Here is a 57,671-nt window from a genome sequence, read left to right on the forward strand (position 1 = left end):
GCTAGGCGCATTCTCAATGTACGTAAAGCCCGCAGTTAGCGTCGCACTGCCCGCGCCATTATTCACCACTACATCTTTAATTAGGGAACCACTAACATAGGCGGGAACTGTGGCGGTTAAGGTAGTTACATTGCTAACATGAATATTGCTTGCTGTAATGCCCCCAATAGTTAAGGTAGTTGTAGGAACAAAACCACTACCACTCACCGTAATCGTTGCTCCCCCCACAACTGAATCACTATTAGGGGTAATGCTAGCCAACGTCGGAGCAATGGCTTGATAAGTAAAGGCTTGCGCTAAAGTCGCATTGGAAACGCCGTTATTCACCATCACATCAACGGTCAAAGAACCACTGACATAGGCAGGAGTAACTGCTGTTAAGCTGGTAGCGCTATTAACGTTTACATTCGTTGCCACCACGCCGCCAAAAGTTACGATGGTGCCCGGGGTAAAATTAGTTCCCGTTAATGTCACTAAGGTGCTACCGGTGATCGACCCGGTAATCGGACTGATACTGTTAAGGGTCGGGGCATTAGCAACGTAGGTAAATCCACCCACCAACGTCGCACTCCCAACCCCATTATTCACCACCACATTTTTTATTAAGGGCCCACTCACATAAGCCGGAATAGTCAATGTAGCGGTTGTTGCATTAATTATATTGATATTCGTTGCCGCCACACCGCCTATAGTCACCATGGTGCCCGGAACAAAATTAGTACCCTGTAGGGTCGCAGTTATCCCTCCGGAAACAGAACCCGTATTAGGACTGATTGCACTAAGAGTTGGTGCACCTGCCTGATAGGTAAATCCACCCACTAAAGTCGCGTTAGAACTATTATTACTGACAATGACATCCACGAGCAAAGCCCCACTAATATAAGCAGGAACTACGGCGGTCATCGTAGTATCATTGGCAACCACTACGTTAGTAGCAGGAACGCCACCGAAACTGGCGGCGGTCATTCCCGTTAAGCCCGTTCCGGTTAATGTTACAGATAAACCACCAGCAACACTCCCCGAAGTGGGGTTAATTGCAGTTAATGTAGGGGCATTCGCAAGATAGGTATATGCCGCACTTAAGGTGGCACTGCCCACACCATTATTCACCACCACATCTACCGAGCCACTAGCATGTGCCGGAGTAACCGCCGTTAGGGTGGTTGCGTTAATGATATGCACATCTGTAGCACTAGTTCCATCCAAAGTTACGGTGGTCCCGGCAACAAAACCGCTCCCGCTTAAGGTAATTGTGGTCCCACCCGCAATCGAACCATTTGTCGGTGTCAGGCTAGCTAATGCAGGAGCACTGGCAACATAGGTAAAGCCTCCACTTAAAGTAAAGACCCCTTCACCGTTATTAACCTGAACATCTTTCACTAAAGGCCCACTGATATAAGCAGGGGTTATCGCCATTAAGGTGGTTGGATTAATCACGGTAATATTGGTTGCCGGTATGCCTCCAATGCTAAGAGTGGTCCCAGTTGCAAAGCCACTGCCTGTAACCGTAATCGTGGTTCCACCTGCAATAGAACCCTGGTTGGGAGAAATAGTACTAATCGATGGCGCCCCTAGCTGATAGGTAAAGCCATTAATTAAGGTCGCATTTGAGATTCCATCACTAACCAATACATTAACCGCTAATGCGCCCCCAGTGTATGCAGGAGTAACCGCGGTAATGGAAGTACTGCTATTCACTACAAAGCTGCTTGCCGGTACGCCACCAAAAGAAACCGAAGTAATGGCATTCAGATTAGTTCCAGTAATTGTTGTTGTGGTATTCCCTGCAGCCGAACCAATATTAGGAGTAATAGTGGTAATTCCAGGAGTCGTGTTCGTGTAAGTAAATCCATTGGCAAAAGTCGTGCTTCCCGCAGCGGTGGTTACCACAATTGCAACCGCTCCTGCCGCATGAGCAGGAGTTAGCACTTCAATGAGCGTGGGTGAAATACTGACAATTTCGGCATTAACCCCACCAATAGTAACCGTGGCCCCACTAGTAAAATTCTGTCCGATGATATTTATTAAGGTATTTCCCCCAGTATTCCCCGTACTAGGGGTAACGGAAGTAATTAGCGGAACGCCAAAAGCCGCCGTTGTATAGATATAGCCATTGGTTACTGTTGTCTGTTGTCCATCTTCATTTTTGAGCAGTACATTAACAGGTACCGACTGGTGAGTAGACTCCGCAAGAGTAACCACCCTTGGCAGGGCTGCAGGTATTGTTACCGATAATTGCGTTGGCGAAATATATTTTACTAGTGCAAATTGTCCATCGATCAGTACAGACGGCGGATCTCCATTAAAGTTTGTCCCATTAATGGTAATCACGTTACCACCATTTAAAGGACCGCTATTAGGATTGATGGACTGTACACTGGGAGCAAGTAAACGGACTATTTGTTCTGCGATAGCCAGTACTTGATTCATTTTTACAGCAGGTTCTTTTACCCAGGTTGTCAAATCGGAGAGGAACGCGGTTGGATTAATTTGATAATCTTTTTCTCTGGTGCGATCAATATCGCCCAAAAATGCGATTTTCAATCCAACAATATTATTATCCGGTGTGGGGTTTTTCGACACAATGCGTTGGGCAAAAAGAGAAATCTCTGTTTGTGCAGATGAAAAGAATGGGGACAACCACGATAAAGCAGCATTAAATGAATTATAAATAGCGCGATATTCAAAGCCACCGTTAAATTTCAAACGGGAAGTAAGTAACTGCTCCAAATTAACCGTGGTACCAAAGCCTTGGCGATTATATTGAGAGTTTGAAGAAAATATCGTGCTGTAATGCAACTGATCATAATTTAACCTCGCCTGCAGTAAGGTTTTCGGCGTAAGTAGCAAGGTAAAACCAACATCAGCTCCGGAACTAATTCCCCCAGCAATATTACGTTCGTTAATACACGCTAAGCCAGTAGGATTGCCCAAGCAATTCATGCCATTAGACATGTAAATAACGGGCGACAAGGCTAGATTGTGTGCTGCAGCATAATAGCCACCAAAATCCAGAGCCTTAACCAAAAAGTTTTCATTAAAAACTTTTTGGTAGCGTCCACCTACAGCATCCTGACTGATGCGGCGAGAAATTGCACCGGAGTCAAACATAAAAGGTAAACGTTGATTTAAGCGCTCTGCAGAAACTTTGATTAAGCTTGTGGAGCTTACTTGCAAACCCAAGGTGCCATTATAACGGTATTGATCATTACCGTACTCCCCCAGTAAACCAAAGGCCCAATTCTGTGAGAGTCTTTTTATGTATTGTGCCGTGACGTAAGTACCGGTGAGATCACTGTAATTAACTCCTAAATTAAGGGGCCCGGTTAATCCAAATTGTTCACTGTTAAGAGCAAGATTTGCAGGTGCATCCATCTGTGGCACTGCATTATGGGGTAGAAAAGTGGGAGAATTATTAGCAGCGCTTCCTGCATTCATCATGGGGTTCCTTCCCATAGAAGCAGGTTCGGGAGTAGCTCCAGCGATATTAACAAAATTAGATAACATTAATACAAACGCTACAGTCCTTTGCAGAGTTCTATACATAGATCAATCCAACAGAATTTTTGAATAAGCGAATAGAATATTCTTTTTTCAATTAAATTCAATAGATTTAACCCATAAAAATAATAAATATTATTATTTTTTGATTTAATTAATTTTTCACCCGTTGGTGCAAATTATAAACAAAGTAACCTTTGTTTTTAAAATTAGTCTATACTTATGTCGCAGGCATCCTATTTTCTGTAATCTTTTCTTTAAAAAAATTGACATCGAGAACCCACTTATTACAATAGATGATGTACTGTAATGGATAAATATTAAAAATAAAATAAGTTAATTCCGTTTTATCATTAATATTTAAGATTCTTTCTATGTTAGAATTTGAATTAGATTTGAATAGAGAACTTTATAAAATTGTCGGAGAGCGCCTTAAAAGCGTAAGGATGCAGTTGGGTTTTTCCCGGCGCGAGTTTGCAGATAAATGCGGTTTTTCTGCTGCAACACTTCAAGCGTGGGAAGACGGTAGATACCCTGTACCCAAAAAAAGCATGATCAAATATGTCAAAACCTTATTTGACTGCGGCTTAGTCACATCTCCAGAATGGTTCATCAATGGCGAGGGTCTTCCTCCAAGGCCAATTAATAAGTTCTCGCTCAATTCCATTGCAGAAAAAGATGCTATTCTGCGCGAAATTAATTTCTTTGAAACAGAAAATAAAAACCCGATCATTACGGTAATTACCGATGACTCGATGCAACCGTTTTATGCCATTGGAGACTATGTTGGTGGTAAGTTAGTTCCTGTTGATTATGCAGACCACTATATGGGTACCTTCTGTATTGTTAAATTAATCACTGGCGAAACTCTAGTAAGAAAGTTACGACCCAGTTCCGAAGAGGGACGTTATAATTTGATTTGTACAAATTTAGATACAACATCAACGTCACCGTTCCTGATCAACTGTGAAATTACCGAATTAGCCCAGGTCATTTGGCATAGAAAAGTGGAAGTATCCCTAGAATTAGAGTAGTCCCAAAAATATGGAAGAAGTAGATGTCATTATTGTTGGCGCAGGGGCTGCAGGGCTCATGTGTGCCATTGAAGCCAGCAAACGCCATCGCAAAGTATTGGTACTCGATCATGCCAATAAGGTCGGCAAAAAAATCCTAATGTCTGGTGGAGGCCGCTGTAATTTTACTAACTATTACATTGAGCCTGAAAAATATAACTCCCACAACCCTCATTTCTTTAAATCCGCCCTATCACGATATACACAATGGGATTTTATTTCGCTGGTTAAAAAGCACTCCATTCCCTTTCATGAAAAAACGCTAGGGCAATTATTCTGTGATAATAAGTCAAAAGATATTGTCGATATGCTCTTAAAAGAGTGTGATAAAGCGGGTAGCAAAATCCAGTTACAAACCAGTATTGAGAAAATTCAAAAAAACGAACTGTTTAAACTGCACACCAGCAAAGGAACATTCCAATGCCAATCATTAGTTATTGCCAGTGGAGGCTTGTCCATTCCCACCATGGGAGCAAGCCCCTTTGCTTATAAAGTGGCAGAACAATTTGATATGAAAGTATGGCCTACGCGCGCAGGCTTAGTCCCGCTAACCTTAGATGTTACTGAAAAAGAAAAAATAGCCCTCCTCTCAGGAGTTAGTGTCGATAGTATTGCCCAAAATGAACGTATAGCGTTTCGTGAAAATACGCTCTTCACCCACCGTGGTTTAAGTGGCCCCGCTATTTTGCAATTATCCTCCTATTGGCATGCAGGAGAACATATTGATATTAATCTACTGCCAGAAATCAATCTATTAGAAACATTAAAAACGGCAAGAGGCTCCAGCCCGCACAAACAATTAAACTCCCTATTAGCCAACTATCTACCTAAACGAGTTGTTGAACTGCTCATTCCGCCACAATTAGCAGAAAAAAAGCTAGCTGATCTAGCTAATCGCGATTTAGAACAGGTAGCCAAACAAATTAACACCTGGCAGATAAAGCCCAATGGCACCGAGGGCTATCGTACTGCCGAAGTAACTATTGGTGGTGTGGATTGCAATGCCGTTTCCTCAAAAACCATGGAAGCTAATGACGTTCCTGGACTTTATTTTATTGGTGAAGCATTAGATGTGACGGGCTGGCTTGGTGGTTACAATTTTCAGTGGGCCTGGTCTTCAGGGTGGGCAGCCGGGCAGGTGGTGTAGGCTGGCAAAAAGGTCATCCCCAATACAGTGAGGGCTACCTCACACGCCTCATCAAATAAACTCCCAACACAGCAAAAATAAACGTCGGTCCTAATGCCGCTAATGCTGGGGGTAATTGGAATACGGTGCTTATCGGACCAAAAAAGCGGCTTAAAATATGAAAACCGAATCCAACAGCGGCCCCAACCAATAACTTAGAGCCCATAGTTGATGAGCGTAAGGGGCCAAAAATGAAAGGAATTGCCAAGACCATCATCACCATGGTCGTAAATGGCTGCACTATCCGTTGCAGGAATGCAAACTGGTAGGTATGCACATTTTGATGGTTACGCTTTTGCTCGCGAATATAACGATTTAGCTCGTGTAAGGTCATTTCATCGGGATCAATACTGCTAATGGTTAAGATCTTAGGCTTTACAGGCACATCCCAAAGCATGCTTGCAAAAGTCTGAGCATTGGTGCTGTCCCCCTTAAATTCAGTTTGTTGCACATCATAAGCCATCCAGGCTTGATTGCTGTATTTAGCCTCGCGAATAAAGCGAGCTACTTTTAGATGGCGATGCTCATCAAAACGAAACTGATAAATATCCTGCAATACATAACCAGGTAGAACCTGGCCTACGGAAATAAAATCATTATTATTACGTAACCAAAACCCTTTGGACGTTCTTAAGGTCTGCCCCCCACTCACCGCAGCCGTTTTGTAATCATTGGCATAATGAGAAAGAAGGGGAATAAGCGTTTCTCCCAAAATGGTAACCAGTACAATTAAAAGGACCGATGCTTTTAAAACGGCTCCGGTGATCTGCAGTATCGATTTTCCAGAAGAGCGCATCACCACTAATTCGCTATGATTAGCCATAATTCCTAAACCAATCAAGCAACCTAACAAACTGGCCATAGGGAAAAATAAATAGACTTGATAAGGCATTTGCAATAGAACAAAAAATGCCGCCTGCATAATCCCATAATCAACTCGTCCTAAATCACTGAGCTGGTCAACAAATAAAATAAACACCTGCAAACCGACTAGCATTAAAGTAACCATCCCAATAGACATAAGAACAGTTTTTGCAATATAACGATCTAGAATGTTCATGCTAATTTCACCTGATTACGCCAGATTAAGAATAATCCCAGAGCCGCTACAAGAAGATGTATCCACCATAGGCCTATCCATTGAGGCACTGCACCAGAAACTACCGCATTACGCCCAATGAACATCAAATTGGCATAGAGGATGTAAATAAGAATTGCCGGGAATAATTTAGCATATTTACCCGAACGTGGATTAATACGACTTAAAGGGACCGCAACTAAGGTGAGCGTGAGTACCATTAGCGGCACGGATAAACGCCATTGCAATTCTGCCGCCTTCCCGCGATCGGGATTATTTAATGGCCATAAACTTGCAGTACTGAAGGTACGCAAGTCATCACTTATCTTAACAATGGGGTGCGGTAAACGCGCTTTATATTCGCCAAACTCGGCTATTTGATAGCCAGCCTTTCCAGGAGTTCCCTGATATTCCTTGCCATCTTGCAGGATTATATAGTCCTCCCCTGTTTTTGTGTCGGTTTCCGCATAGGCTTTATCGGCCCATAACACATCCCAACGAACTTTCTCCTTTTCGGTGCTACGTTTTGCTAAAAATACTTGTTCCGCCTTGGTATGATCGCGGCTCATTGATTGTACATAAAAAACTTGCTGCCCATCGTTAATCGCATGGAATCTCCCAGGCATGATGGTTTGTACTAAGGTTTGAATACCGGTAGTACGTAATAACTTGGCTCGTTCAATATAGATGTATGGGCTAGCCCAAATCATCACAGCAGCAACAATCACAGCGACGAAGGATGCCATAATAAAGCTGTGTTTTAGCAATTGGCCGGAGCCGTAACCACAAGCTCTCAATACCGTCATTTCACTTTCGGCATACAAACGCCCATAAGCAACCAGCATCGCAATATAAAAGCCTAAAGGAACCAGCAAGCTTAACAAGGTTGGCAATTCAAGCATCATTAACTTCATAATAATAACCCCGGGAATGCTTCCAGAAGCAGCCCGATTTAAATATTGAATTAATTGATTACTCAAAAAAATTAAAACGAGTATAGATGTTAGCGCAATCAAAGTGACAAACACTTCTTTAGCTAAATAACGAAAAATGATCACTCAATGCCCCTGTATCGAGGATATAAACAGCCCTTAGTAAAAGAGAAACACCTTCCCTGATAAAAGATACATTGTAACCTCTTGCCCGCAACTTAAAAAGTTTTTTCTTGTCTTAAGCCTTGGAGCTCGATAAGGAGACTCATATAAAGCCTATATTAATGCAGTGTAATACGCTAGCGAAGCCATCTTCTAAATAATAAACCTTCGACTATAATTTAATAAGCTTATTTAATTCGGCAAATAAAAACCACCTTCACCGAAATTCTACAGAATTCGGGGCTCAATAAAAACGATATAAAGCGTTGGAGACCATGATGCGTGTTCTAATAACTGGCGGTGCGGGATTTATAGGTTCAAATTTAGCAAAATACCATGTGCAAAAAGGTGATGACGTCATTGTTGTTGATAATTTATCAACCGGAAGAATTGAAAACATCAAAGCATTACAACAACAACCCGGATTTATCTTCTACAAAAAAGACTTGCTTAAATGGAAGGGACTTGCCCAAGCACTTGTTGAGGTCGATAGAATCTATCACATGGCTGCCGTCGTTGGCATGTTTCATGTCTTAAACCATCCAGTAGAAACCTTAAAATGTAATATTTTTGCTACGTTAAGACTCATGGAGACTCTCCTTTCACTAGAGAGTAAGCCCTTAGTAATCATCGCATCTAGCTCTGAAGTCTATGGTAATCAACATAAAACGATGAGTGAGCATACCCCTTTAATTATTGAAAGCAGCATCACCAGCCATGCTTCCTATGTAATTAGCAAGCTCAGTGATGAATCAATTGCCTTGTCTTTTTGGCATAAACACCAAATTCCCACTATTATTCTACGGCTATTTAATACCGTCGGGCGCAATCAATTATCTCGATATGGTATGGTAGTGCCACGATTAATTAAACAAGCCATGAATAATGAACCCATTACCGTCTTTGGTGATGGGACGCAAAAAAGGTCCTTCTGCAATGTGGAGGATTCGGTTAATTTAATTGACCGACTCGCTAATAATCCGGGCTCAGTCGGAGAGATTGTAAATGTTGGCTTCAATGAAGACATCAGCATTAATACCCTGGCAAAAAAAATCAAAAAAATTTGTGCCAGCGAATCGCTGATTACTCATATTCCGTTCAGTGAGGTTTATCATAATGATTTTATTTACATCGCTGATCGCAAACCAGACATTAGTAAATTATTAAACCTGACCCACTATACTTATAAATGGAACATCGATTCAACCATCACGGATATTGCAGCCTACTTTAAACAAATAGGTATAAAATGATAATTACATACTTAGGACACGCAGGCTTTTGCATTGAAACCACATCAACTATTCTCATTCTAGATCCATGGTTATCATCCTTTGGGGCCTTTGACTCCTCCTGGTTTCAATACCCCAGGAACCATCATATGGCGCAATATGTTATTGATTTATTTAATAAAAACCAAAAAGAAAAATACATCTACATCAGCCATGAACATAAAGACCATTTTGACCCTGCTTTTTTAAACTCACTGGAAAATAGAGACTTCACTCTTATTTTGGCCGACTTCCAGCACCCCATCGTTAAAGATGCCTTAATCCAAATGAATTATCAGTGTAAGCAAGTTCTGGAATTAAAAGATAAGGAACACGTGGTTTTTCAAGACGGTTCTAGCCTCACCATGTTTGTTATTGATTCCGAACTGGAATGCGATTCCGCGGTGTTAATCAAAGCAAATACTAAAACATTTCTTAATATAAATGATTGTAAAATTAACGAACGCCTGGAAAGCATAACCAAAGAATATGGACCCATTGATGTATTCGCAGCACAATTTTCTGGGGCCATTTGGCATCCAACCTGCTATGACTATGATCTACTCAGCTATGAAAAAATTTCCTTAAGCAAAAAAAATGTGAAATTTGAACTGACGGCACGAGCACTTGAAACCGTAAACCCTACATTTTATTTCCCTTCTGCCGGCCCTCCTTGCTTTTTAGACCCAATGCTTATCCATAAAAACTTTGAGCCAATTAATATTTTTCCTCGCACACCTGAACTCATTGAGTTTTTAAATGAGCGTTGCAAAGATTCTCATACCCAATGGCCAGAGGTAATGCCAGGTGATGCTTTAGATGTAGTGACATCCCAATGGGTTCATTTAGCACCAAATCGACCTAAGGATGCCAACTTTTATCAAACAGTTCAAGACTATGCGAATGATTATACTGATTATTTTTATAGGCGTGAGCTTACAAACAATAAGATAAATCCACATCAAGTTTTTTTAGAATTGCAAAAGGACTTAGATGAAAAGGTTCACAACTTAAAATTGGTCCATGAAGAGGTAATAGTCCCCCTGTATTGGAAAATTCAGGATTATGATTTGATGTATCAAATAAATTTTAAGGAAAAAACCTTAACCACCGTCAAAACCATCCTCGACACCAATCATTATTATTTAATTGAAGCTCCAGCATGGCAAGTGCATAAGGTACTGCAAAAGGAAATCAACTGGCCTGATTTCGCATTGACCTTTAGAGTAAAACTATCTCGTAAGCCTGATGTGTATAATACGCTGGTGCATGGATTTATTTCTTTGGACGCAAGCAGCATAGGAAGGCTGTGTGAATTAATGCAATCCTATTTAGAACGTCGCGAGCGCATCATCGTTCATTATGAAGGAAAGCAGTATTCTATTTTAAGATATTGTAAACATCAGGGGGCTGACTTATCACAGGGCTGGATTGAAAATGGCTGCTTAGTCTGCCCGAGACATCGTTGGCATTATAGCTTGAAAGATGGAGGGAAATGCACCACCAATCTAACAAGTATTGAAGCGATTTGTCTGGATGAGAATCTTGGAAAAAAATAGAACCTGCATAGGCCCAGATGTGCTGCATGCTATGATTTTTAAAAGCAGGGGTAATAATAATTGATTAGTCTATACTCCCAATATAGAACCCATCACGAAGGATGCCAAAATGGGAAGCTATTTAATCACCGGTGGTGCTGGTTTCTTAGGGTCACATTTGGTTGATTATTTAATTGATGGAGGACATAAGGTTACTGTTATCGATGATTTCTCTTCAGGGACCTACATACACCCCCAAGCCAAAACGATCAAAACCAACATACTTGATGTAGAACAGGTACGTCCTTATTTCAAAAATAGTGACGGTTGTTTTCATTTAATTGGTGTTCCCTCGGTCATTATGACTATGGAGGATTGGTTTCATTTTCATGCGACCAATATGCAAGGAAGTTTAGTTGTTTTTAAATTAGCGATTGAGGCGGGCAAAATTCCGATTGTTTATGCTTCTTCTTGTGCCGTTTATGGTGAGACCACGCAACTGCCTCTTCGAGAAAATCAACGAGTTCAACCACTTTCGTCTTATGGTTGTGATAAATTGGCTGTTGAGCTAAATGCTTATGCCTTAGGAAAAAACTACCAATTGCCGACCTTGGGTGTACGTCTCTTTAATTTATATGGTCCAAGACAAGCCCCAGAGTCTCCCTACTCCGGCGTCATTACTCGCTTTATTCATGCACTCAAAGAGAATAAGCAACCTGTAGTTTTTGGTGATGGCGAGCAAACTCGAGATTTTGTTTTTGTAAAAGATGTAGTCAAAACTTTAGTCCGCGCACTGAGTAAAGTAAATACCAATGGCGAGGTTGTCAATATATGTACCGGTAAAGGAGTTAGCATCAATCAATTGGCATTTGCAATTGCGAAGTTGATGGGGAAAAATGTCCATCCAACTCATGCACCCAAGCGTTCTTATGACATTCTGCATTCGGTGGGTTGTGTTGATAAAATGCATGCCCTAGGGCTGGCAACTCCCCATGATTTATCTTCTGGATTACAAGAAACCATCGCTTTTTTCTTAAATCAATAAACTTAGGCCGTATTAGTCCGGCATAAGCCAGGAGCAAATAAAATTAGTGCAGAAAAGGTTGTAAGTTATTCAATTCAATCCTTACGATTTTCCTCTCCAATCTGCTCATTAAAATGTACAGAATATACAAAATATACTCTATACTTTTTGTAAGATGAACGCCATACAGAAGGGACATTATGACGCAAATCGTTGCCATTATAGGGGTGGGCTATGTTGGATTACACAGCGCACTTACTCTTTCTAATGCAGGAATCAAAGTCATTGCTTTTGACATCAATGAACAACGCATTATGCAGCTCGCTTCAGGCATTGACCAAAACATGGAAATTACTGAGGTTCACACTCAAAACATAAATTTCACTCATGACCCCGAACAATTAAAAGAAGCAAACTATTATTTAATCTCGGTACCTACTCCCATAAATTCCCACAAAATTCCTGATCTTCAGCCATTGAAAGTCGCATCAAAGCTTGTGGCTTCGGTTTTAAAAAAAGGGGACCTGGTTATTTTGGAGTCCACAGTATTTCCGGGAGCAACTCGCGAATTGTTAATCCCTATTCTTAATAAAAACAGCGGATTAATAAGTGGCACTGATTTCTTTGTTGGCTATGCCTCTGAACGCATCGTTCCTGGAGATGAGGATCTAACCCTGCTCAATACCTCCGTTCGGGTTATCTCAGGACAAAACGAAGCAGCACTAGAAAAAGTAGAACAGCTGTATCAGTTGATTCCCGGAGTCAAAGTACATAGCGCCCACAGTCTGGAGGTGGCTGAATCAAGTAAACTTCTGGAAAACATCCAGCGCAGTGTTAATATTGCCTTGATGAATGAATTTGCCCAGATAATGGATAAGTTGGAAATTCCATTTCATGAAGTCTTAGCAGCGGCAAAAACAAAATCTAATTTTCACCCCTACACTCCAGGTTTAGTTGGAGGACATTGCATTCCCGAAGACCCATACTATCTAATTTACCAAGCCAGTACCTTAGATTGTATCCACAATTTGATAAGCTGTGCCTATCAAACAAACCAACAATTTTATTACTTTATCATTCATAAGCTAACTACGTTGCTTATTAAACAAAAAATCCTGGTATCCAATGCCAAAATTGCCATTTTGGGTATGAGCTTTAAAGCCAATGTGAATGATGTCCGTCACAGCTTGTCCATCAATTTATACGATAATCTCAAATCCATGGGCATCAATGTTCTCGCTTGCGACCCCTTAGTAATTCAGGAAAAAATGGATATGGACTGGGTTGAGCTAGAAGCATTAGAGCAATGTGATGCGATTATCCTTTGCCAAGCGCATGAAGAGTTTATTCAATGTGGGGCGCAAAATATGTGTGGCAAGCTAACGACTAATGGCGTGTTTATTGATATTCCTGGCGTCTATGCTCATTCCTCCGAACTGAGAAAAGACATTCTATATTGGGGTTTATAAGTTATCCCACCTCCGCGGAAAAACCGCGGGGTAGGAAATAAGATCTAATCTCTTACGATGATTTTTTAGCTTCATCAACCAGGCTTAACATTGCCTTTTCAAAAATTTGAAAAGATTTTTGCATATACTCTAGCGCTTTATGACCATTTTCAACAGCTAAATTAATTTGCTTTTCTAATAGCTCTTCAGGCTTTTTAATCTTAGCAAGTTCTTCTGGCTTGATGTAAGTCACAGCTTGCATTGTTTTAATATTTAATCCAGCAATAGCTTGAAGTGGTTCTTGTAACTTCTTAGCCATATCGCCCCATTTTTCAAAATTAGGTTGGTTCATGATACTCTCCCCGATATATGTTGCATTGCACAATATAATAATAGTACATGCTCTTATTTTTTGTCAATAGATTAACAAATTATTTTGCTGCAATGCAGCATGGGGTGCGTTTTGCGCACCGGCATTCTTTTTTAGGCTGTAGGTAAAAATAAAAAAACCGCTAAATAGCGGCTTTTAAAAGTAGGTAAAAACTTATAATTAGTGCTTATCCGATCCGGTTTTTTTAGCTTCATCCACCAGACTTAGCATGGCCTTTTCAACAATTTGAAAGGATTTTTGCATATAATCCAAAGCCTTATGACCATTTTCAACGGCTAAATTAATTTGCTTTTCTAATAATTCTTCAGGCTTTTTTATACCAGCAAGTTCTTCTGGTTTAATATAAGTAATACCTTGTAATGTTTTAACATTTAATTCAGCGATGGCTTGGAAAGGCTCTTGTAGTTTCTTAGCCAGATCGCTCCATTTTTCAAAATTAGGTTGGTTCATGATACTCTCCACTATTATGCTGCATCGCACAATTTAATAATAGTACATTAGAAACATTCTTGTCAATGCATTAGAATTATTTTTTTTGCAGTGCAGCATAGTCTCCTCGTAGAAGTCCGAATTACCGCTTCTTGACCGCGGTAATTCGTAGTGTTGTGCTCATGAATATATTAAGGTTTAAACAAAGCCTGCCACTGCTGCATCATCGTTTGCATTTGTTGATTCCAGTTTTCAGTAGCCTGGGTATAAGGATTAGTTTGCAGGGGTTTTTCCATCGCCATGAACATCTGCTCCATCATTTTTTTTAATGAGGCATGCATGGGATGATTCGCTAAAGAAATAATTTGTCGCAAAATTTCCGAAGACAAAAATTGATTGGCTCCTGCTTCCATCTCGACAATGATTTGTAACAAAATGGTATTGGTTAAATCTTTCCCGGTCATAGAATCTTCAACGCTAAACTGTACCCCATCCACGACATAACGTTGCAGCTCTTCAAGAGTAATGTATTGACTGGTTTCGGTGTCATAAAGTCGACGATTTTTATATTTTTTTATTAATCGAGTCATAGGGTTCTCATGAATGTTGATCTAGTCTGTTTTATCTGTTCTCAGCGCACTACTCCATCTTATCAAAAAGTCGTATGGTGAAGAACAGATAAGTCGTTAATGCCGACTAATACATATGAAGTCCACCGTTAACACTTAGGTTTGCCCCTGTAATGTATCCGCTCTTCTCATTAACTAAAAAGTCCACTACCCAAGCAATTTCTTCCGGTTGGGCTAAACGCTTCGCCGGAATTTGCTCAATAATTGATTCTAAAATGTCAGGACGAATGCCCTTCATCAAACGCGTATCCACATAACCAGGCGAAATACTATTAACCGTAATGTTTTTACCCATTAATTCTTGTGCCAAACTCTTGGTAAATCCATAAATACCTGCTTTAGAAGCGGCATAATTGGCCTGAGAAAACTGGCCTTTTTGCGCATTTACAGAAGAGACATTAACGATTCTTCCCGACTCATGTTCTCTCATATTTTCGACAACCTGCCGGGTAACATTAAACATCCCATCAAGGTTCACTCGCAATACTTCATCCCACTGCTGTTTGGTCATTTTAGTAAACACTGCATCCCGGGTAATACCGGCGTTATTCACTAAAACATCAACATCCCCGAACTCTTTTATAATGGAATAAATGACCTGTTCACATTGCTCATAGTCACTAACATCCATGTGTCGAAACGCTATATTTCGATACCCAGACTCGCGCAACTCCTCTTCCCAGGCGATACCATGCTCTTTAGTTGCAAGATCAAGAGCAAAAACATGCTTAGAAGATGCATTTAACTGTTTTGCGATTGCAGTACCGATATCACCGGTACCCCCAGTAATTAATACGACGTTGTGACTGTGCATAGAACTCTCTACTGTTGTTTTACCTTAAATAAGCATAGACATAACTCCCAAGAGTAACAACTTTTGGGAGTTATTCTTTTCTAATTGAGACCTTTACTGCATCGATATGTAGTAGGAAACTACATGTACTGACCACCATTGATGTCTAAATTTGCTCCAGTCATAAAGCCGCTGGCAGGGGATGCGAAAAAAGCAACCGCATCAGCAATTTCTTGAGGATGTCCCAAACGTCCAACAGGGATATTAGCAATAATTGCATCAAGAACTTCTTGTTTAAGGCCTGAAAGCATCGAGGTTTCTATGTACCCAGGAGATATCGTATTTACAGTAACACCTTTGCTTGCTACTTCTAAAGCAAGACTTTTGGTAAAACCGAATAATGCGGCTTTGGTAGACGCGTAGTTACATTGACCAAATTGCCCTTTACGTCCATTAATTGAAGAAATACTAATGATACGACCATAAGCCTTATCTAACATATGCGGGATTACGTTACGTGTCATGTTAAACACACTAGTTAGGTTGGCATCAAGAACTTGCTGCCATTGTTCCGGAGACATTTTTCTTAAACTACAATCTTGAGTGACACCGGCGTTATTAATTAGCACATCAATGCGCCCATAGCGCTCCATCATTTGTGCAGTTATTCGTTCACAATCAGCAAATTGCGCTACATCCCCATAAATGATGTCGATATCAAAACCCGCTTGCTTTTGCTCTTCTTGCCATTGTTTGGCTTCTTCATGTCTTCCATGTTTAAAATAGCAAGCAACAACCTGATAATCTGCCGCAAGACGCTGACAAATTGCACTACCAATTCCTCCGGTACCACCAGTAACGATTGCCACACTCTTAGTCATAAATAACTCCCTGTTATTACTCTAACCATCATAGTACTACTATTCTTAAAAACCTCAAAATACCTTTTCTAAAGCTTTTGAGTATAGAAGAAGTTTAGAGCTAAGCAAGTAGATTATAAAAGAAATTTTCGCGTGGTGATGGTAAGCGAGTATCCTCTAATTCCCGCACTTTATGCGCGGGAACCAGGAAGTGACAATAATTAATGTGTTTGATGATAAACAGGAACATATCCCTTTAATTGTTGCGCAAACTGCTTGAGCACCTCCAGGCCTGACTCTTCAGCCTGACGGCACCATTGTTGCAGTGCTTCAATCAATTCTTTTTGCGATGCCGCTGTTTTTAGCCAAACGTTTTGCAGTGATTGCTTATATGCATAAACAACGCGCAATTGCTCACGTGCTTCTAATAGGGCAGATAAACGCGCTCTAGCTTTAGAACTCAGTAAAGAATCTTCACGACGTAATAAGCTGCCTGCTCTTGCAAACATTTTTTTCGTTTCTTTATTTCCGCCACTATTAATAAGCTCTTGCTTTAATATGGGACGAATCACGCCTTTATAATAATTGGACATTACCTGGAAACGATTCGAAATAACTGCTTTTACCGTATCCATATCTACTTGCAACTTACCTGCTTCCATAGCTAACTTTGGTGGTAATTTTTTAACTCGTGCCAAACCAAAGAACGACAGAATACGAATATACATCCAACCAATATCAAATTCCCACCATTTCACCGAAAACTTGGCTGAGGATGCAAAGGTATGATGGTTATTATGGAGCTCTTCGCCACCAATCCAAAATCCCCAAGGAAATATATTGGTTGCGGCATCACGACATTCATAATTACGATAGCCCCAGTGATGGCCAATCCCATTAATCACGCCAGCAGCATGGAAAGGAATCCACATCATTTGAATTGCCCAAATGGTAATTCCCGGAAGACCAAAGAGGAATAAATTGATGAGAAACATCAATACCACGCCTGAAGCAGAATAATGCGAGTAAATATTTCTTTCTACCCAGTCAGTCGGTGTGCCATGAGAGTATTTAGCAACCATCTCTCGATCTTTACGCGCAGCGCGGTAAAGCTCAGCCCCCTCCCAAAATACTTTTTTAATGCCTAGAACAACAGGACTATGGGGATCTCCTTCAACGTCAGTTGTTGCATGATGTTTACGATGAATAGCAACCCAATCGGCAGTAACCATTCCTGTAGTTAACCATAGCCATAAGCGAAAAAAATGACTAACGATAGGATGTAACGTTAAAGCTCGATGAGTTTGATAGCGATGTAGGTAAAGTGTTACTCCGGCAATGGTAATTTGCGTCATAACAAGAACTGCAACCACATACCCCCAAAAAGACAGGTTTAGATAACCAAAAAGCATAATCACTCCGCGTCTAATGCTAGTTTATGAAAAAGCCATTTCCGTAGGCAAAACACACGGCTGTAGGCGGTGTTTTACACTTCAGATCCCTCAAGTATAGTATAAGGATAACACATTTTTATTCATTCCGTTGCAACATTTCGTGATGTAGTCGATAATTAACCTTATCTCATCATATACATATTTTGGAATCATGCTATGAACAATAAATTTCAAGTACCAAAGATCTTTGAGACCCTAATCCCATTTATTATCGCCGGAATTGCCATCGCCTTATTTGTTGGCCTACTATTTATGTTTTCCTATGTTGTGATATGGGGATTAATTATTGGCGGAACCCTATGGCTCATTTCGGTAGTTAAAGAACTACTTTTTCCGAGCAGCAAAAAAACCACCATTGTTAAAAAAACACAGGGTCGTATCATTGAACATGACGATAAGAAATAATGCCTGAATTACCTGAAGTTGAAACCACCAAAGAGGGTATTAAACCTCACCTTGAAGGGCAAATTATTGGGAATATTGAAGTCCGTAACTATGGATTCAGGATTCCTGTACCCGCCAATATCAATGAGCTTTGCGCAGAAAAAAAGATCCTGGCGGTAACCCGCCGGGCCAAATATATTCTGCTGCAATTAAGTGAAGGCTATCTTTTAATTCATTTAGGAATGTCAGGACACTTACGCATTGTTTCCAATACCAATCTGCCTGAAAAACATGATCACATCACCTTGAATTTAACTAATGGCAAAGCACTGAGATTTTGCGACCCTCGACGCTTTGGTTTATTCATTTATATCGATGAAAACCCACATCAGCATAAACTTCTTACCCACCTAGGCCCTGAACCACTTTCTGAAGCCTTCGATGGCCATTACCTATACCAACGAGCGCAAAATAAAAATAAGCCCATAAAATCATTTATTATGGATAATGAAATCGTTGTGGGTGTAGGCAATATTTATGCGACTGAAAGCTTATTCTTATCGACTATTCATCCAGCTACTCCTGCCAAGAACATTGATGAAGCGTCCTATCATCTTTTGGCAAAGCACATCAAATCAGTGTTACAACAAGCCATAAAAAGTGGCGGAACGACCCTACGCGATTTTTATGCCTTTGATGGAAAACCTGGTTATTTCAGCATTTCGCTCCAAGTTTACGGTCGTAAGAATCAACCCTGCATGAAATGCCGACACTCGATCCAAACCGTTATAATCGGGGGTCGCAGCTCTGCATTTTGCCCCCACTGCCAAATATTGGCTCCCAGTCACGGAGTCTCTGGGCAATTGTAGCGACTTAAGTTATATTAGCGGCTCATTTAACTTAACATAATAATAATGAAAATAAACCAGATAAGAACAGCATGGGTAGTTGGTTGTTTGTTTTTTTATACAGCAGTAACCAGCCTCCGCTGTATTGGCAAATACTATTTCGGTAAGACAACCCGGGCGTGGACTGATAAAGCTCTTCACCATTGGGTTGATCAATTACTCAATAGCGTCCAGGTAAAATACAAGGTAATTAATCCGTATAAGGTTCAACCTGAGCTCGGAAAGGCCACGATTATTATGTGCAATCATTCCAGTGCCTATGATATTCCTCTTGGTTTTAAAGCATTCCCCAATCATTCCATCCGTATGCTGGCGAAAAAAGAATTATCTAAAGTTCCCTTAATGGGTAAAGCCATGCAGGCTGCAGAATTTCCATTTGTTGATCGTAAAAATCGCTATCAAGCGATTAAAGATTTAGCTTACGCCAAAAAATTAATGGAAAGTGGCATAGTGCTTTGGGTCGCTCCAGAAGGAACTCGCTCGAAGGATGGAGAACTAGCACCATTTAAGAAAGGTGCCTTTATTACTGCAATTGAATCTCAAGCGACCATCATCCCTATCGGTATTCGTGGTGCTAATAATATTCTTCCTGCACGTACGTTTAATATTCATCTGAATCAAGAAGCAGAAATACATATAGGTAAGCCTATTGATACCACCGAATTTAGTTTGGATAACAAAGCCGAGTTAATTCAGCAAACCTATGATTCGATTAAAGCGTTGATTAGTAAGTAAGCGGATTACGCCGAGACAGATATTTATACGGCGTGGTTGCTTGTAAAGAACTCTCCTCTACCTATCATTGTCAACACAGTCTATATTTAGACCCCGCGGATGCTCGCGAGGCGTCGGAGGTGATGTGACCAAGAAATAGTTGCAAGCAATCAGGCTACGCTCGTTTGATAACAATATTACAGAATCGCTCAAAAAAACCCTAATACTTCACCCCATACCCTCGAACACTAGTAACAACACTAGCCGCCAAACCCATCGCGCGGGGGTCAGAAGCAGCCGTAAGAATATTTGTATCTTTATCCCAAGTAATGGCTTGCATGTCCCCATAATATTGCTTTAAAGGTTTCAAGGTATATCCCATAGCCTTAAGTGCTTCTTGCAGCTCTGGTGAAAAAGTATCCGGCTCAAACTGCAATAAATCGGGAAGAAATTGGTGATGAAAACGCATTGCCGAAACCATGCTAATTGCGCCAAAATCATCATGAAAGACCAATGAAGCAAGCAAAACCATCGTCGCAATACGACTGCCTCCTGGAGTTCCTAAAATCGCAACCCGCCCTGGCAATTCCAGAAAGGTTGGCGTCATGGTGGATACAGGACGTTTACCCGGAGCGATGCTATTTTTATCACTACCAACAACCCCAAAAACATTTAACTCGCCCACTTTAGCGGTGAAATCATCCATTTCATCATTAAGTAAAACACCGGTTCCTTCCGCAACTACGCTGGAACCAAAAATAAAATTGATGGTCATCGTTGCCGCAACACGATTACCCTCTGCGTCAATGATGGAAATATGGGTAGTATTACTTTCTTTAATAGAACTGGTGCCATAGCCCTTTAATACCTCACTAGAAATTGCTTTATTCTCAGGAATTAGGGTTTTTAATTGTTTCGCATTCTCTGCTGAAATCAATTTCTCCACAGGCACAGATATAAAATCAGGGTCTCCCAAAAACTCTTCACGCTGCCAATAGGCCAAACGCATAGACTCCGTTAAATAATGTACCCATTGCACCTTAGGTAGGGATGCTAAAGAATAATGAGATAAAATATTTAACATGGTTAATAAAGCAATCCCACCCGCAGAAGGTGGGGGAGCGGTAATCACGAGCATATTGCGATAGGCACCAATCAAGGGTTCTCTAAGCTTCACTTGATAACCCGCCAGATCGGATAAAGCCCATCGTCCACCCGCAGCGTTCACACTTGTTACTAAGCGTTGAGCAACATCTCCAGTATAAAAACCCTTTTCACCCTGCTCCGCGATCCGCTTTAAGGTATTCGCTAAATCGGTTTGCACCAAACGCTCACCAATTTCATAGGGGCGTCCATTTTTTAAAAAGATTGCAGCGGTTGCTGGATACTTTTTAAGCTGCTCCAATCGACCATCCATATGAAAAAAATGGCTGAGTTGCTTATCCACTAAAAAACCATCTTGAGCCAATTGGATTGCAGGCGCCAGGCTCTTATTTAAGGGTAATCGCCCATAATGCTTTGCCAGATAAACCAAAGCTGCAGGCTGACCTGGAATCGCCGCGGCCAAGCCTCCATTTAAGGATAAATCGGGAATAACCTCTCCAGCAGCGGTTAAAAACATATCCTTGTGAGCAGCAGCCGGTGCGGTTTCCCGGGCATCAATAAAAACATTAGAGCGAGTGCTTGCCTGGTGTAATAACCAAAAACTGCCTCCACCTAAACCGGAATGGTAAGGTTCAACCACTGCTAATACTGCCGCAGCGGCTATGCCCGCATCAAAAGCATTTCCACCATGGGCTAAAATATCTAAAGCCGCGTTAGTCGCTAAAGGATTAGCCGTAGCTACTGCATATCCCGGAGGATAATTAAGCGCCTGTTTTGCATAAGCATTAGCACCAGCAAAAAAACAACTAAAAATTAATACTATAGCCCCCAAAGACTTGGGCTTTCTTCTATTGAAAATCATTACTTTTTTGTCTCTTTTGTAATTCCTCAGCTACACAAGGAGGAACAAATTGAGAAATGTCGCCATGCAAATTCGCAATTTCACGTACCAAACTGGAGGAAATAAACATGGCACGTTCTGATGGTGTTAAAAATATGGTTTCAATATTCTGAGATAACTTACGGTTCATTCCAGCAAGTTGAAACTCATATTCAAAATCAGATACCGCACGCAAACCACGTAAAATTACCGTTGCCTTTTGTTCCTGTGCAAACTCGATAAGTAAATTATCAAAGCCCATGACCTGCACACCCGGCAAATCAGCTACACTTTCTTGCAAAAGACGTATCCGGGTTTCTAAAGGAAAAAAAGGTTTTTTTGCCTTATTAGTTGCAACAGCAACAATAAGTTCAGGGAAAATATTCGCGGCTCGTCCTATAATATCCACATGTCCATTGGTCACCGGATCAAAGGTGCCTGGATATATTGCTTTTGATTTCATATGATTTAAGACTGATTGCTAAGACGACCAGTCTAGCGTATTGTTGTACAAAAAACTACAATAATCCTGGTAAAACAGTAGGATGCAATGCTTTACCAGATCACGGACCGAGGTGAGTATGGATAATTTAAAACGTTTTATGGTGCTTCCTATTTTTTTGCTAACGGCATGTGCGCCACCAAGACCGGCAATGATGCCAGAACAACCAAGCAAAATAGCAAAAGTAGTTCCCAATGAAACACCGACAGAAAAACAACAACCAGCGACAGGCAAATCAGAAACGGTTTCTTCCTGGGAAATTCGTGGTGCTTTAGCAGCCAAAAATAAATCTAAAGGCTGGTCTGCAGCAATGCATTGGACACAAAACGGGCCAAGCTCATACCAGATCCGTTTAATGGGGCCTTTAGGGGCTGGGACTGTGCTAATTAATAAAAAAGGGAGCACGATTACCTTCCAGGATGGACCCAAAAGAATTACTTCATCCAATGCGGATGAATTGTTACTGCAACAAACAGGCGTTCGTCTTCCTGTAAATAATCTCTATTATTGGGTTAGAGGCCTCCCTGCTCCCGGAAAAGTAGGTTCAGAACAACGTGATGCCGCTAACCACTTAGTGATGCTAAGACAAAGTGGCTATACCGTCACCTTTGGAAACTACACGACCGTAAAAGGAACCGCACTTCCTGGCATCGTTCGTTTAGATGGGAATGGGGTAATGGTGAAAGTTGTTATTAAAAATTGGTCTATCTAACGGGTTACCTCAACCCAAAGTCACGAGGGTTCTCTCCAATAAGGTAAAAATTAACGTGTCCTTATTCCGAGAACCCCCGCATCTTAGGCGTTTAAAACAACCTTCTTGAATTCAAATTGAACTAATTTACCAACCAAAAAGCTACCAAAAAAATAAATTTAAAAAATTTATAAAAATTATTGCTTTCAAAGTTGACATGTTCATAAAAGCACTGCAAAATACCTCCACATCGCAAGGATGAAAGCTTTTATAATTTATGGAAGTTTTGATATAGAATCTGCAATTTTTTAGGGGTGTCGCCAAGCGGTAAGGCACAGGGTTTTGATCCCTGCATACCTAGGTTCGAATCCTAGCACCCCTGCCACTTTCTTGTTGATTCACAAGTAAACAGACAGCAGAAGATAACCTGGAAGGATGCATTTTCGTTGGTGCTCAAATAATAATAATATCTTTTTGGCTGTCTTCTGCTATGTGTTTAAGTTACGATGAACCTAGGTCTAAGGCTTTATACACATGTCCACAATGATGATATTTTCCGGTAATGCGAATCCGGAACTAGCACAAAAAATTTCTTCCCACTTACAAATCCCCATAGGCAAAGCAACCGTTGGTACTTTTAGCGATGGCGAAACCATGGTTGAGATCCTTGAGAACGTTCGCGGGCGGGATGTATTTATTATTCAGTCGACTTGCGCCCCATCAAATAATAATTTGATGGAACTACTTGCTATGGCAGATGCACTAAGAAGATCTTCTGCAGCTCGTATTACTGCTGTAATCCCTTATTTCGGTTACGCACGTCAAGATAGACGAGTTCGTTCTGCTCGAGTCCCCATTACGGCAAAGATTGTTGCCGATATGATGGCCTCTGTAGGAATATGTCGTGTTCTTACCGTTGACTTGCATGCGGATCAAATCCAAGGCTTCTTCTACATGCCTGTAGATAACGTTTATGCCACACCTATGTTACTTGAAGATATTGCCAAGCAAAATCTACAAAATGTTATGGTTGTATCACCAGACGTTGGTGGTGTAGTGCGAGCTCGTGCGGTTGCGAAACGCATCGAACATGCAGAACTAGCTATCATTGATAAACGTCGTAGTGGACCGAATAAGTCCGAAGTGATGCATATCATTGGCGATCCGACAAATAAGCACTGTATTATCGTTGATGACATTGTTGATACCGCAGGAACTCTTTGTTCTGCAGCTCATGAATTAAAGAAAAGCGGCGCAAAAAGTGTAAGAGCCTATATTACCCATCCAGTTTTATCTGGCCCAGCGCTCAACAACATTAGAAATTCCCACATTGATGAAGTAGTGATTACTGATACGATTCCTTTATCAGAAGAAGGACGTGCTTGCGATAAAATCCGTGTAGTCAGCCTTTCTGACATGCTGGCACAAGCAATGAAACGTGTAAATATAGAAGAATCTGTTAGTTCTATGTTCGCCGAATAATCCCTTCTATAGTTCTTATCCCGCGGCTTGCCCGCGGGGTTCAATGCCCTCTCTCACCAACAAATCCAGCAAAAACCCTATTCTTGTGACAAAATCTTCAAGCTCCTTCGCTATTTACAATAATCTTAATAATCTCTTAATTTGACGCTGCTACAATTAACGCAGTTAATAAAAAAAGAGAGCATTATGTCTAAATGCGTAAACCTATTTAGATTTTTCGATAAAATTGAAACCACCTATAAGGACATGCTCGAACACATACAGAACGGCTTACATAGAAAACAGCACCATATGGAAACCAGCAGTGAAGAGATTAACTTTTTGCTTCGCTTAATCGCATCACTCCACCTTAACTCTGATTATGAAACAGACCCGGTGCGTACTCAGGAAATATTGCAAGAAATACTAAACGGTGGACATCTGAACTGGGAGGATGATGGAAAATTTTATGAGGAGTTAGTTAAAAATTTTAATTCCAGCATTAACAGACGCATTTCATCTCATCATTCTGTGGTCCAGCAATATTCTCTTTCTTATCCAATATCAAAAGAGGTTCTTTTTGGAGTAAAAGAGGATAGCGAAGGTAGAAAAAGAACGTGGATGCAATTTGAAAAACATGACACGAAAAACCTGCTCAATATAATTTTGCATCTGATTGACTATATTAAGTACCGAATAACCGGGAAAAATATTGGTCCCTTTGGCTCATCTGAGCATACTGATAGTAATCCATTGGTTGTCACGCGAGGCATGGAAGCAAATTAAAAATGAGCTCAATGACGTAGTTCCCTGTCCTCCAGGGACAGGACTACAAATAAAAAAAGGAGCCTTAGCTCCCTCCTTTATTTGGATCCGCAATTAATCACGCGTACCAACATATTTGTCATCAAAATAACGACGTAACTTAGTTCTCAATGTTCCACGACTAATTCCCAGCATAATTGCAGCACGCGACTGATTGTACTTACAGTGTTCCATTACTGCTCGAAATAAAGGGGTCTCGATTTCTTCAAGTACAAACTGGTATAAGTCAACAGGATCAGTTCCCTTAAGCTCTGAAAAATATTTTTGTACTGAATGTGTTACGCTCTCGGCTAGTGAAGCGGTGTTATCCACTACTTCATTACTGATTGTTGTCATTATTATTAGCTCCTCCTTTTAAAAACAGTATATTACCGAATCAAACCGTGTCAGACAAGGGTCGAATTGAAAAAACTACGTTAAATCAATAGAGAATAACCAATACTGGAGCCCTTAATATCTTAAACTTGCTGAAAAATAAAAAAGGGGAAATTGCAAATACAATTTCCCCTTTTTTAAACAATGCAGATTCGAATTAAAACTTTAACATCGAATCATTAAATGGCTTACCATTCACAATAAATTTACCCTGGTCCAAGCTTAACTCAATGAAGTAATCAGTACCTTTTTCGACAATTAAACCTGCCTGTTTAAGCGCATTTAATTGTTGTTCAACTTGCTGCTCTACTGCGGGTTGTGCTGGCTGTTGTCCAGCAGCAGCTTGTCCTGGTTGCTGATCAGCAGGCTGAGCACCTAGCTGTTTCGCAATTGCTGGTTGCGCATTATTAGGTTGTTTTGCCATTTGTTGGGCTACTGCCTGCTTCATTAATTCTCTTACAGTAGCAGCAGGAACACTCAATTTAGCATTACCATGAATTTTTTGCATTAATTGGAATGGGTTAGCATTTTCATCTTTAGGTAGAGAAATAAGCAAAGTGCCATCAATTGTACCTTCAGGCAGTTTGAAATTGAGCTTAGAAATTTCTAACTCAGCCCCTTTGTTGAATAACTTAGGTAACTCAGGAAGTAAAGCAATCATAGCTTGTTGGCGCTGTTCTTCAGTACCATTTTGCATTGTATTGGCTTGCTGGTTAATTTTCGCCAATACCTCTGCGTCAAGATTTCTTACCGATATATTGATTTCACCTGGACCATAATTTTGCGCATTTGCTAAAACTGACTTAATGGTCATAGTAAAGCTTGTGTTAAATAAATGCTGCTCAATATCGCTTTTTGATTTAAAGAGTAATTCTGAAACTTCGAATATTTTTTGCCCTTTAACCTGGATGTTAAACTCAGGCAAAGTGAAGTTCGCATCACCTAAATACAAACCAGAATCCGTTTCATGTAGATCATAATCACTAGATACTTTGCCTAAATCAACTTGCGCATCACCTTTCGCAAGATGAACCCCATCAACAACTACAGTACCGCCAACCTTAGTCATTCCAGGAGACATAGTTGTAGTCGCATTCAATCCTAACCAATTAAAACGGCCACCATCTTTAGAGGTTAAATTGAAGGTAGGAACATTAAAATCCAGGGTGCTTTGATTAAAATAATTCACAAAAATACTTAAGTCTAATTGTGGCTTAGTTGAGTCAGCCGTGAAGTTCGCATTAAATTGATCAATATATTGTTTAGGGAATGGGAAAACGGCTTCAGCATATCCAAGTCCAAATCGTACGGAGTTATTAGCGAAAATAACTGGACCATGATGGATAGTTAAAGGCATTTCCATTGAATAATCTTGTGCAGGAACAGTTTGTGCAACTCCATTTACATCAGCCACATGCTCAGGAATATGTAGCTGCCATTGGATCTGAGCTTCAGAACTAAATAGACCGCGATTATATTGCTTAATCTCTGCGTGCAATCCATTCGATTGGTCAATTACCTCAATATTCTTTCTGATTGTTTTTTCAGTAAGAATGCCCATACCATAATATCCGCCTAGAACCAAAGCGGCCAGGATAATTATTAATCCTGCCAATTTTTTCATTATGCTCTCCATGTTAGTAATTCGAAATGCAGCATAAAGTATAACAGTAAATAGACTTATTGTGCGATAAACTAGTGATTGAAAACAAAGAAAAAAATTGAACAATAGAAAGTAATGTAGCCATTGCTTACAGCTGAAATCGGCCTTTGCAATGAGACTTTTTGCTTTTAGGTAGATGCTGATTATGAGTATTCAGTACCTACCTAATTTAGATAATATGTGCATAAATTATGCGTGTTCAATTGGCTTACAATAGGTTTCTTTAACCAAGAGCGCTAAGATAAGTGCTATAAAGGAACATAGTGGCAATATCTTTAATCCTGCCTGGAAATCAGACAGCAATAGGCTTTCTACATTATAGGCACGTACACCTGAAACCATGTCGACCAAACGCCCAACAATAGGCTGTAAAGAGGCACCCACAAAAATAGAGATCATATTCGTGAATGCAATTGAAGTACCAATCACATTACGGTGATGAATCTCTGTTGAGACCGCATAAGCAATGGCAACCCCAGTATTAGTCAAACCGAAAAGGAAGAAAATAAAATAGGCATAATTTTGGCTTAAAGATGGGCTAAAAACATAGATGGAAGTAAGTACCATTCCGCATAAGGCAGAAATAATCATTAAGGGTTTACGACGACCCATTTTATCAGACAGCCAACCAGAAAATGGACCACTAATTCCCCAACCAATGAAAATCAAACCGGTTGCAAAGGCCGCAGCATGTGCACCTAAACCGTGACCAAATTGTAAATAAGCCGGGCCAATTGCCTCACCAATCACAGCAGTGGGTCCAAATAAAAAACCCGCATATAAGGCATTAATCCAGGTTTGTCGGCAAGATAAAATGATCTTTAAGCTTTGCAGAATACTAATATGATTAACCGAATGTGCATCACTGCGATGTCCCGCAGGAGTGTCTTGAACGAACTGATAAAGAAGACCCGCCAGAGCAATAAATAAGAAGGCAATAACAAGCATACTGTGACGCCAGCCAACATTACTTACTAAAAAGGATACTGGAGCCTCTCCAGCAGCGGCCCCTAACATCCCTAAGGATTGAGTTAAACCAGCTAATAATCCCAACATAGTTGGTGGAAACCACGATGTAGCTAATCGTAACGAACAGACAAAAGCAAATGCCGCACTAAAGCCAATCAACATTCGACCGACTGAAGCCATAAGCAGTCCATCAGCTAAGCCAAAAACACAGCAGCCAAAAGCAGTAACTAAAGACATTACCGTTAATAGGCCGCGAATACTTAGACGATCAACTGTCAGCCCGACAGGGATTTGCATGAGAATATAAGGAATATAGAACGAAGCGGTTAATATACCGAACCCAGCCTCATTGATTCCGAAATCCATTTGTAGATAACGATGCATTACCCCAGGAGCAACACGGGCCATGTAATCAGAAAAATAAAAAGCAGCAGCTAAACCCCAAACTAACCAAGCAATTCCTAGATAATTCTTGTGATTATAGATATCTACTTTAGCATTATGCATTTTGTTCATAAATCTCTACTCAATAAAAGCCCTAATTCGCCTTGTTTTATCAGCATAAGCAAATAGTTATTGCCGGGCTAGATACTCCAAAAACAAAACTCCTATTACCTGATTCGTAGTAACGTTGTTCTAAAAATCCATACATTCAACAATGTAGTTACCAGATTATCGAGTTGAACAAAGCCACAAATTTCCGCGGGTCAACCGCAGAGAATCGGTGTTTTCTCTCAGAATAACTGAAATTACCCTAAGATTATACTGCTGCTGCCATTTATTTCAACACTGTTATTACTGAGTAATTTTAGGGCAAACTTTAATTACCTTAAGCAGAAAATTTTGTAGCAATTTTGGGGTTTAGTATAATACAAGCCCCAGACACCACGCATCTATTTGTCAAGTTAACTCCACAGTACCTGGAAAATTTTGATTTTAAATCATATTATAAATAGAGTGGTACTTTGAGCGCACAATAAGTCCTATTTTGGGGCATTCTGGAGGAGATACTCATGTATTCAATGTTTGAAAAAAAAGAACCGAAGGACTCTATTGGCAAATTAATAGAGCAAGAAGCTATATCCTATTTTAGCGACCCCAAGAATAGCAGTAACCTAAATAAAATGGCAGACCACTTCAGCTTTACCCAAGATATTAATTCTGCTGCCCTTGGTCATTTTCTGGAAAAAATTTTCCAGGAAAATGAAGAGCTGTACGGTGCAGTTTTGGATGAGGTAGGCTACAAAGACAGTAGCCAATTAACGGAAGAGCAAAATCGATTTGTAAAAATTGCCATCTACAGTAAGGTGAGAGAGCTGGTACATCAATACGCACAGGAGCATAATTATACATTAACTAAGGATGATGCAGACCATGTGCAGGTTGCCACTAGACCAGAAGGTAATCTTCAGATGTAGGGGTTTGCTCAGGCAATCGGAGGCAGGGCACCGTGGAGTTAACTGGAACGTGACGGTGCTCAATCCCACTAATTTTTAAAAAACTTTAATACCATAGAACGCATTCTTGCTGTTTCAGAAGGATTGAATTCCTTATAAACATCACTACCGATATTTAAACACACGGTAACCTTGTCTCCCAACCCTTTGAGTAAATCAACACCGGATAATTTAAGTAAATTAATTTCGGTGGCTATTTCCGCAGCCCATGCATCGAGATAAGCCTTATCAGTGAAGACCGGAAGAAATAGTTCATTCCCCTCTTGGAAAAATAACACCCGAGGCTCTTCACCCTCCATATGTTTTTCTACAGGGATAATGAAATTGGCTTTAATAAATTCCAGATAGGCTTTATTCGCTTCTTTTGAAGCTCCAGCAGAAATAAGGGCTTCTTTTATGGCGTTGTCGAGTGCATTCATCAGAGTGATTGGATCCGGTAAAAGGCAAATTATAACCAAGTCTACCGCTGATGAACAGCTCTCAACTGAGTAAGTAGCCTGACTAGGCTACTAACTCAAATAATTGATATCCAACGAATGCAGAAGCAGCTATTGCCCCACTGATTTCAATTACCAGTGACAAGAAACCATGCTTTTGGCAATATTGCTGGTCGTTTGCAGCAATTTCTGGCTCTAATGCCTCTTCTTCTTGTAAATACGCACTAATATCAAATAAAGGCTCATCACCAGATAACGCATCCCACCATCCTTCTAACCAATGTGCAGCTTCTTGAGTTCCTTTTGGATAAGGATTATCTTCTTCTGCAGCATAAGCCAACGCACACTCATATCCTAAGGCATAGCTCTCTTCATGGCTTGGATGATCAATGTTAAAACGTAATTTAATATGTGGTAGTAAGGCAGTAATGTCATTCATGATTGTACCCTCAATTTATGTATCCTGTATGTATTTTCCCAAGCTCAACTGTGATACTCCAAGTTGTATTATTATTAAAGCTGTGTGCATTTTTTTATCTTCTCATGTCGATAATTTCTGCACTTAAAGCAATTTTACGACTTTAAAAAAACAGTAACAGCCAAATTAGAAACCTTTACTCATTTTTGACAATTTCTTCAAAAACTATGTACTTAACTTCGTTTATGATTTCTATATATATAGATGCAATTTGCAGGCCAACTTTTTTATTTGGGGAATTATTTTTCTAACATAATGAATAAGCTATGTTTTTTGAGTTACTTAGGAGGTCTCGACAACCAAGAATAGCTTCGTCACTACGTAATACGGGAAATTTGGGTGAGGAAACCCGTAGTAAGACTTCGTCTAATACGGGCTACACTTCTGTTCCAAAGAAAGAGAGGTGTAAAAAATGTGTTGCCGGCAAATTTTGCCGTTAGGGTGCCAGGCGATGATGCTGCCAGCGCCCTTCTTGCCGGTAATAATGAATTCGATCATGCAAGCGATTATCTCTCCCCTGCCAAAATTCAATCTCATCAGGAATAACCATGTATCCCCCCCAATATTCGGGCCGTAAAACAGGCTCTGGTCCATGCTGCTGGATTAAGTCATTTAATGCATTCTCCAACATTTCCCTGCTGGAAATTTCATGACTTTGTGGGGATGCAATCGCACTAAATTGGCTTTTAACTGGCCTTGAAGAAAAATAAGCATCGGATTGTTCCCCACTTACTTTCTCGACTTTGCCACGAATGCGAACTTGTCTTGCCATTTGGGGCCAATAAAAATTAAGTGCCGCATAAGGTTGCTTTTGCAACTGCTTTGCTTTGCTGCTTTGATAATTGGTATAAAAAATGTAATTTCCATTCTCCAACCCTTTCAATAAAACAACTCTGGAATCAGGGTGACCATGGTTGTCTACGGTAGAAAGTACTACAGCGGTGGGGTCATTGGTTTCGTTTTTTAAAACATCAGCGAACCATAAGTGAAACTGTTCAATCGGATCATCAGGGATATTCTGGTCTTGCAGTTTTAACTCACCATAATCACGTCTTATGTCAGCAATACTTCGAAAATTTGTCATGGTGTTACATCCATTTTGAGAACACTGTGGCCTGGATGGTGTATAAATCCTATTTATGATTGTAGGTTGGACCGATGCCCAACCTACAGCTTAAAAATTTCTTACCAGCCAGTTACTTCGGCAATCGCATCGCCTAAATCAGCAGGAGAACGTACTGTTCTTACGCCAGCAGCTTCTAGTGCCGCGTATTTCTCAGCAGCAGTACCTTTACCGCCAGAAATAATCGCACCAGCATGGCCCATACGCTTACCAGCAGGTGCCGTAACACCAGCGATGTACGATACCACAGGTTTGCTAATATTCGATTTAATGTATTCAGCAGCCTCTTCTTCTGCAGAACCACCAATTTCACCAACCATAATAATCGCTTCAGTTTGTGGATCTTTTTCAAATAATGCTAATGCATCAATAAAGTTGGTTCCTGGAATTGGATCGCCACCGATACCGATACAAGTACTTTGTCCAAACCCTTTATCAGTAGTTTGCTTAACTGCTTCATAAGTTAAAGTACCAGAACGTGAAACAATACCTACTTTACCTGGTAAATGAATGGAACCTGGCATAATACCAATTTTGCATTCGCCTGGAGTGATAATTCCCGGGCAGTTTGGTCCAATTAAACGAGCTTGTGTGTTGTTCTCTAAGTATACTTTAACCTCGAGCATATCAAGAACAGGAACACCTTCAGTGATACAAACAATTAATTTGATTCCTGCATCCGCTGCTTCAATAATTGAATCTTTGCAAAATGGTGCTGGAACATAAATAACGGTTGCATCAGCATGAGTTGCTTCTACCGCATCACGCATTGTATTAAATACAGGTAAGCCTAAATGTGTTTGGCCACCTTTACCAGGGGTAACCCCACCAACCATACGTGTTCCATACGCAATCGCTTGCTCTGAATGGTAAGTTCCTTGCTTGCCAGTAAAACCCTGACACAGTACTTTGGTTTCTTTATTAACTAATACACTCATTGTTGACCTCGAAATTTAGTTTAAGCCCGCAGATTAACGCTGCAGGCAATCGCTCTATAGCAATCAATTAATTAAGCAACAGCTGCCACAATTTTCTTCGCAGCATCAGTTAAACTGGTTGCAGCAATTACGTTTAAATCACTCTTATTTAAAATGTCAGCGCCTAATTGAGCGTTATTTCCTTCCAATCGAACGACTACCGGAATCTTAACATCGACTTCTTTTACTGCGGCCAAAATACCATCCGCAATAAGGTCGCAACGAACGATACCACCGAAAATATTCACTAAAATACCTTTAACCTTATCGTCAGATAAAATAATTTTTAGTGCTTCACTAACACGCTCTTTGGTTGCACCACCACCTACATCCAGGAAGTTTGCTGGCTCACCACCATGAAGCTTAATCACGTCCATGGTTGCCATTGCCAAGCCTGCGCCATTAACCATACAACCAATTGACCCATCAAGAGGAATGTAGTTTAATTCCCAGTCGCTGGCACGGTTTTCACGCTCATCTTCTTGTGATGTATCGCGCATACCTTTCAATTTTGGTTGGCGGTATAACGCATTGCCATCAATATTGATTTTTCCATCCAAGCACAATAGTTGTCCTGATTTAGTCACAACTAATGGGTTGATTTCTAATAAGCTTAAATCGCATTCAACAAACATTTTTCCCAAGCCCATCATCAAATGAGTAAATTGCTTGATTTGCTCATCTTTCAGACCTAATTTAAATCCTGCTTCACGAGCTTGAAATGGCATAACACCTACTAATGGGTCTACAACCACTTTGAAGATTTTCTCAGGAGTTTCTTCAGCTACTTTTTCAATTTCAACGCCACCTTCAGTAGACGCCATAATCACTACACGACGCGTTGCTCTATCCACAACAGCACCTAGATATAATTCACGATCAATGTCACAAGTTTCTTCAACTAATACCGCATTCACCGGTTGTCCATGCGCATCTGTTTGATACGTTATCAGGCGAGTTCCAAGTAATGCTTTAACTGCTGCAGCTAATTCATCACGGTCAGAAACTAATTTAACCCCACCTGCTTTTCCGCGGCCACCCGCATGTACTTGTGCTTTAACAACCCAACGTTTGGTTGATAATTGAGAAGCGACTTGCAGTGCATCGTCAACCGTGTAAGCTACTTGGCCATTTGGTACAGGTAAGTTGTAGCTAGCAAATAATTGTTTGGCTTGGTATTCATGTAAATTCATTGCAATTACCTTTTAAAAAAGCAAAACCCGCAGACACGGGCTTGCTGTTATTGTGATTATTAAACGTTAAGTAAAAGACGAGCAGGATCTTCCAATAACTCTTTAACACTCACTAAGAACTGTACGGAATCTTTTCCATCAATTAAACGATGGTCATAAGATAAAGCGACATACATCATAGGACGAATAACAATCTCACCTTTCTCAACTACAGGTCGGTCCTCGATTTTATGCATACCCAGAATACCTGTTTGTGGCGGGTTAATAATTGGCGTTGCCAATAATGAACCAAATACTCCACCATTAGTAATAGTGAAGGTACCACCTTGCATTTCTTCCATAGACAATTTACCTTGTCTAGCGCGGCTAGCGGCATCATTAATTGCCATTTCAATTTCAGCCATGCTCATTTGATCTGCATCACGGATCACCGGAACCACTAATCCACGTTCAGTAGATACAGCAATACCAATATCATAGAAACCATGATAAACCACATCTTGACCATCAATAGAGGCATTTACTGCGGGGAAACGTTTTAACGACTCAACTACTGCTTTAGTGAAGAAGGACATAAAACCTAATTTAACGCCATGCTTCTTCTCAAAACCGTCTTTATATTGAGCGCGCATATCCATTACTGCTTTCAAGTTAACTTCATTAAAAGTAGTTAACATTGCAGCATTATGTTGTGCTTCAAGTAAACGTTCAGCAATTTTGGCTCGTAAACGAGTCATCGGCACACGGCGCTCCTCACGAGCACCTATAGCCGTCACGGGAGCAGCGGGTGCAGACTTGCTTGCAGCTGGAGCTGCTTTATCTCGATTGGATTCAATATAAGAAAGCACATCGTCTTTAGTAATACGGCCGTCTTTACCACTGCCAGGAATTTGACCCGGTTGCAAATCATGCTCTGCCATCATACGACGAACGACTGGGCTAGTAGATTTGTCTTCATGAGCACTAACCTCAGCACTGCTTACAGCAGCTTTTTCTTCACTTGGCTTAGAACTAGCCTCAGCAACAGGAGCTGCAGCACCTGCAGTGATTTTTGCCAGAAGTTGGCCCGAAGTTACTGTGTCACCCGCTTGGAAAAGAATTTCACTAAGCACGCCGTCAGCAGGAGCTGGCACTTCAAGAACTACTTTATCTGTTTCCAGATCCAATAGATTTTCATCACGAGTAACTTTATCACCTACTTTTTTATGCCAAGCAGCTACAGTTGCATCAGCAACCGACTCAGGCAATACAGGTACTTTGACTTCGATAGACATGGTTATACCTTCTTATTTTATTAAATTCATTTAAGAGAGAGCGCTGTCTTGAGCAAAGCCCAGACAGCAATAGCCTAAATTTATCCCAACAACGCTTGTTCAACTAAGGCCAATTGTTGTTGTGCATGCAAGGCAGGACTACCTACGGCTGGTGCCGCAGCAAATTCTCGTCCGGCATATTGCAATGATTGCTCAGGACGTAAACAATCTTTCATATTATGCTGAGAAGAGAACCAGACGCCTTGGTTTTGTGGTTCTTCCTGACACCAGACTATATCCTTAGCATTGGGGTACTTATTAATTTCTGCAATTAGCGCTTTTTTAGGGAATGGATACATTTGCTCAATTCGTACAATAGCAACATGAGCCAAGTTTTTATCACGACGCATTTGCAATAAGTCATAATAAACCTTTCCACCGCAGAGCACCACTTTCGTTACTTTTTCCGCATCTAAAGCATCAATTTCCGGAATAATCGTGTGGAATTTGCCTTTAAATAAATCCTCTAGAGGTGAAACCGCTAACTTATGGCGTAATAAGCTCTTTGGCGTCATCACAATCAATGGTTTACGAAAATCACGAATGACTTGTCTTCTTAATAAATGGAAGATCTGCGCCGGGGTAGTTGGCGTACAAACCTGGATGTTATGCTGCGCGCAAAGCTGCATGAAACGCTCCAAGCGTGCAGATGAATGCTCGGGTCCTTGACCTTCGTAACCATGGGGTAACAACATTACTAAGCCACTTAAACGGCCCCATTTTTGCTCCCCAGAACTAATGAATTGGTCAATAACGACTTGCGCACCATTGGCAAAGTCACCAAACTGAGCTTCCCAAAGAACTAAATAGTTAGGCTCAGAACAGGCAAAACCATATTCAAATGCTAATACGGCTTCTTCAGATAGCACCGAATCAATGACTGAAAAACCACGGCCATGCCCATTTTTAATATGCTCTAAAGGAGTAAAGGAGTCACCGGTTTCAATATCATGTAATACCGCATGGCGATGCGCGAAGGTACCACGACCACAATCCTGGCCAGACAAACGAACACCATAACCTTCTTGGATTAAACTTGCATAAGCCAGAGTCTCTGCATAACCCCAGTTCATGGGTAATTCACCTGCGGTCATCTTGTCACGTTCACCTAATAAACGCTGTACTACTGGATGTAAAGAGAAGCCGGCTGGTAAATCATTTAATTGCTCGGTGAGTTTTTGTAAATCCCCTTTAGTAATGGTGGTATCTGCTTTATCAGTCCACTTGCCATTAATGAAAGGACTCCAGTCCATCGCATATTTACCTTCGTAATCGCCATGAACCAGGTTAACTACGGGCTTACCTTGATCTAAACCGTCACGATAAGCATCAACAAGTTGTTCCGCATCTTTAGCTGTCAACAAGCCTTGTTGTATTAATTTTTCGGCATACAGTTCACGCAATGGACGCATCGATTTAATTTTCTTGTACATTGCAGGTTGGGTTACTGCTGGTTCATCAGCCTCGTTGTGGCCATGACGGCGGTAACATACGAGATCAATAACCACGTCGCGGTTAAATTTCATACGGAAATCAAAGGCGATCTGAGTTGCAAACACCACTGCTTCAGGATCATCACCATTCACATGAATGACTGGAGCCTGAACCATCTTGGCAACGTCAGTACAATAAAGAGTAGAACGAGCATCCAAAGGATTGCTAGTCGTAAAACCAATCTGGTTATTAATGACGATATGGACCGTACCACCAGTTGCGTAACCACGTGCTTGCGAAAAGTTAAAGGTTTCCATCACTACGCCTTGACCGGCAAACGCAGCATCCCCATGAATCACCACCGGAACTACCGAGTCTTTCTTCTCTAAGTCATTACGACGATTTAAACGTGCACGTACCGAACCTTCAACTACTGGGCCAATAATTTCTAAGTGAGAAGGGTTAAAGGCTAAGGCTAAATGCAATACATTGCCTGAGGCCGTTTTAATATCAGAAGAATAGCCAAGATGATATTTCACATCCCCGGTACGCTCGTATTTAATTTTGCCTTCAAATTCTTGGAAGAGCACGCTAGGTTCTTTCCCTAAAACGTTAACCAATACATTTAAACGTCCGCGATGTGCCATACCAATGATTAATTCTTTTACATTTTCCTTGCCCGCGCAATTAATAATTTCTTTCATCATGGGGATTAAAGAATCACCGCCTTCCAAGGAGAAACGCTTTTGCCCTACATAGCGAGTACCTAAGTAACGCTCTAGACCATCAGCCGCAATTAAGTCCTTTAAAATTTCCATTTTTTGAGCCGCGTCAAAAGTAGCTCGCCCACGTACTGATTCCATTTTCTTTTGTAACCATACCGTTTCTGCCGTATCAGAAATGTGCATGTATTCAATACCAATGCTGCCACAATAAGTTTCACGTAAAGCTTCATAGATTTCATTTAAAGGCATTTCTGGGCCATTAAAGGACGTGCCAGCAAAAAACTGGCGGTTTTTATCTACGTTGGTCAGATTATGGAAATTCAAATCCAGATTAGGAACTGCTGGACGCTCGGTCATTTCTAAGGGATCCAGACGTGCGGCAAGATGCCCTAAGGCTCTGAAATCGTTAATTAAACTAGCCACTTCATATTGATGGCTATCTCCAGATTGAACAACATGAGTAACTTTCTTGTCCGCATTCTGCAAAAAATATTCGCGAATATCACGATGAGATAAGTCTTGATTAGAGCCATTAACCTTAGGTAAGGCACTAAATACTGCTCGCCAATCGGCAGAAACCGAATCAGGATCAGCAAGATAATCTTCATAAAGACTATCAACGTAAGCCATACTTCCACCAGACAAGTAGGAAGAGGCCCATTCATTTTGCAGATTGGAACTGCTCATTATCGTTCTCCAAAGGGTGTAGCTAAAGGTTTATGTAACGACTCCACCCCGGCATTATGCAAGGGCGGATAAATTGCATCATTACTGCGATTAGGTTTCCTGTCTCAACATTTGCGTGCGAATTTCTGCAATCGCTTTCGTTGGATTGAGTCCCTTCGGGCAAACATTCGTACAATTCATGATGGTACGGCAACGGAACACACTGAATGGGTCTTGTAACTTTTCCAAACGGTGATCAGTTGCAGTATCGCGACTGTCTGCTAAAAAACGGCGCGCCTGTAATAATCCTGCAGGGCCTACAAATTTCTCTGGATTCCACCAGAAAGAAGGACATGAACTGGTGCAGCATGCACACAAAATACATTCATAGAGTCCATCAAGTTGTGCTCGCTCTTCTGGCGATTGTAAACGCTCTTGAGCAGGAGCTACCTGGTCATTTTGTAAATAAGGTTCAATACGCTCATATTGTTGATAAAACTGTGACATATCAACCGCTAAATCCCTGATCACTGGAAAACCAGGTAAAGGACGGATAACAATTTTATCCGTCTTTAACTGAGAAACGTGAGTAATACAGGCTAACCCATTCGTTCCATTAATGTTCATCCCATCAGAACCACAGACCCCCTCACGGCATGATCTTCTGTAGCTGATGGTAGAGTCCTGCTCATCTTTCAAACGCTCAAGCAGAGTCAACAACATCGGATCACTTTGAGCCGGTATTGTTAATTGGTAATCTTGCATATAAGGCTTAGCATCCACATCAGGATTATAGCGATAAATTGATAAAGTCAAATTTCTATTATCTGACATTCTGATATATCCTCTTTAGTAAACGCGTTCTTTCGGCTCAAAAGGCGCAATATGTTTAGGTGATGCATTAACCGGACGAAAATCGATTACTTCACCTTCCTCAAAGTACAGTATGTGTTTAATCCAATTGGCATCATCACGCTGTGGGAAGTCTTCACGACTGTGGGCTCCACGGCTTTCGGTACGAACGATGGCCGAATGTGCGGTCGCATAAGCGGTAGCCATTAAGTTATCTAACTCTAAAGCACTAACGCGATCGGTATTAAAGACCTGACTTTTATCTTCCAGCTTCGCATGCTTCAAACGCTCGCGTAAGGCTTCTAAACGTTTTAGGCCCGATTCCATCACTTCACCAGTACGGAATACACCGAAATCCTCTTGCATTACGCGCTGCATGTCTGCACGAATAACCGCAATGCTCTCACCATCTTTAGATTCATTCCAACGAGTGTAACGAACCAAAGATGCCGCAACGTCTTCATCACTGATGTAAGCCACATCAGGCAAATTATTGGATTGCCATAATTCTTCAACATGAATTCCAGCAGCACGACCAAAGACAACTAAATCCAATAAAGAGTTTCCACCTAAACGGTTAGCGCCATGTACCGACACACAAGCACACTCACCTACCGCATACAAGCCTTCTACAATATGTTCTTCGCCATTTGTTTTACTAATAACCTGGCCATGCACGTTAGTCGGTATACCGCCCATGCTGTAATGGCAAGTTGGAACTACGGGAATTGGTTCAATAATTGGGTCAACACCGGCAAATTTCATCGATAATTCGCGAATTCCAGGTAAGCGCGACATAATTAAATCAGCACCTAGATGATCCAATTTCAACTTAACGTAATCAACACCGCCTGGATCAAAACCTTTGCCAGCGCGCATTTCTAAAGACATCGAACGAGCAACTACGTCACGTGAGGCTAAATCTTTAACTCGAGGCGCATAACGTTCCATAAAACGCTCGCCATCTTTATTAATAAGATATCCACCCTCTCCTCGGCAACCTTCGGTAACTAGAGTACCGGCACCGGCGATTCCGGTAGGATGGAATTGCCACATTTCCATATCTTGTAATGGAATGCCAGCTCTTAATGCCATACCAAAACCATCGCCAGTATTGATGAAAGCATTGGTAGTCGATTGATAAATACGACCCGCACCACCGGTAGCTAAAATACATACTCGTGATTGAAAGAAGACTACTTCACCCGTTTCAATGCTCATTGCCGTAACACCTGAGATACGACCTTCAGCATTCTTAACGAAATCTAAAGCATACCACTCACTAAAAACGTGGGTTTTTGCTTTTAAATTTTGCTGGTATAACGTGTGAAGCAAGGCATGGCCGGTACGGTCGGCTGCTGCACAGGTACGAGCAGCCTGTTCACCACCAAAATTCTTAGACTGTCCGCCAAACTGACGTTGGTAAATTTTACCATTGTCCATACGCGAAAACGGCAAGCCCATATGTTCCAGTTCATAAACAGCCTCAGGCCCTGTCTTACATAAGTACTCAATACTGTCTTGGTCGCCGATGTAATCAGCGCCTTTTACAGTATCATACATATGCCAACGCCAATCATCATCATGTGAGTTACCTAAAGCGCAGGTAATACCACCTTGAGCTGAAACTGTATGTGAACGCGTTGGAAATACTTTAGATAAAAGTGCAACTTTTAAACCAGAGTTTGCCATCTGTAGTGCAGCGCGCATTCCAGCACCGCCAGCACCAATAATAACTGCATCAAATGTATTCCGTGCAATAGCCATGCTTACCGCCCCCAAAGGATCAAGAAGCCCCAAATCAATTGACTAAGGAGCCATAAAAGAACCAACATCTGTACTGATACTCGTAGAACAGTACATTTCATATAATCGGTGGTTACCGTCCAGATACCTATCCAGGCATGCAAAGTTAATGCAAACAATGCTAAAGCAGTTGCAACTTGCACCGCTGGATTAGTAAATAGGCTATGCCATTGTTCATAGCTCAATCCTGGATGCAACAATAAAAATCCAAATAAGAAAAACACATACGCAGCGAAATAGACTGCCGTAACACGTTGAACTAACCAATCTTTTAACCCATTGCCAGTTAAGCTGGTGACATTTGTTACCATATCCAGAATCCTAGTAAAATTGACAAAATAACGGCAAGAACTATTACTAAAACAGCAGTACGCCGACCAGCACTAAGATGCTCACCAAATCCAAAATCCATAATCATGTGACGGATACCTGCGAGCACGTGATAAATCAATGCAGCCCCAAAAGCCCATAAGATCAACTTATAGCACGGATGTGTTAATAATGCCTTCATCTGTGCAAAAGTCTCTGCGGATTGCACGGACTGGCCAAAAATAAACAACATTATTGGCAACAATAGGAATAAAACCACCCCTGAAATCCTATGCAATATCGATGCGATTGCCATAGGGGGAAATTTTAAACTACCCAAATCAAGATTAACGGGTCTTTTTTTGTTCACTGTTAGTTTCTTCCTTAATTTGAAAAGTTAGATAAAGGACGCACGAATGCGAAGTATAGCACTCTGTTTTTATCACGCAAGATTAAGTCATAATGTGTGGAGATATAACGGTTTAAATGATTAAAATTTAATCGAATTTAGGTATCACCCACCCTCCAGAGGAGCTTAGGTCGAAAGATCTTCTGAAGATGTCGAGGCTTGTCCGGGTGATCTAAAGCCCTATGTCCGAACAGAAGGGGCTGAATTCCGCGAACAAGTCGCGGAACGTAGATATGAGAGAAGAGAGGTAAGGTAAAACACCTAAGTAAGTGTCATTATTAAGAACTACTTAAATCTTCATCCCCGGAGATTTATGCGGTTGCTTAAAGGTTGACCGAGGTGCCTCTGGAGGATAACCATATTTTTCCGCATTTTGTTTTACAATTTGCAGATAGCGCTCACCCCAAGCTCCCGGATCGAAGTTGGTAACGACGACGTTATAATTCAGGTTAATGATTGATTCAAAAGCCTTTCTTTGTGATAACAAATGCCCACCAAAAGCAACTTGCACCTCAACTTCCGTACTAATACCCCCAGACTTCAATCGTTCGACCAGAATGTAAATCATTTTTTCTATGGTATAGAATAATTTACACATGGACATGCCTGAGTTAACCATGTCTTCGCCTTTCGAGGTTGAAAGCTTCGAACCGTAGTCGTGAATATCGTAAACAAACTCATACTCCTGAGTCCCAGGGATTAGTTCCGGTTTAATTACTATAGGCGGAGAGACCGGCGGGATAGTAGGCGAAATAATATAAAGATGGAAATCAGCCCAATGCCACCAAATCTGATAAACCCGCTCAACTAATGCTACGGGATCATTAAGATCGGCCTCCATTTCCAATTTGCGCAAATCAATGCTGCGCTCTTCGGGCAGATCTGCTAAAGGATCCATATTGTTTTCATCTGGTTCATTGGCCATGTATTAGTATCCAATGTATTGCTTCTGTTTATGATTATATATTAGCCCAAATTTCAAGAATGAGCATCAAAGTTGCATTGCATAGTGGTAAAAAAGATGTAAAAAAATAATAAAAACAGTACGTAGACGCAAAATATCTCAGCAAAACGGGGATTATATAGCTTATATTAGCACCGCGTAATACCGGAGCGAAGCCTGATTCGCAAACCAATCTCATATCAAGCTGTACTAAATGAGCACGGCTACCCAGTATGCCATTTCCAGGAGGCTCTGAGAGATAACTACGCCTGATATTGATAATATTCTGGGGCATTGATGCGGCATTTAAAACAAGTGCTTTGGCAATTCGCTTTTTCCTGGCATTTGCGAATCACCCCTTTTTTAATCCAAACATCTAACATCGGCTGCAACGTAGGCAAATCCAGATGAAACTCCCGAGTTAATTGCTGGGTACTGACCACGCCCTGGCGACAAATATAATCACGTATTTGCAATAACATTCTGTCCTCCCATCATCCGTTTATTGAAATGCCATAGAAAAGGAAGCAAGACAAAGGTCAGTAGGGAACCTAAAAGCCAATAGATGCCATGAGGTGAATGTTCCACAAATTTCGCTCCCTGATAAAACCCAACCGCAGCCAAATAAGCGACCACAAAGGACCAGACAACGGACATCCACATCAACTTTTTATTGGCTTCCTGGCGAATAACCGCCATCGTAGAAACACATGGAATGTATAGGAGAACAAATAACAGATAAGCATAGGCGCCAATTTGCCCATCAAAACGCTGGGCCATAATGCCATAAACTGATTGCGATACTGGATTATCTGCAGCACTCGCTAAGACAGGGTTTGCAAAAGCGCTTCCTAATTGTGATAAATTTTGAGGCACAGACCATAATGCCGCCTTAATACCGCCCCAAAAATCAAAATGAGCGGCCGCAATTTCACCTAAGTGCCCTGCTTGGGCATAAAGAGAGTTTAAGGTGCCAACCACAACTTCCTTGGCTAACATTCCCGTTAATAAGCCCACAGTCGCCGGCCAATTGTCCGCATTAATCCCCATCGGGGTAAATAAAGGAGTGAGCCATTGCCCCATTATTGATAATAAAGACTCACTGCTTGCGTCAGCGGTATTAATTCCCCCACCTACAGTAATGGCATTTAAAGCCCCTAAAATCACACAGATAGGAAGAATTAATTTACCCGCGCGCAGCACAAAAAAGCGCAGGCGCATGGCAGTTTCTTTGCATAAACGGCGCAGAGACGGCTTGTGGTATGCAGGTAATTCTAAAATTAAAGGGGAAGAATGTCCCTTAAGTATCGATTTACGTAAAATAAATCCGGTGAGAATCGCCATTAAAATACCAACCAGATACAAAGAAAATACAATATTTTGCCCACCAGAAGGGAAAAAAGCAGCGACAAATACCGCATAAATGGCCAAGCGAGCACTGCATGACATAAAGGGGCTCATCATCACGGTTAGCAACCGATCGCGTTCAGAATCTAAGGTACGCGCCGCCATAATCGCTGGAACATTACAACCAAAGCCTACAATCATGGGCACAAAAGACTTACCCGGCAACCCCAAGACCCGCATGACTTTATCAACCACAAACGCAGCGCGCGCCATATATCCCGAGGTTTCTAATAAGGATAAGAAGAAAAACATCGCCGCAATCACGGGAATAAAAGTTAATGTGGTATTAATTCCTTTGCCAATCCCATTCGCCACAATGGCAATGAGCCAATTTGGAGCATGCACTTGTTGCATTAGCCACGCAACTCCTTGCACAAAAATGGTATCGGTACCGATATCAAAAAAGTCTTGGAATGCTCCACCTATATTGATCGCAAATAAAAACATTAGATACATCATGCCAAAGAAGATTGGCAATGCCCAAAAACGATGCAATACAATACGATCCAGCTTGGCAGTAAAATTTTCGCTGGCGTCACTGCGTTTTTTTTGCACCGCACTGACTAATTCATGAATTTTTTGATAGCGCGCATCCGCCAATAAAACATCAACGCTCAAATCATTATTGTTCAATACTGATAAAGCTTGGGTGACTCGCTCATTAACTAAAATCACATCACCCTCAGCGATTCTGCGTGAAAAATAGTATGCCAGCGCATGGTTATAACCCTCAGCAATCAAGGCATTTTCGATCTCCATTAAGCCCTGTTGTACGCCAGAGTCTAAAGGAAGGGTCCAAGGTAAAATGACCTGCGGCAACTTGAGCAAAGCCTGTTCCAGAGCGATGAGTCCTACTTTTTTATGTGCCTGAAGGGAAATAACAGGACAACCGAGTTGCTGAGCTAAAGCACTTACATCAATGGAAATACCGCGCTGCTCGGCGATGTCAATCATGTTTAAAGCGACAATAACTGGTTTTCCCAGCTCTAAAATCTGGCTGGTTAAATATAAATGGCGCTCTAAATGACAGGCATCAACCACATTAATAATGCAATCTGCCTGCATGGTCGCAACCGATTGTGCGGCGATTTGTTCATCCTGACTCACACCGCCAGAATTAGCCACCAAGGAATAAACACCAGGTAGATCAGTGATATTAATTAATTGATTTTCTAAAGAAAAAGTCCCTGTTTTCTTTTCGACGGTAACTCCCGGCCAGTTTCCAATACGCTGATTATCACCAGTTAAGGCATTGAATAAGGTGGTTTTGCCACAGTTAGGATTACCTACCAATAAAACGTGGGTCATATACGCTCCAAAATCAATTGGCTTGCCTCTTCCTTGCGCAAAGTCAATGCAGTGCCTCGGACTTCAATTTGGATGGGGCAACCCAAAGGCGCCATGCGGACCACACTAAATTCGGCCCCACAAGTAACTCCTAAAGACAGGAGCCTGCGTCTATATTGCACCTCGGTGGTACCATAGCTCACTAATCGAGCACGGTCACCTTGAGCTAATTCAGTTATTCTGGTCATGGAATAATCAAAAGACGTGAAAACATTAGATACATTCTAACACAAATGATATCGAGAATCATTCTCATTTAAGAAAATAATTCAGCAAACGATTACTCCTCACAGGCTCAAGATATTAATTTATAAAGCCCATAACACAGTACTAAAACAAACCCTATTTTCATATAAACAGCACTAGGTGCATTCAGGTATAAGTTATACAGATACGCGAAAGGATGTTTGTAAATTAAAGTACGTAATATTTTTTTACACACAGGGGTAGGAATTCCATCCATCGCCTGTTCGTGAATACGTACACTTGGTCCGTGGTTTGCCTCAATAATCGCTCCATTGGAATGGTCAAGTGGTACATTAATATCCGCACACTGCACATCAAAACCAACTAACTCCAACCCTAATACTTTGGCCGCGCGGACAAAAAGTCGTTTGTTTTCTTTGCAAATCTTTTTTCCCAAGGAAATATAGGTTCCGCCACGGGTGGCATTCGAGGTATAAGCTACAGTAACCCACTCCCCTTTTGGTGGAATATAATTCAAATCCATACCTAGTTCTTGTAAGCGAATATGAAACTCCGTATCAATGCAAATCGGTCCGAGGGTATCGTTTATTTTTTGTCGTTGCTTATTGGTTATATCTACAAGCTCTTGCAAATTATGTTTGCCATCCCCAATTACATGAGCCGGATGGCGTAAGACAACACCTATTACTTTATTTTTTAATACCAAGACGCGATAAGACTGTAAATTGCCAAGATATTCTTGAATCAAGATGGATTCATACTTCAGCAATTGCTCACGCAAATGCTCTTCCAACTGAGAAAAATTCTGTATATTGCACAGTACATCTTCTCCCAGCCCCCCAGTAACTGGTTTGGCAACCAAGGGAAACGAGAGCTCGGAAATTATCTCTTCAAGCTCCCCATTTTGAAATTGATCCTGGTAAATGACCGTCGTATTCGGTACCGGTATGCCAGCTTTTTCCAACAGAAAATTAGTAGCGTATTTATTTTTGGAAACAAAGGCATTGGTATAGCTATTTAGCGGGGTGACCGCACGAAAAAAAAAGTAATGCTTTGAGCCTAAAGAAACTTCGAGTGTACCTAATTCAGAGTTATAAGTTACCGGAAAATGCATCTCCATAGCGTGTTTCTGATAGCATTCAGTATTTTTATTCATGGAGGACAACGGATTTTCCTTCTGTAAAATAGATGAAAATAATTATTAACGAAACCCCGCTCATTTGACAATAATATTTTTTTAACTCACCCTTTAAATCATACATATCATATAGGTTCTTGCATGCACGATGATTTAACGCCCTATCGTTATCCTAACAGTTATCTGGTAAAAACATTAAATAAGAAAGGGCCCTCCTCAACCTATATCGATGAGTATGCAAAACAATTTATTCACTATGCAGCCTCACAAAACGATCCCGTTTTAGAACTGGGAGCTGCTTATGGTTTTGTCGCGATTGAAGCATTAAAAAATGGTGCGTCCCTGATTGCGAATGATTTGGATCAACGGCATCTCAATATTTTATACAATAATACGCCTGAAGCATGTCGTTCCCGCTTAACGCTATTGCCCGGTGAGTTTCCTCAAGAGATTAACTTAGCTAATGAAAGTCTTGCGGGCTGTTATATTTCCCATATGCTCGGCTATCTGGCTCCCGAAGATTTGCCCACCGGGTTTCTGAAAATTTATCGTTGGCTAAAACCAGGTGCATTATTATTTATTTTATCTTCTTCTCCCTACCGTACGGTTTATAAAGATCTGATTCCACTCTATGAGCAGCGTATTCGCGAGCATCAACGATGGCCTGGTTATTTTACCGGGATAAAAGAATTGGTTCGTGGCAAACTGGCCCGTTATGCTGCTGCAGATACATTACACTTTATAGATGACCAAGTATTAAGTCGTGAATTAAGGCATGTGGGTTTTGTAATAAAAGAAGCTAAATTATATCCACGTAAAGATTTATCAGAAAAAGTTACTTTAGATGGCCGGGAAGGGGTCATTGTTATTGCACAAAAGCCATAGATAATTTTATCGTAAGGGTGATTTCATGGGAAAAATTAAGGTTTCTTTCAGCTGGGTTAATCAAGAAAAGCTCCCCTTAATCATACAACCACAAGACCAACAACTATTAAGTGCTGAGCATCTCGTGCAATTTCTTAATGAGGAAAATGCATTATTTCAAGAGCAATTATTAAAACATGGCGCCGTTTTATTTCGTAATTTTCAAGTTAATGCTCCGGGGGCATTTTTGAATGTCATTAATGCCTGTGCTTTGGGTACGGTTTTTGATTATGATTTCTGCACGGTTCCCCGCACCAAAATTCAAAAAGGCGTTTATACCTCCATTAATTACACGCAAAAGGCGATTCCTATGCACAATGAAAAAGCATATGACTATGATACCCCAAGCCATATCTATTTTAATTGCGCACAGCCTTCTGAAACCGGCGGATGTACTCCCTTAATTGATGGCAATAAGTTATGGTTTTCTCTTCCTGAAGCCCTAAGGAATAAATTGGAGCTTCATGGGGTTATGTATCGTCGCTACTTTTATGGCGAAGGCGTTAAATTGAAATTAATCCGCAAAATAGGTGGCGGGATTAATTGCAGAACCTGGATGGAACAGTTTGATACCCACGAAAAAAGTGTGGTTGATGAGATGCTCGCCGGCACCATTTACCAACATCAATGGACGGTAGGAAATGGCTTAATTACGAAAAAAATAATGCCACCTTATCGTCAGCATCCGCTCTCAGGAAAGCTGGTTTGGTTTAATCAATGCCATAATCTTAATCGTTATTTTAGTACGAACACCAGTTATATTCGTATGAAGGTAAAAAACCCTATTGCACATTATATTATGCAGCTGCCAAGCTTATCCCCGCTTATGGCTCGTTTTGGCAATGAAGAGCACTTTTCGAAACATGAAATCGATACCATCAGTCAATTGATGCGTGAACAGCAGGTAATGACTCCGTGGCAAAAAGGTGATGTAATGATTGTTGATAATTACTCGTGCTTGCATGGCAAAACAGGCCATACGGGTGAACGTTTAATTTTAGTCGGCATGACCCAAAGACCATCCGATGTATCTGATATAGTCGACCCTAATTTAGAGTAAAAAGAATGAACAAAAAGGAATTTGCGATTGGTGAGTTGTACTATATAAATGAGCTGGAAGTTTCTATATTACTCAGAGAGATATATGGCTTGGATGCTTATTTACGCGATTTTTTGACCTTAGACGCCAATTCAGTAGTATTTGATATAGGCGCTAATATTGGTATTTTTTCTTTATATGCTTTGTATCAGTGTGATGAACAAGCAAAAATCTACAGCTTCGAACCGATCCCTGCGACCTTTGAGTGCTTGCGCAATAATTTAGCGCCGTTTGCGGATAAAGTACAGGTTTATAATATGGGTATTGGTAATGTTCCCGAGGAATGCACTGTTGAATTTACTCTTTTTGGCGCAGCAACCGCCACCGCAACCTATCGGCCTGAAGATAAAATTATTTCAAATTTTCAACCCCAATTAAATTATGATACTTTATTGAAACTCTCCAGTCGGCGAGATCGTAAATTATATTATCTCTTAAAATACCTACCTTTTTTGCGCAAATACCTGATTAAAAAGAATTACACGAAGAGAACAACGTCGCACAAAGTTCTATGCAAACTTGAATCCCTAGGACGCTTTATTGAGAAAAACCATATTGATCATATCGATTTTTTAAAAGTCGATGTTGAGGGGGCTGAATTTGAAGTTATTAAAAGTATTTTCCCGCAGCAGTTTGCGACGATAAAACAGTTGGCAATAGAAGTTCATGATATTGAACATCGCGTTGAGCAAATAACCGCTTTTCTCAAAGAAAAAGGATATGAGATAAAAATATACCGCAGTCCGGTTATGGAAAGGCTGGGATTTAATCATCATATGGTTTATGCAAAACAGAAAAGCCACTTCAGTAAACCTTCTTTTAATGGAAGTAATCCCAGGCTCACAAGAGCCCAGACTTAGAATAATTCATCCTAACCACTTCCCAAAGAAACATATTGTTGAAATAACAAACAACCACTCGTATACTTTTAATATAAAGCAATCAATGTGTTTAAAAAACAGAGGGTAACATGCTGACAAAGTTCGTAAAGAAAAGTAAATTGGTTGCTTTACTGAATACATTTAATGCTGATGACATACCGCTTGATTCAGGAAGCTTAGAGCAACTGTTAGATGAATATTCCCCGCCCTACAGCCACAAGCAAAATTTAATGCGTCTGGTTAATGCAGTAAAACAAGGGGATATAAATAACCCAGCGTTTCGTGATGAAAAAGCCGAATTTTATTTAATTTATCTCTATTTAAGCCACCAATTCTTAACGCATCAAATCCCACCTGAGCATGCACATGCTGATCTCAGCGGTTTGATGCAAACGCTGGAAAGACAGCAACAATCTAATGAGGATATTCCTGCACTGAACAAAGAAGAGTTCCTGCAAAGTTACCTCTATTTGCTAGGCAAGAAAGATTATCAGCAAGAATTAGTTGTGCTTAAAGCAGATGAAAATGATCTTGCACTAATTACATATGCCGAAAAACTAAGCAAAAATTATCCTAATGTTTCAGAGGCCTATATCTTACAGAAGATACGTGAATTAACGGGTATTAATAAACTATTTCTACTCGTTCCTAAAAAACCTGAAAGTGATGCGTTGCTGGAAGAGGCTTTAATTCACCCAGCGGGACTAACTGAACCGCTGTCAACACCAGCAGCTGAAATAAGTTACCAGGAGCGAGCTTGGATACTTATCCCCCCCATTGAACTGGTGACTTGGCTTGCCAACCAATGTACTCCGGAACATCAGATTGAAATGGAGCCCTGTCTTGGGGTCATTGGGACCGAAACCTTATATCGTGATTTTCATCTAAATAATAAGCGCCCCGTAACCCTGGCCTCAAGGAATGTCAGTAAAAACTTGACCATGGCACATAACCTTAGCTCAACAACACTAGGTATTCTTGCGCATGACATCTATTTCCATTTTATGGCATTAGCCTTACTCCCCCCCAATGGATTTCGTCTAATTACTGAAGTCATCTTAGCTGAATTAAAACAAATGAAGGAATATGAACCAGGCATACCCCAAGCAGAGCAGAGCAAAAATATTAATGATTTAATTGAATTTCTTAACGATTTTGCAGCTGTATCAGATACTAAAACTAGAGAGTCCCAACCTCTAGAACAAATAGCTGCCTATGTGTTAACTGCAATGGTACGAAACAACACTAATTTTTTTATTTTCTTAAAAATAGCGCAGTCATTAACCGTAAATAATGAACAACTAAGCAAGCAATATAATGTCAACATCAACTCATTAATTAACCTTATCTATGGTGAACAAGCAGAGTTGATTCCGAAACTTATAGCCTGTGGTTCAGCCTACGCGCAAAAGGTTTATGAGGGGGTAATACAATTGCATCAAAAAAAATTACTCACATCGGTTAATACGGAATTATTATTTGCTCATAAAGAATATGCGACCCAACTAACAACCGTTCTTATTGCTTTAGAGCATTATTCTGTAGCACCTGTCCACCTACTCCAAATAGCACAAAGTGGCATGTGTGCGAATAAATTAACCGAGGTATATAAAACATTATCTTCTGAAAAGCGAGACTCCATAGCGCAACTCATAACCAAGTATATTGTCCTCCCCATACGCGAGGATGTCCAAACGGTATCTAGCTCCTCCTTAGAAGCACTCCTTATGTTACAAGAACATCCAGTGTTGCTTCATAACTCCACTATCTTAGAGCGGGTGATGGCCGGAGGAATCCACGCTAATCACATGGCCGAATGTGTGATTGTCCTATATAACCAAGGTATTTCTATAGATGAGAACATGCTCGATATAATCGAACGAAATAAGGGGCGCAGCTTTTCAACCACGACACTACTCTTTCTCTGTAACCATGCAGAACTAAGTAGTAATCCCTATTTTTTTGATTATCTACTTGGCCAAGGCAAACAAATTGCATACATTGTGCAGATACTTAATGCACAGCAGCCTAAAGATCTTCAGGCATTTTCGGAAGAAACTGATTTCGCAATAGGATGTGCGGCGTCTGCTTTACCAGTCCAAGGTTCATTAGAGTCCATCAAAGCCAAATTTAACTTAATTGGCTCAGACAGCACAAAAGAAGCGATTACCTCTGCCGCAGCTCATCCCGAGCAAACAGCACGAGGCCTGGCAACCGTTCTCTATGCTAATTATACTCTAGCCCCAGATACACCCTATCCTAACATTCAAGCCTATATAGAGGACCATAAAATACTCTCTGACAGTAGCTTTACCGCTTTCTTTGCTATGTTATTCGCTCATGATATTCACCTATCGCATCAAGCGATAGAGATTTTAAACAATAAGCCTTTGGAGCAGCGGAACCTTATTAATTTAATTGTGTGTATCAGCAAATTCATTAGCTTAAATCCGCAGTTATTAGATGAAAAAGCAATAGAGCATTTGTGTTCGCTACCATCGACTCCCTCACTTTTAAACCAACCGACAATGGTTATTTATACAACCTGTAAAAAATTGGATGACTTAATTAAGTTATCGACTAATTCAACCTCCAACACCCTGTTTGCAGGCACTAAATTACCATCGAACTCAGTGCAATTAACTCAAGAATTAATGACATCTCTGTGCCATGGAGCCCCGATATCACCTGAAAATTGGCAGCAACTAGAAAAAATAGATGCTGTGAAAAAAATAATGGAGCCAATTGCTAACAAATTCCCGAATTTAATACCAGAGATAACAAGCTCATCAATGCAATTGGGTGAGTAAGAAAACTCATGCTTAGCGCTCATGAAGCTAAGCATCCTATACTTTAAAAAATTGGCTCAGCCCGCTATCCCATCTCCTGCACTTCCCGCTTCGGATGGCGACTTAAATAATCAACCGATTGCATCTCCATCAGTCGACTGCGAGTCCGTTTAAACATTTCCAACAGCTCGCCCTTTAAATACAACTGCTCCACAGGAACTGCAGCAGAAATAATAATATTAACCCCGCGGTCATACATTACATCAATAAAGTGAATAAACATGATTGCTTGTAAGGTATGATTCTCCGTTAACTGGGGCACATCACTAATAAAAATAGAATCAAACATACCCGCAAGTTCTAAATAGTCCAACTGACTACGTGGCAAATTGCACAGTACATTAAAGTCAAACCAAATGGATTTATCACCACGCTGCAAATACGAAATATCCCGATTCTGAATCAAGATCATCCCAGCTCCTTGAGTCGGTGCTGCTAAACTTAGGAATTGCTGTTCCATCTTTTCTTGCGTTTGAGGGCTCAAAGGAAATAAATAAGCATCCACTAAGGGCTCACGCCCGACGCGATAATCTCTTAGCTCATTGAGATTTAAAACCTGGCAATTGTTATTAATTGCGGTAATCGCCGGTAAAAATCGTTTACGATGCACCCCATTTTTATACAGCTCGTCAGGCATAGTATTCGATGAAATAACTAAGATGACCCCATGCGCAATTAAAGCCTGTAAAAGCTCCGCTAAAATCATCGCGTAGGCTACATCGTGCACCAAAAACTCATCAAAGCATAAGACGCGAACTGATTTAGACAGATTTTTCGCAATCTGTCGTAAGGGATCTTTCTGCCCCTGTAAACGCCGTAGCTGAGCATCAACTTGTTGCATAAAATGATGAAAATGAAAACGCGCTTTTTGGCTTTCCGCAATATGGTCATAAAAAAGGTCTACTAAGTACGTTTTACCCGCACCTACGGGCCCATAGATATACAAGCCTTGGATATGTGGTTTACGCATCCAGGCAAACCAGGATGCCTTTGCCTTTTCTAAATCTTGAGCAAGCCGCTCCATATGCGCCAAAATCTCGCGTTGCAAGGGATCATCATTAATCTCACCACGCTCAATCGCGGCGTCATAGTAGGCCGTCAAGGTCATATGAGCTTTACCTGTGTACTCAGATATTCGCTTAGCTTATTTTTTAACTCTATTAGCTTGCCATGGAAAAAATGCGTCGTCTCGGCAAAACGAATTACCGGTATTTCGGGTTGTGCTTGCGCCGCAAAATCAAAGACCATATCCGGAGGCACTACTTCATCCTCATCACCTTGAATAATTACCCAAGGATAAGGAGCCGGACTAAACGCATTGTAATCGTAGTGATGCACAGCGGGTGCGACACTAATCAAGAGGAGGTGAGCGCATTGTGCTGCAACACGATAAGTCACAAAAGAGCCAAAAGAAAACCCGGCAAAAATAAATTGAGCTTCGGGCTGCTCTTTTTTCCAGGCATTCACCAAAGAAAGCATATCTTCACTTTCACCAATCCCCGCATCATAAACACCTTCAGACTGACCCACCCCACGAAAATTAAAACGTAAGGAAGGAATACCTAAGTCCTTGAAAGTACGTGCCAAAGTGGTCACTACTTTATTGGTCATCGTCCCACCCTGTAAGGAGTGAGGATGTCCTAAAAAGGCAATGTAATTAGAAACTCTTTGTTCTGGAACCGTCAAAACAGCTTCCAATTGACCAACCACACCACGTAACGTTAAAAGATGCTCGCCGGGGACGGCTAATTTTTCAGTGATTTGCATAAAAAACCTGTTATTATAACGAGCATAAATGATAACTCAGAATCAAAGATGATGAAAATGCATAACGAACAAAAAGAATCCGCTATCCCCGGAGAAACTCAAGCAACCCTCTGGTCCAAGCGCTTTATTCTATTAGTCGTAGTGCCTGCTGCTGTGCTTATTTCAGGAATAGTTTTATATCTATTCGGTGGTCGTTATGTTTCAACTGACAACGCCTACATTAAAGCCGACCTGATCCCGCTTAGCCCACAAGTTTCAGGAGCCATCCAAGAAGTATTGGTCCAGGAAAACCAAACAGTAAAAAAAGGTCAACTACTTTACCGCATTGATCAGCGCCCTTATCAAGTTGCCCTAGCGAAAGCTGAATCTAAATTGGCGCAGGTAAATATCGATATTAAAGCACTCAAAGCCAATTATTTGGAAAAGAAAGCAGAAATCGCCTTGGCGCGTACCAAATATAATTTCTCTTTACGGAATAAGCAGCGCCAGGTAGACCTGGCCGAAAAGCATTTTGCCTCTCAATCCAGCCTTGATGAAGCCAGTGAAGGCGCAGAGGTTGCAGCCCAACAAATTGTAACGATAGAACATAGCCTCCAAAGCCTCGCAGAATCACTTGCAGGCAGCATTAATGCTCCAGTAGAACAACATCCAACCTATCTGGTGGCTAAAGCTGAGTTGGAACAAGCACAACTTGATTTAGAACACACAGAGGTAAAAGCTCCTGTTTCTGGAACGATTAATATTCCCCCCAAGAAAGGGCAATATGTAACTCGAGGAGCAATTGTCATGTCGTTAGTGGCACAGGAGCATCCGTGGATTGAGGCTAATTTTACGGAAAAAGAATTAACTTACGTACGTCCAGGACAAAAAGTAACTGCGTCGGTAGATATTTATCCCGGACAAAAATGGACTGGTGTAGTGCAAAGTATTAGCCCTGCAACTGGCTCCGAGTTTTCCATCATCCCAGCACAAAATGCCACCGGGAACTGGGTTAAGATCGCTCAGCGAGTTGCCGTGCGGATTCAATTAGATCAAAGCAAAAACAACCAACAACTACGTTCTGGTTTAAGCTCCTGGGTAGAGATTGATACAGAGCATAAACGTTATGCGCTTAAATAATCATGCTAGAAAATAAGCCCAATCCCAGCGCAAGCAACAGACTATTCATTACCTTATCAATCATGCTTGCTACCGTCATGCAGTCACTAGATACCACCATTGCTAATGTGGCCTTGCCTCATATGCAAGGCGGCATGGGCGCTACTCAAGAACAGATTTCCTGGGTACTTACCTCTTATATTGTTGCCGCAGCTATCTTTACACCCTTAACTGGTTTTTTAGGTGATCATTTCGGGCGTCGACGTATTTTCATTTGGTCTGTTATTGGTTTCACCGTTGCTTCCATGTTGTGTGGTGCGGCACAAACCCTGCCGCAAATTATTGTATTCCGCTTACTGCAAGGAATTTTTGGCGCCAGTTTAGTGCCTCTGTCGCAATCGGTTCTTCTTGACACCTATCCTCCTGAAAAACATGGCTCGGCTATGGCAATGTGGGGCATGGGGGTTATGGTGGGTCCAATCCTTGGCCCATCATTAGGGGGCTGGTTAACTGAGTATTATAACTGGCGTTGGGTATTTTATATTAATTTACCTTTCGGTATCTTTGCATGGTTAGGCTTAACCATGTTCTTACAAGAAAATAAACTTAAGCTCGGCAAGCATTTTGACATGATGGGTTTTGCCTTTTTAAGTATTGCTATTGGAGCATTACAGCTATTCCTGGACCGCGGCGAATCCTTAGACTGGCTTAATAGCGATGAAATTATCATCGAAGGCCTGGTAGCCCTAACCTGTTTGTACTTGTTTGGTGCCCATATTCTTACTGCTCGCAGTCCATTTATTGAACCAGCGATGTTTAAAGACCGCAACTTCAGCGTCGGGTTAGTATTTATCTTCATTATCGGCATTATTCTTTTGGCAACCATGGCGCTCATGCCACCTTACATGCAGGGTTTATTAAATTATCCAGTAATTGATGTAGGAATGCTTTTAGCACCGCGTGGACTGGGAACCATGACTGCCATGATGATTGTAGGTAAGCTCTCTGGGAAAGTAGATACACGCTACCAAATTTTCCTCGGTCTAATTCTCACCTGTTATTCTTTATGGATGATGACCTTATTCAATGCCAATATTAGCGGCCATGACATTGTCTTAAGTGGGGTCATTCAAGGACTGGGTTTAGGCTTTATTTTTGTGCCCCTCTCAACCTTATCTTTTGCTACCTTACCAACTCAATATCGTAACGATGGTACCGCCTTATTTAGTCTGTTACGTAATATCGGCAGCAGCATTGGTATTTCCATTGTCATGACCAAATTAGCCCAAAGCACACAAATGAATCACGCCGCCTATGCTAATTTCATAACTCCCTTGAATATGAATTTACAACAAGCCAGCCAGTCCGGTATTTATTCCTTAAATTCACTGAGTGGTCTAGTTTCTCTGAATGCAGAAGTCACCCGCCAAGCCACCCTGATGGCTTACTTACAAGATTTTCGCTTTATGATGTGGCTGGTATTATCTGCCATACCCTTATTATTCCTCTTAAAGGCTCCCGCTAAGAAAGCGAAAGAAGAAGCACCTTCTCAATTACCTGAATTTGAACTATGATATCTGAGGTTGTTAATTGCTTAAAATAATAGAATTATCAGCCTCATGGCGCGTTGACCCCAAGTAAGCATTTATAGAATACTCTCAGTATTCCTCATTGCAAGCTAAGGCAGCGACCCTTTATCATCTCAATTTATGGAGGACTTGATCCATGCGACAGGTACCTGAAGTATATTTTAGTTTTATTAGCCATGCGCCCCTTAGCCTGCTAAGGAGTGCTACATGAAAATTCATGATTTTAAACGCAAAAAACAAGAGCAGCTAAAAATCGCCATGCTTACTTGTTATGATTATCCTTCCGCATGCACTATTGCTGAATCGGATATTGACTGTGTTTTGGTTGGTGATTCAGTGGCAATGGCAGTCCATGGCCATGAAACAACCATTACGGCAACCATGGACATGATGGCTCTGCATACAGAAGCCGTAGCTCGTGGCCTAAAACATCAATTTTTAATTACTGACCTCCCCTTTTTAAGCCATAAAATGTCTCTGGCGCAAACGGTTGAGAATGTAACTCGCCTTTTACGTGCAGGTGCCCATGCAGTAAAAATTGAAGGTGGTGATGCAGATACTTGTAAAACCATTAATCATCTAGTCACTGCCGGCGTTCCCGTAATCGGTCATATAGGCTTAACCCCCCAATCAGTGCACCAATTAGGTGGTTTTAAGGTGCAGGGAAAAAGTCAGGAGCAAGCAGACATCCTGCTGCAACAAGCGCTTGAATTAGAGCAAGCGGGTTGCTTTGCCCTCGTTATCGAATGCGTACCTCAACAAGTTGCTAAACACATTAGCGATGCATTGAGTATCCCCACTATTGGTATTGGTGCCGGTGCAGATACCGACGGACAAGTCCTAGTTTGGCATGATATGTTAGGCTTGCAAACTAGCCATAAATTTAAATTTGTTAAACGCTACGCTCAAGGTAAAGACCTGCTGCTTGAAGCAATTAATGCTTATGCAGCTCAGGTACATCAAGTGAGTTTCCCGACACCTGAGTATGCTTTTTAGCA

General features: G+C 41.0%; 52 protein-coding genes and 1 tRNA gene. 21 read left to right on the forward strand and 32 right to left on the reverse strand.

The genetic code is table 11. The annotated features are described in order from the left end of the window. On the reverse strand, nt 1-3,546 hold a 3,546-nt coding region (locus ACD661_RS12510), incomplete at its 3' end, for an IPT/TIG domain-containing protein (RefSeq protein ID WP_400188206.1). Between the two features lie 329 nt (nt 3,547-3,875). On the opposite strand from ACD661_RS12510, the gene ACD661_RS12515 reads away from it, so the two are divergent. Both ACD661_RS12515 and ACD661_RS12520 read left to right on the forward strand, forming a co-directional pair. Next, the gene (locus ACD661_RS12515) at nt 3,876-4,535 is read left to right on the forward strand and encodes a helix-turn-helix domain-containing protein (protein WP_400188207.1); all 660 of its coding nucleotides are present in this window, start codon (nt 3,876-3,878) and stop codon (nt 4,533-4,535) included. Nucleotides 4,536-4,545: 10 nt separating this feature from the next. Beyond that, nucleotides 4,546-5,721, forward strand: a complete 1,176-nt coding sequence (locus tag ACD661_RS12520; protein ID WP_400188208.1) for a BaiN/RdsA family NAD(P)/FAD-dependent oxidoreductase — start codon at nt 4,546-4,548, stop codon at nt 5,719-5,721. Nucleotides 5,722-5,755: 34 nt separating this feature from the next. On the opposite strand, the gene lptG is transcribed toward ACD661_RS12520, so the two are convergent. Continuing rightward, on the reverse strand, nt 5,756-6,826 hold the full coding sequence (lptG, locus tag ACD661_RS12525; RefSeq protein ID WP_400188326.1) for an LPS export ABC transporter permease LptG: 1,071 nt from the start codon (nt 6,824-6,826) through the stop codon (nt 5,756-5,758). Next, a complete protein-coding gene (gene lptF / locus ACD661_RS12530; protein ID WP_400188209.1) occupies nt 6,817-7,896 on the reverse strand; it encodes an LPS export ABC transporter permease LptF in 1,080 nt (359 codons plus the stop codon). Before lptF ends, lptG begins: the two co-directional genes overlap by 10 nt. A gap of 311 nt (nt 7,897-8,207) precedes the next feature. Between lptF and ACD661_RS12535 the strand changes: the two genes are divergently transcribed. The 4 genes from ACD661_RS12535 to ACD661_RS12550 all read left to right on the forward strand — a co-directional run bounded on the left by ACD661_RS12535 (nt 8,208) and on the right by ACD661_RS12550 (nt 13,234). Further along, nucleotides 8,208-9,185 carry an NAD-dependent epimerase/dehydratase family protein gene (locus tag ACD661_RS12535; RefSeq protein WP_400188210.1) on the forward strand — a complete coding sequence of 326 codons (978 nt, stop codon included), beginning with the start codon at nt 8,208-8,210 and terminating at the stop codon, nt 9,183-9,185. Then, nucleotides 9,182-10,762: a Rieske 2Fe-2S domain-containing protein gene (locus ACD661_RS12540; protein WP_400188211.1), complete on the forward strand. Its 1,581-nt coding sequence runs from the start codon at nt 9,182-9,184 to the stop codon at nt 10,760-10,762. The genes ACD661_RS12535 and ACD661_RS12540 overlap by 4 nt, the downstream gene beginning before the upstream one ends. 109 nt (nt 10,763-10,871) lie before the next feature. Then, the gene (locus ACD661_RS12545) at nt 10,872-11,786 is read left to right on the forward strand and encodes an NAD-dependent epimerase/dehydratase family protein (protein WP_400188212.1); all 915 of its coding nucleotides are present in this window, start codon (nt 10,872-10,874) and stop codon (nt 11,784-11,786) included. A gap of 179 nt (nt 11,787-11,965) precedes the next feature. Further along, nucleotides 11,966-13,234 (forward strand): nucleotide sugar dehydrogenase, encoded by a 1,269-nt coding sequence (locus tag ACD661_RS12550; RefSeq protein WP_400188213.1) that lies wholly within the window; start codon nt 11,966-11,968, stop codon nt 13,232-13,234. A gap of 52 nt (nt 13,235-13,286) precedes the next feature. On the opposite strand, the gene ACD661_RS12555 is transcribed toward ACD661_RS12550, so the two are convergent. From ACD661_RS12555 to ACD661_RS12580, 6 genes are all read right to left on the reverse strand, one after another. Next, nucleotides 13,287-13,565 (reverse strand): phasin family protein, encoded by a 279-nt coding sequence (locus tag ACD661_RS12555; RefSeq protein ID WP_400188214.1) that lies wholly within the window; start codon nt 13,563-13,565, stop codon nt 13,287-13,289. A 198-nt stretch (nt 13,566-13,763) separates the two neighbouring features. Continuing rightward, complete coding sequence (locus ACD661_RS12560) at nt 13,764-14,054, reverse strand: phasin family protein (protein WP_400188215.1); 291 nt, start codon at nt 14,052-14,054, stop codon at nt 13,764-13,766. Nucleotides 14,055-14,224: 170 nt separating this feature from the next. Continuing rightward, on the reverse strand, nt 14,225-14,623 hold the full coding sequence (locus tag ACD661_RS12565; RefSeq protein WP_400188216.1) for a polyhydroxyalkanoate synthesis regulator DNA-binding domain-containing protein: 399 nt from the start codon (nt 14,621-14,623) through the stop codon (nt 14,225-14,227). Between the two features lie 106 nt (nt 14,624-14,729). Continuing rightward, the gene (phbB, locus tag ACD661_RS12570) at nt 14,730-15,476 is read right to left on the reverse strand and encodes an acetoacetyl-CoA reductase (RefSeq protein WP_400188217.1); all 747 of its coding nucleotides are present in this window, start codon (nt 15,474-15,476) and stop codon (nt 14,730-14,732) included. A gap of 119 nt (nt 15,477-15,595) precedes the next feature. Continuing rightward, nucleotides 15,596-16,336, reverse strand: a complete 741-nt coding sequence (phbB, locus tag ACD661_RS12575; protein ID WP_400188218.1) for an acetoacetyl-CoA reductase — start codon at nt 16,334-16,336, stop codon at nt 15,596-15,598. Nucleotides 16,337-16,536: 200 nt separating this feature from the next. Further along, nucleotides 16,537-17,727 (reverse strand): DesA family fatty acid desaturase, encoded by a 1,191-nt coding sequence (locus ACD661_RS12580; RefSeq protein WP_400188219.1) that lies wholly within the window; start codon nt 17,725-17,727, stop codon nt 16,537-16,539. A gap of 198 nt (nt 17,728-17,925) precedes the next feature. On the opposite strand from ACD661_RS12580, the gene ACD661_RS12585 reads away from it, so the two are divergent. From ACD661_RS12585 to ACD661_RS12595, 3 genes are read left to right on the forward strand one after another with little or no spacing between them, the layout of a single operon-like run. Continuing rightward, on the forward strand, nt 17,926-18,174 hold the full coding sequence (locus ACD661_RS12585) for a hypothetical protein (RefSeq protein WP_400188220.1): 249 nt from the start codon (nt 17,926-17,928) through the stop codon (nt 18,172-18,174). Beyond that, nucleotides 18,174-19,022, forward strand: coding sequence for a bifunctional DNA-formamidopyrimidine glycosylase/DNA-(apurinic or apyrimidinic site) lyase (gene mutM / locus ACD661_RS12590; protein ID WP_400188221.1), 849 nt, complete (start codon nt 18,174-18,176; stop codon nt 19,020-19,022). Before ACD661_RS12585 ends, mutM begins: the two co-directional genes overlap by 1 nt. A 45-nt stretch (nt 19,023-19,067) precedes the next feature. Continuing rightward, nucleotides 19,068-19,796, forward strand: a complete 729-nt coding sequence (locus tag ACD661_RS12595) for a lysophospholipid acyltransferase family protein (protein WP_400188222.1) — start codon at nt 19,068-19,070, stop codon at nt 19,794-19,796. 199 nt (nt 19,797-19,995) lie between these two features. Here the strand turns inward: ACD661_RS12595 and ggt are convergent, their stop codons facing one another. Together ggt and coaD are read right to left on the reverse strand one after the other, a co-directional pair. Next, entirely contained in the window at nt 19,996-21,741 is a 1,746-nt protein-coding gene (gene ggt, locus ACD661_RS12600) for a gamma-glutamyltransferase (protein ID WP_400188223.1), read from the reverse strand. Then, complete coding sequence (gene coaD, locus ACD661_RS12605; RefSeq protein WP_400188224.1) at nt 21,728-22,222, reverse strand: pantetheine-phosphate adenylyltransferase; 495 nt, start codon at nt 22,220-22,222, stop codon at nt 21,728-21,730. Before coaD ends, ggt begins: the two co-directional genes overlap by 14 nt. Before the next feature lie 118 nt (nt 22,223-22,340). Here coaD and lolB point away from each other — a divergent pair, with 118 nt between their 5' ends. From lolB to ACD661_RS12625, 4 genes are all read left to right on the forward strand, one after another. Next, nucleotides 22,341-22,973, forward strand: a complete 633-nt coding sequence (gene lolB, locus ACD661_RS12610) for a lipoprotein insertase outer membrane protein LolB (RefSeq protein WP_400188225.1) — start codon at nt 22,341-22,343, stop codon at nt 22,971-22,973. Between the two features lie 289 nt (nt 22,974-23,262). Further along, a tRNA-Gln gene (locus ACD661_RS12615) sits at nt 23,263-23,337 on the forward strand. 149 nt (nt 23,338-23,486) lie between these two features. Beyond that, complete coding sequence (locus ACD661_RS12620; protein WP_400188226.1) at nt 23,487-24,434, forward strand: ribose-phosphate pyrophosphokinase; 948 nt, start codon at nt 23,487-23,489, stop codon at nt 24,432-24,434. 186 nt (nt 24,435-24,620) lie between these two features. After that, nucleotides 24,621-25,199: a hypothetical protein gene (locus ACD661_RS12625; RefSeq protein WP_400188227.1), complete on the forward strand. Its 579-nt coding sequence runs from the start codon at nt 24,621-24,623 to the stop codon at nt 25,197-25,199. 93 nt (nt 25,200-25,292) lie between these two features. Here ACD661_RS12625 and ACD661_RS12630 read toward each other — a convergent pair whose 3' ends face one another. The 3 genes from ACD661_RS12630 to ACD661_RS12640 all read right to left on the reverse strand — a co-directional run bounded on the left by ACD661_RS12630 (nt 25,293) and on the right by ACD661_RS12640 (nt 28,761). Next, entirely contained in the window at nt 25,293-25,574 is a 282-nt protein-coding gene (locus ACD661_RS12630) for a helix-turn-helix domain-containing protein (protein ID WP_058476721.1), read from the reverse strand. 196 nt (nt 25,575-25,770) lie between these two features. Further along, nucleotides 25,771-27,237, reverse strand: a complete 1,467-nt coding sequence (locus tag ACD661_RS12635) for a YdgA family protein (protein ID WP_400188228.1) — start codon at nt 27,235-27,237, stop codon at nt 25,771-25,773. Nucleotides 27,238-27,465: 228 nt separating this feature from the next. Then, nucleotides 27,466-28,761, reverse strand: a complete 1,296-nt coding sequence (locus ACD661_RS12640; RefSeq protein ID WP_400188229.1) for an MFS transporter — start codon at nt 28,759-28,761, stop codon at nt 27,466-27,468. A 497-nt stretch (nt 28,762-29,258) separates the two neighbouring features. On the opposite strand from ACD661_RS12640, the gene ACD661_RS12645 reads away from it, so the two are divergent. Continuing rightward, a complete protein-coding gene (locus tag ACD661_RS12645) occupies nt 29,259-29,663 on the forward strand; it encodes a hypothetical protein (protein ID WP_400188230.1) in 405 nt (134 codons plus the stop codon). 68 nt (nt 29,664-29,731) lie between these two features. On the opposite strand, the gene ACD661_RS12650 is transcribed toward ACD661_RS12645, so the two are convergent. From ACD661_RS12650 to ACD661_RS12725, 16 genes are all read right to left on the reverse strand, one after another. After that, complete coding sequence (locus tag ACD661_RS12650; RefSeq protein WP_400188232.1) at nt 29,732-30,121, reverse strand: SseB family protein; 390 nt, start codon at nt 30,119-30,121, stop codon at nt 29,732-29,734. An 82-nt stretch (nt 30,122-30,203) separates the two neighbouring features. Continuing rightward, complete coding sequence (locus ACD661_RS12655) at nt 30,204-30,578, reverse strand: ribosome modulation factor (protein WP_400188233.1); 375 nt, start codon at nt 30,576-30,578, stop codon at nt 30,204-30,206. Nucleotides 30,579-31,053: 475 nt separating this feature from the next. Further along, nucleotides 31,054-31,701, reverse strand: coding sequence for a pyridoxamine 5'-phosphate oxidase (pdxH, locus tag ACD661_RS12660; RefSeq protein WP_400188234.1), 648 nt, complete (start codon nt 31,699-31,701; stop codon nt 31,054-31,056). 101 nt (nt 31,702-31,802) lie between these two features. Then, complete coding sequence (gene sucD, locus ACD661_RS12665; protein WP_400188235.1) at nt 31,803-32,678, reverse strand: succinate--CoA ligase subunit alpha; 876 nt, start codon at nt 32,676-32,678, stop codon at nt 31,803-31,805. A 71-nt stretch (nt 32,679-32,749) separates the two neighbouring features. Further along, the gene (sucC, locus tag ACD661_RS12670) at nt 32,750-33,910 is read right to left on the reverse strand and encodes an ADP-forming succinate--CoA ligase subunit beta (protein WP_400188236.1); all 1,161 of its coding nucleotides are present in this window, start codon (nt 33,908-33,910) and stop codon (nt 32,750-32,752) included. A 59-nt stretch (nt 33,911-33,969) separates the two neighbouring features. Next, nucleotides 33,970-35,184 carry a 2-oxoglutarate dehydrogenase complex dihydrolipoyllysine-residue succinyltransferase gene (gene odhB / locus ACD661_RS12675; RefSeq protein WP_400188237.1) on the reverse strand — a complete coding sequence of 405 codons (1,215 nt, stop codon included), beginning with the start codon at nt 35,182-35,184 and terminating at the stop codon, nt 33,970-33,972. A gap of 80 nt (nt 35,185-35,264) precedes the next feature. Beyond that, nucleotides 35,265-38,069 (reverse strand): 2-oxoglutarate dehydrogenase E1 component, encoded by a 2,805-nt coding sequence (locus ACD661_RS12680; RefSeq protein ID WP_400188238.1) that lies wholly within the window; start codon nt 38,067-38,069, stop codon nt 35,265-35,267. Between the two features lie 90 nt (nt 38,070-38,159). Then, the gene (locus tag ACD661_RS12685; RefSeq protein WP_400188239.1) at nt 38,160-38,882 is read right to left on the reverse strand and encodes a succinate dehydrogenase iron-sulfur subunit; all 723 of its coding nucleotides are present in this window, start codon (nt 38,880-38,882) and stop codon (nt 38,160-38,162) included. A gap of 15 nt (nt 38,883-38,897) precedes the next feature. Beyond that, nucleotides 38,898-40,667 carry a succinate dehydrogenase flavoprotein subunit gene (gene sdhA, locus ACD661_RS12690; RefSeq protein WP_400188240.1) on the reverse strand — a complete coding sequence of 590 codons (1,770 nt, stop codon included), beginning with the start codon at nt 40,665-40,667 and terminating at the stop codon, nt 38,898-38,900. A gap of 2 nt (nt 40,668-40,669) precedes the next feature. After that, on the reverse strand, nt 40,670-41,017 hold the full coding sequence (gene sdhD, locus ACD661_RS12695; RefSeq protein ID WP_400188241.1) for a succinate dehydrogenase, hydrophobic membrane anchor protein: 348 nt from the start codon (nt 41,015-41,017) through the stop codon (nt 40,670-40,672). Next, complete coding sequence (gene sdhC / locus ACD661_RS12700) at nt 41,011-41,385, reverse strand: succinate dehydrogenase, cytochrome b556 subunit (RefSeq protein WP_400188242.1); 375 nt, start codon at nt 41,383-41,385, stop codon at nt 41,011-41,013. The genes sdhD and sdhC overlap by 7 nt, the downstream gene beginning before the upstream one ends. Before the next feature lie 328 nt (nt 41,386-41,713). Next, a complete protein-coding gene (locus ACD661_RS12705; RefSeq protein WP_400188327.1) occupies nt 41,714-42,322 on the reverse strand; it encodes a virulence factor in 609 nt (202 codons plus the stop codon). 308 nt (nt 42,323-42,630) lie between these two features. Next, entirely contained in the window at nt 42,631-42,849 is a 219-nt protein-coding gene (locus tag ACD661_RS12710; RefSeq protein ID WP_400188243.1) for a FeoC-like transcriptional regulator, read from the reverse strand. Beyond that, nucleotides 42,830-45,082: a Fe(2+) transporter permease subunit FeoB gene (gene feoB / locus ACD661_RS12715; protein ID WP_400188244.1), complete on the reverse strand. Its 2,253-nt coding sequence runs from the start codon at nt 45,080-45,082 to the stop codon at nt 42,830-42,832. The genes ACD661_RS12710 and feoB overlap by 20 nt, the downstream gene beginning before the upstream one ends. Then, nucleotides 45,079-45,309 carry a FeoA family protein gene (locus ACD661_RS12720; RefSeq protein WP_400188245.1) on the reverse strand — a complete coding sequence of 77 codons (231 nt, stop codon included), beginning with the start codon at nt 45,307-45,309 and terminating at the stop codon, nt 45,079-45,081. The genes feoB and ACD661_RS12720 overlap by 4 nt, the downstream gene beginning before the upstream one ends. A 107-nt stretch (nt 45,310-45,416) precedes the next feature. Then, nucleotides 45,417-46,484, reverse strand: a complete 1,068-nt coding sequence (locus ACD661_RS12725) for a UDP-N-acetylmuramyl peptide synthase (protein ID WP_400188328.1) — start codon at nt 46,482-46,484, stop codon at nt 45,417-45,419. Between the two features lie 123 nt (nt 46,485-46,607). Between ACD661_RS12725 and ACD661_RS12730 the strand changes: the two genes are divergently transcribed. The 4 genes from ACD661_RS12730 to ACD661_RS12745 all read left to right on the forward strand — a co-directional run bounded on the left by ACD661_RS12730 (nt 46,608) and on the right by ACD661_RS12745 (nt 52,180). Next, on the forward strand, nt 46,608-47,351 hold the full coding sequence (locus tag ACD661_RS12730) for a class I SAM-dependent methyltransferase (RefSeq protein WP_400188246.1): 744 nt from the start codon (nt 46,608-46,610) through the stop codon (nt 47,349-47,351). A gap of 25 nt (nt 47,352-47,376) precedes the next feature. Next, on the forward strand, nt 47,377-48,450 hold the full coding sequence (locus tag ACD661_RS12735) for a TauD/TfdA family dioxygenase (protein ID WP_400188247.1): 1,074 nt from the start codon (nt 47,377-47,379) through the stop codon (nt 48,448-48,450). A gap of 5 nt (nt 48,451-48,455) precedes the next feature. Next, nucleotides 48,456-49,349, forward strand: coding sequence for an FkbM family methyltransferase (locus tag ACD661_RS12740; protein WP_400188248.1), 894 nt, complete (start codon nt 48,456-48,458; stop codon nt 49,347-49,349). A 110-nt stretch (nt 49,350-49,459) separates the two neighbouring features. Continuing rightward, the gene (locus ACD661_RS12745; protein ID WP_400188249.1) at nt 49,460-52,180 is read left to right on the forward strand and encodes a hypothetical protein; all 2,721 of its coding nucleotides are present in this window, start codon (nt 49,460-49,462) and stop codon (nt 52,178-52,180) included. A gap of 64 nt (nt 52,181-52,244) precedes the next feature. Here the strand turns inward: ACD661_RS12745 and zapE are convergent, their stop codons facing one another. Next, nucleotides 52,245-53,327, reverse strand: a complete 1,083-nt coding sequence (zapE, locus tag ACD661_RS12750) for a cell division protein ZapE (protein WP_400188250.1) — start codon at nt 53,325-53,327, stop codon at nt 52,245-52,247. After that, on the reverse strand, nt 53,324-53,986 hold the full coding sequence (locus ACD661_RS12755) for an alpha/beta hydrolase (protein ID WP_400188251.1): 663 nt from the start codon (nt 53,984-53,986) through the stop codon (nt 53,324-53,326). Before ACD661_RS12755 ends, zapE begins: the two co-directional genes overlap by 4 nt. A gap of 57 nt (nt 53,987-54,043) precedes the next feature. Here ACD661_RS12755 and ACD661_RS12760 point away from each other — a divergent pair, with 57 nt between their 5' ends. The 3 genes from ACD661_RS12760 (at nt 54,044) to panB (ending at nt 57,669) form a co-directional block, all read left to right on the forward strand. Continuing rightward, nucleotides 54,044-55,105, forward strand: coding sequence for an HlyD family secretion protein (locus ACD661_RS12760; protein ID WP_400188252.1), 1,062 nt, complete (start codon nt 54,044-54,046; stop codon nt 55,103-55,105). Between the two features lie 2 nt (nt 55,106-55,107). Then, nucleotides 55,108-56,658 carry a DHA2 family efflux MFS transporter permease subunit gene (locus ACD661_RS12765; protein WP_400188253.1) on the forward strand — a complete coding sequence of 517 codons (1,551 nt, stop codon included), beginning with the start codon at nt 55,108-55,110 and terminating at the stop codon, nt 56,656-56,658. Nucleotides 56,659-56,880: 222 nt separating this feature from the next. Further along, complete coding sequence (gene panB / locus ACD661_RS12770; protein WP_400188254.1) at nt 56,881-57,669, forward strand: 3-methyl-2-oxobutanoate hydroxymethyltransferase; 789 nt, start codon at nt 56,881-56,883, stop codon at nt 57,667-57,669. Nucleotides 57,670-57,671: the final 2 nt, after the last annotated feature.

The sequence above is a fragment of the Legionella lytica genome (genome assembly GCF_044626755.1).
Classification (GTDB): Bacteria; Pseudomonadota; Gammaproteobacteria; order Legionellales; family Legionellaceae; genus Legionella; species Legionella lytica_A.

Bases quoted from the DNA above. Each gene is read 5' to 3' on its own strand.
- ACD661_RS12685 (WP_400188239.1), bottom strand. From the start codon at position 38,882: ATGTCAGATAATAGAAATTTGACTTTATCAATTTATCGCTATAATCCT.
- ACD661_RS12625 (WP_400188227.1), top strand. From the start codon at position 24,621: ATGTCTAAATGCGTAAACCTATTTAGATTTTTCGATAAAATTGAAACC.
- ACD661_RS12640 (WP_400188229.1), bottom strand. From the start codon at position 28,761: ATGAACAAAATGCATAATGCTAAAGTAGATATCTATAATCACAAGAAT.
- coaD (WP_400188224.1), bottom strand. From the start codon at position 22,222: ATGAAATCAAAAGCAATATATCCAGGCACCTTTGATCCGGTGACCAAT.
- ACD661_RS12650 (WP_400188232.1), bottom strand. From the start codon at position 30,121: ATGAATGCACTCGACAACGCCATAAAAGAAGCCCTTATTTCTGCTGGA.
- mutM (WP_400188221.1), top strand. From the start codon at position 18,174: ATGCCTGAATTACCTGAAGTTGAAACCACCAAAGAGGGTATTAAACCT.
- ACD661_RS12620 (WP_400188226.1), top strand. From the start codon at position 23,487: ATGTCCACAATGATGATATTTTCCGGTAATGCGAATCCGGAACTAGCA.
- odhB (WP_400188237.1), bottom strand. From the start codon at position 35,184: ATGTCTATCGAAGTCAAAGTACCTGTATTGCCTGAGTCGGTTGCTGAT.
- ACD661_RS12655 (WP_400188233.1), bottom strand. From the start codon at position 30,578: ATGAATGACATTACTGCCTTACTACCACATATTAAATTACGTTTTAAC.
- ACD661_RS12745 (WP_400188249.1), top strand. From the start codon at position 49,460: ATGCTGACAAAGTTCGTAAAGAAAAGTAAATTGGTTGCTTTACTGAAT.
- ACD661_RS12535 (WP_400188210.1), top strand. From the start codon at position 8,208: ATGATGCGTGTTCTAATAACTGGCGGTGCGGGATTTATAGGTTCAAAT.
- ACD661_RS12740 (WP_400188248.1), top strand. From the start codon at position 48,456: ATGAACAAAAAGGAATTTGCGATTGGTGAGTTGTACTATATAAATGAG.
- ACD661_RS12565 (WP_400188216.1), bottom strand. From the start codon at position 14,623: ATGACTCGATTAATAAAAAAATATAAAAATCGTCGACTTTATGACACC.
- ACD661_RS12560 (WP_400188215.1), bottom strand. From the start codon at position 14,054: ATGAACCAACCTAATTTTGAAAAATGGAGCGATCTGGCTAAGAAACTA.
- ACD661_RS12760 (WP_400188252.1), top strand. From the start codon at position 54,044: ATGCATAACGAACAAAAAGAATCCGCTATCCCCGGAGAAACTCAAGCA.
- ACD661_RS12550 (WP_400188213.1), top strand. From the start codon at position 11,966: ATGACGCAAATCGTTGCCATTATAGGGGTGGGCTATGTTGGATTACAC.
- ACD661_RS12545 (WP_400188212.1), top strand. From the start codon at position 10,872: ATGGGAAGCTATTTAATCACCGGTGGTGCTGGTTTCTTAGGGTCACAT.
- ACD661_RS12540 (WP_400188211.1), top strand. From the start codon at position 9,182: ATGATAATTACATACTTAGGACACGCAGGCTTTTGCATTGAAACCACA.
- ACD661_RS12720 (WP_400188245.1), bottom strand. From the start codon at position 45,309: ATGACCAGAATAACTGAATTAGCTCAAGGTGACCGTGCTCGATTAGTG.
- ACD661_RS12580 (WP_400188219.1), bottom strand. From the start codon at position 17,727: ATGCTTTTTGGTTATCTAAACCTGTCTTTTTGGGGGTATGTGGTTGCA.
- ACD661_RS12765 (WP_400188253.1), top strand. From the start codon at position 55,108: ATGCTAGAAAATAAGCCCAATCCCAGCGCAAGCAACAGACTATTCATT.
- ACD661_RS12595 (WP_400188222.1), top strand. From the start codon at position 19,068: ATGAAAATAAACCAGATAAGAACAGCATGGGTAGTTGGTTGTTTGTTT.
- ACD661_RS12515 (WP_400188207.1), top strand. From the start codon at position 3,876: ATGTTAGAATTTGAATTAGATTTGAATAGAGAACTTTATAAAATTGTC.
- ACD661_RS12635 (WP_400188228.1), bottom strand. From the start codon at position 27,237: ATGAAAAAATTGGCAGGATTAATAATTATCCTGGCCGCTTTGGTTCTA.
- ACD661_RS12585 (WP_400188220.1), top strand. From the start codon at position 17,926: ATGAACAATAAATTTCAAGTACCAAAGATCTTTGAGACCCTAATCCCA.
- sucD (WP_400188235.1), bottom strand. From the start codon at position 32,678: ATGAGTGTATTAGTTAATAAAGAAACCAAAGTACTGTGTCAGGGTTTT.
- ACD661_RS12730 (WP_400188246.1), top strand. From the start codon at position 46,608: ATGCACGATGATTTAACGCCCTATCGTTATCCTAACAGTTATCTGGTA.
- sdhA (WP_400188240.1), bottom strand. From the start codon at position 40,667: ATGGCTATTGCACGGAATACATTTGATGCAGTTATTATTGGTGCTGGC.
- panB (WP_400188254.1), top strand. From the start codon at position 56,881: ATGAAAATTCATGATTTTAAACGCAAAAAACAAGAGCAGCTAAAAATC.
- ACD661_RS12705 (WP_400188327.1), bottom strand. From the start codon at position 42,322: ATGGATCCTTTAGCAGATCTGCCCGAAGAGCGCAGCATTGATTTGCGC.
- lolB (WP_400188225.1), top strand. From the start codon at position 22,341: ATGGATAATTTAAAACGTTTTATGGTGCTTCCTATTTTTTTGCTAACG.
- ACD661_RS12755 (WP_400188251.1), bottom strand. From the start codon at position 53,986: ATGCAAATCACTGAAAAATTAGCCGTCCCCGGCGAGCATCTTTTAACG.
- ACD661_RS12645 (WP_400188230.1), top strand. From the start codon at position 29,259: ATGTATTCAATGTTTGAAAAAAAAGAACCGAAGGACTCTATTGGCAAA.
- ACD661_RS12735 (WP_400188247.1), top strand. From the start codon at position 47,377: ATGGGAAAAATTAAGGTTTCTTTCAGCTGGGTTAATCAAGAAAAGCTC.
- ACD661_RS12555 (WP_400188214.1), bottom strand. From the start codon at position 13,565: ATGAACCAACCTAATTTTGAAAAATGGGGCGATATGGCTAAGAAGTTA.
- zapE (WP_400188250.1), bottom strand. From the start codon at position 53,327: ATGACCTTGACGGCCTACTATGACGCCGCGATTGAGCGTGGTGAGATT.
- feoB (WP_400188244.1), bottom strand. From the start codon at position 45,082: ATGACCCACGTTTTATTGGTAGGTAATCCTAACTGTGGCAAAACCACC.
- ACD661_RS12680 (WP_400188238.1), bottom strand. From the start codon at position 38,069: ATGAGCAGTTCCAATCTGCAAAATGAATGGGCCTCTTCCTACTTGTCT.
- ACD661_RS12520 (WP_400188208.1), top strand. From the start codon at position 4,546: ATGGAAGAAGTAGATGTCATTATTGTTGGCGCAGGGGCTGCAGGGCTC.
- ACD661_RS12630 (WP_058476721.1), bottom strand. From the start codon at position 25,574: ATGACAACAATCAGTAATGAAGTAGTGGATAACACCGCTTCACTAGCC.
- pdxH (WP_400188234.1), bottom strand. From the start codon at position 31,701: ATGACAAATTTTCGAAGTATTGCTGACATAAGACGTGATTATGGTGAG.
- ACD661_RS12725 (WP_400188328.1), bottom strand. From the start codon at position 46,484: ATGAATAAAAATACTGAATGCTATCAGAAACACGCTATGGAGATGCAT.
- sdhD (WP_400188241.1), bottom strand. From the start codon at position 41,017: ATGGTAACAAATGTCACCAGCTTAACTGGCAATGGGTTAAAAGATTGG.
- sucC (WP_400188236.1), bottom strand. From the start codon at position 33,910: ATGAATTTACATGAATACCAAGCCAAACAATTATTTGCTAGCTACAAC.
- phbB (WP_400188218.1), bottom strand. From the start codon at position 16,336: ATGACTAAGAGTGTGGCAATCGTTACTGGTGGTACCGGAGGAATTGGT.
- phbB (WP_400188217.1), bottom strand. From the start codon at position 15,476: ATGCACAGTCACAACGTCGTATTAATTACTGGGGGTACCGGTGATATC.
- ACD661_RS12710 (WP_400188243.1), bottom strand. From the start codon at position 42,849: ATGTTATTGCAAATACGTGATTATATTTGTCGCCAGGGCGTGGTCAGT.
- ggt (WP_400188223.1), bottom strand. From the start codon at position 21,741: ATGATTTTCAATAGAAGAAAGCCCAAGTCTTTGGGGGCTATAGTATTA.